We start from the raw sequence: 55808 nt of genomic DNA on the forward strand, positions 1-55808 counted from the left end.
AAGGCTGCAAGACCACCTTCATTGTAGAGTTTTTGCCATCTCCCAAGGGTGGCAGGAGAGGCGATATTAAAGTGGGCGGCAGTCTGGTTAATGGAGAGCTGGTGCTCGGCCATATATTGCAAAACAGAATGTTTAAAGATGTCCGTGTAGGTTTTATGGCCTTGAATCAAGCTACTTTGCCCATGTATCTTGAAGGCATAAACCCATTTTTTTATAAAGGCAGGGTTGACCTCGTAGAGGGTTGCCGTTGATCTAAATCCGTCCCTAGTTGATAGGTAGTGGTTAATAACGGCTAATTTGAACTCTTTGCTGTATTTGGACATGAAAACTGCACCTTAGTGGGTTGGAGGGGTGTCCAACTTTTGTGGTGCAGTTCAAATTGAGGTCTTTTTTCATCATCTGATCTTATATTTCAGGTATTTGATCAGAACTTTGGGCCAATACCCATTAAGCCGAATTAAAGCGCATCAAATCTTCTGTTTATTGCGGCAGTTTTTCTTCTGGCAGTGGCCGTACATCGCTAAAGAGTGCTCCTGGAGCTTGAAACCGAGGTTTTTGGCGATATCACGCTGCCTTTTTTCGATTGCCTCATCTACAAACTCTTCCACATGTCCGCAATCTAGGCACACGAGATGGTCATGATGATGGCCTTCATTGAGCTCGTAAATGGCCCGGCTATCGCCCTTACTGGATTCAAAGTGGCTGCGAAGTAGCAGTCCCGCCTGTTCAAACTGGGTTAGAACACGATAAACCGTTGCTAATCCGATCTCTTTATCATCTTTGGCTAAGGCCATAAAGATGTCTTCGGCGCTAAAGTGGGTGCCACCATTTTGATGAAAAAAGTCCAATATTTTCATGCGAGGACCCGTAGCTTTTAGACCAATATCGCGTAAATCAGCAGGAGTGGGGTTTTGGTTCATATTCATGGGTTTGGGAGCTAAAATCAATGTCTTAATGATACGGCCTGCCATGCAAAATTGCCTTCAACTTTTTATGAGTTTCTTCCATTCCATTTCTGGGGTATTTCGCCACGTGCGCTCTGGCTTGTTGATTACTGTCATCGGTGGAGTATTTGCCATAGCCGGCTGTACGAGTGCTGTAGATGACACACAACGAGCCTGGATGAATAAAGTCTTCAGACCTTACGTACCTGACGTCGTGCAAGGGAACTTTATTTCTAGCGAACAATATGCCAAGTTACAAGTGGGGCAGAGTCGTGAGCAAGTGCGCCAAATTTTAGGCACACCTTTACTAGCCAGCTATCTCCACGCCAATCGCTGGGATTACGTTTTTGAATTTAAACGTGCAAATCAGAAGATGGGAAAAGAGCGCCGCGTTACCGTATTTTTCGAGGGTGATAAGTTGGTCAAGTTTCAGGGTGATGCTTTACCAACCGACATTGAGCTAGTTGCGGAGATTGATGGCTATGCAAAAGCCAAGAGATCTTTTTGGGATGTCATGACAGGATCCAATAAGCCACCAGTAACACCGCCTTTGCAGCAACCAGAGTTGCTCGTGCCAAGCCCAACAAATAATTTACCTGCTGGGGCGGCTGTACCTGCAGCTACTACGAGCAGTTCTTTCTGGGATTTTTTTAGTTTTTCTAAAAAATCACCAGAAGTTCAGCCTCAACAGTTAGGCCCTGGTGCCCTTAACGTTCCGCAGGCTAGTGAAGCTAAATAAAGATTACTTTTGTGTTCATGCCGAGTGATTTCTTTCGGCAACCTTTAATAAGAAACGAAGATACAAATGATGAAGATTGCAATTGCTGGTGCAACCGGGCGCATGGGAAAAATGTTAATCGAGGCTGTTCTCAATAGTCCTGATGCGCAGTTGGTAGGCGCGCTTGAGCATGACTCCTGCACTTTGATTGGTGAAGATGCCGGTGCCTTCTTGGGGAAAAAAACTGGCGTAGCGATTACTGCTGATATTACAAAGGCTTTAAGTGATGCTGAATTTTTGATTGACTTCACCCGTCCAGAAGGCACGATGGCGCATTTAGCAGTAGCGCAAAAGACTGGTAGCAAAATGATTATTGGTACGACGGGCTTGAGCCCTGAGCAAATTGATGGTCTGAAAAAAGCCTCCACTAATTTAGCCATCGTTTTTGCTCCGAATATGAGCGTGGGTGTGAATGTGACTTTTAAGTTGCTAGAAATTGCCGCAAAAATGCTGAACGAAGGCTACGACATTGAAATCATTGAGGCCCATCATCGTCACAAAGTAGACGCACCGTCGGGCACTGCGCTCAGAATGGGTGAAGTCATTGCTGATGCGCTTGGCGAGAAGTTGGATGATGTAGCTGTGTACGCCAGAGAGGGCCATACGGGCGAGCGTAAGGAGGGTTCTATTGGTTTTGCAACGATTCGTGGTGGAGACATTGTTGGTGATCACACCGTTTTGTTTGCAGGTGAAGGCGAGCGCATTGAGATTAGTCATAAGTCTTCCAGTCGCCAGTCATATGCGCAAGGGTCTTTGCGCGCTGCGCGTTATTTGCAAAACCAAAGTTCCGGTCTACACGACATGCAGGATGTACTTGGCTTACGCAAGTAATTAACCCATAAAAATAGAAGAAAAGAGTTGTATTGAATGAGTAAGGATTACGACCACCGCAGTATTGAAGCGGCAGCGCGTGCTGATTGGGAGAGTGCGCAAGCGTACAAGGTTGCCGAAAACGCAGTAGATGCAGCCGGTAAGCCAAGGCCAAAGTATTACGCCTGTTCAATGTTGCCGTACCCATCTGGTAAGTTGCATATGGGCCACGTTCGTAACTACACTATCAATGATGTGATGGCTAGACAGTTACGTATGCAGGGTTATAACGTGTTGATGCCAATGGGTTGGGATGCGTTTGGTATGCCTGCAGAGAATGCGGCCATTCAGAATAAAGTACCACCGGCTAAATGGACCTACGACAACATTGCTTATATGAAAAAGCAAATGTCTGCGATGGGTCTAGCAATTGATTGGTCGCGTGAAGTGGCAACTTGTAGTCCCGACTACTATCGCTGGAATCAATGGCTCTTTTTGAGGATGCTTGAAAAAGGCATTGCTTATCGTAAGACCCAAGTGGTGAACTGGGATCCGATTGATCAAACCGTATTGGCAAATGAGCAGGTCATTGATGGGCGCGGCTGGCGCTCTGGTGCTTTAGTCGAAAAGCGTGAGATACCTGGTTATTACTTCAACATTACCGCCTATGCAGAGCAGTTACTTTCTGGTTTGGATGGTTTAGGTTGGCCTGAGCGCGTTAAGACTATGCAGCAAAATTGGATTGGCAAAAGTCGCGGCGTGCGTTTTGCTTTCAAGCATGAAATCCAAGATGCCCACGGTAACTTTATTCAAGATGGTCAGCTGTATGTTTTTACAACACGTGCCGATACCATTATGGGCGTTACCTTTTGCGCCGTTGCTGCCGAACATCCATTAGCAACGCTGGCGGCTAACAATAATCCAGAACTTGCTGAGTTTATTGAGAAATATAAAACCGGCAGTGTGATTGAAGCAGATCTGGCTACCCAAGAAAAAGAAGGCATGCTCACGGGTTTATATGTGAAACATCCCCTTACCAATGAGCCTGTACCAGTATGGGTAGGTAATTACGTGTTGATGTCCTACGGCGATGGCGCTGTTATGGGAGTGCCTGCACACGACGAGCGCGATTTTGCTTTTGCTCTCAAATACAATTTACCAATCAAGCAAGTGATTGCCTTGCGCTCTCCATCATCCATGTTTAATACCAGCCATTGGCAGGATTGGTATGCGCAGAAAGATGATGTCGTATGCCTTAATAGCGGTAAGTACGATGGGATGTCTCATGAGGAGGCGGTGAGTACCGTTGCAGCAGATTTAGAGAAGATGGGTATTGGAGAAATTAAAACCACATACCGTTTGCGTGATTGGGGCATCTCTCGTCAGCGTTATTGGGGCACCCCAATTCCGATTATTCATTGCGGTGATGAGCAAAACCCAGGTTGTGGCGCGGTTCCGGTTCCTGAGGCAGATTTGCCAGTGGTATTGCCAGAAGATTGTGTACCCGATGGTAGCGGCAATCCATTAAACAAGCGTCCAGATTTCTTGAATGTGAAGTGTCCAAAGTGTGGCAAGCCCGCGCGTCGTGAAACTGACACCATGGATACCTTTGTGGACTCATCTTGGTACTTCATGCGTTACACCGGTCCCGATGCGAAGACGATGGTTGACGACCGCAATGAATACTGGATGCCAATGGATCAGTACATTGGTGGTATTGAGCATGCGATTTTACATCTGCTCTATGCGCGCTTCTGGACCAAGGTAATGCGCGACCTCGATTTAATAAAGTTTGATGAGCCTTTCCAAAACTTATTAACGCAAGGCATGGTTCTCAATGAGACCTATTACTCTGAAGAAGCTTCCGGTAAAAAGACCTGGTTAAATCCGTTGGATATTGAGCTAGATCTCGATGAAAAAGGTCGCCCTCAAAGTGCTAAGTTGAGGGGTGATACTTCCGGCACACCCGTCATCATTGGCGGCATTGAGAAGATGTCCAAGAGTAAAAACAATGGTGTTGATCCTCAAGCATTGATTGATCAATATGGAGCTGATACTGCGCGTCTTTTTGTCATGTTTGCCGCCCCTCCAGAGCAACAGCTTGAGTGGTCTAGTGCTGGTGTAGAGGGTGCATCTCGTTTCTTGCGTCGTGTTTGGATGTATTCCAGTAGTCAAGCAGATGCTATTCGATCTGCAGGGGAGGTATTGCCAGGCGACTTGAACGATGCTGAAAAAGCATTGCGTCGGGAAGTGCATAGCATTCTCAAGCAGGCCAATTTTGATTACCAGCGTCGCCAGTACAACACGGTTGTTTCTGCGGCAATGAAGATGCTCAATGTTTTGGAGCCTATCAAGTTAAATGCTGGCCTTGTGCGCCCGGCAGTATTGCGTGAGTGTTTAAGTATTTTGATTCGGGTTCTGTATCCAGTGGTTCCTCACTTGACTCATGCCCTCTGGAATGAAATAGGTTTCGATAAATCCTTAGGTACATTATTAGATGCACCTTGGCCAATCGTGGATGAGACAGCGCTCATACAAACAGAGTTAACCATCATGCTGCAAATTAATGGAAAATTACGCGGGGATATTCGTGTGCCTGCTGATGCTACCAAAGAGCAGATTGAAGCTTTGGCTTTGCAGAGTGAGCCTGCAGTAAAGGCGCTCAATGGCGCTGCGCCAAAAAAAGTGATTGTTGTGCCAGGTCGCTTAATTAATATTGTTGCTTAATAAATTAAACATAAGACTAAAGACATGAGCGTAAATACCCTTCGACGTGCAGTGCTTGGTTTGTTTGCTTTAGCGCCAATCAGCGGTTTATTGGCTTGCGGCTATCGTTTACGCGGGATGGTGGATTTGCCATTCAAGGTGATTGCGATTACTGGTAGCCCATCACCTCCTTTGCGTGCGGATTTGCAAGCGGCGATCTTGACGGGCACTGATGCCAAAGTGGCGATCAATCCCAAGGATGCGGATCTCATTCTGGACATCACTAGTGATCTGAATGGCCGTGAGATCTTGGCTTACAACTCCAATGGTCAAGTCTCCGCTTATCGCTTAAATATTCGCGTTGGATTTAGGGCGTATGACGTTAGTGGCGCCGATGTTGTGCCTGAGGCTGAAATTTACATGACGCGAGATATGGACTTCTCGGTATCTACAGTCTTGGCAACCGATGCTCAAATGCAGCAATTTCTCTCTTTGATGCGTAGAGATCTTGCGGTACAGATTCTGCGCCGTGTTTCTGCATCTGCACGAGCACCTCAGGCTCGAAGCTTTTAAAGAATGATGGCCCAATTGCATGGTTAAGAGCGATGCACTGCAAGTTCATTTGAGGTCGCTGAATTCCGCGGCTTCATTAAATCCCCTTTATATATTTAGTGGCGATGAGCCTCTACTCATGATGGAGGCAATGGATCAGTTACGCGCCACTGCTAAAAAAATGGGTTACACCGATCGCGAAGTCTTGTTGCAAGAGCGTGGGTTTGATTGGAGCGCATTGTTAAGTGCTGGACAAACCATGTCCTTATTTGGAGATAAGCGCTGGGTAGAGTTGCGCATACCGACAGGTAAGCCAGGACGTGATGGTGCTGAAGCGCTGAAGCAATTTTCAGCTCAAATGCAGTCTCAAGCAGTTGGGGCTGATGGCCCTGATACGATTTTCTGCATCATCCTCCCTAAGTTAGATGGCAAGACTAAGACCTCTGCGTGGTTTAGTGCTTTGGATGAGGCGGGCATGGCCATTCAGTTGGACTCCCTTGATCGCGCTCAATTGCCACAATGGATTGCAGGGCGCTTGAAGAAGCAGGGTCAAGAGGTTGAGTCAGGCCCTGAGGGACAGCGTGCACTGAGTTTTATTGCTGAGCAGGTAGAGGGCAACCTCATCGCGGCTCATCAAGAAATTCAGAAGCTAGGTTTATTGCATCCGACCGGTGTACTCACTGAAGAGCAAATTCGGTCTGCCATTTTGAAAGTGGCTCGCTACAACGTTTTTGAGCTTACCGAGGCAATGCTGGCTGGTGATCTAGCGCGCCTAAATCGCATGCTGGATGGCCTCAAAGGTGAGGGTGAACCTTTGGTGTTGATTCTGTGGAGCGTGACTGAAGAGCTTCGGATACTATCGAAACTGAAGGCTGCTAGTGATGCTGGAGAGTCGGTGCAGAACTTAATGCGCGCCAACCGTATCTGGGGCAATAAGGAGCGTTTATATCCCATGGCCCTAAAACGGGTGCAGCCTTTGAGGTTACGCAGGGCTATGCAGGTTGCGGCTGGATTAGATCGTCAAGTTAAAGGATTGCATGCGGCAGAGTTGCCAGCGGATCCTTGGGATGGCTTGCGTTTGGTGGGAAATTTGTTGCGTTAGATAAATCTTGCGTGAAAATTCAATTTAGATAAAACAATATTAATTCAGACATAGTTAAAAAAATGAGTGATTCTATTAAACAGATGATGCAAGATATTGGCCAACGTGCTCGTCAGGCATCACGCGCAATGGCGCGCGCATCAAGCGAGCAAAAAAATCAAGCATTGGCGCATATTGCGAAATTAATACGCCAAGAGGCCGATGAAATCCAAAAGGTTAATCAGATCGATGTCGCTCGTGCAAAAGCCAATGGGCAAGATGCTGCGTTCATTGATCGCCTCACTATGACGCCAAAGACGATTGAATCTATGGCTTTAGGTTTGGAGCAGATTGTTTCCTTAGATGATCCGATTGGCAAAATCACCTCATTACAAAAGCAGGCTTCTGGTATTGAGCTTGGTCAGATGCGAGTACCCCTTGGTGTCATCGGCATCATTTATGAGTCGCGTCCTAATGTCACCATTGATGCGGCAGCGCTTTGCTTGAAGTCAGGTAATGCAGTGATTTTGCGTGGTGGTTCAGAAGCTATTGATTCGAATACCCTGTTGGCGCAGTTGATTAAAGAAGGTTTAGACGCCGCTAATTTGCCAATGGATGCCGTTCAGGTTGTGACCACAATAGACCGCAGTGCTGTGGGTGAGATGATCACTATGACGGAATACATCGATGTGATCGTGCCTCGTGGCGGCAAGAGTTTGATTGCCCGCTTAATGGCAGAAGCGCGCGTACCGATGATTAAGCACCTCGATGGTATTTGCCATACCTATATTGATGCAGATGCGGATGTGGCGATGGCCATTCGGGTTTGTGATAACGCCAAGACCCAACGCTATGCACCTTGCAATGCGATGGAGACCCTACTAGTCAATCAGGAGATCGCCGCACAGGTATTGCCTACTTTGTGCAAAATCTATCAAGACAAGGGTGTTGAGTTACGCGTAGATGCGCTCACGCGGAGTACCCTAGAGGCTGCAGGATTTCAGAATTTGGTTGAGGCGACGGAAGAAGATTGGCAAACAGAATATTTAGCACCGATCTTGTCGATTAAAACCGTAGCGGATATGGATGAAGCGATGAGTCATATTGAGCAATACGGTAGCAAGCATACCGATGCCATCATCACTAATAATCAAGCGCAAGCCAATCGTTTTTTGCGTGAGGTCGATAGTGCAAGTGTGATGGTCAACGCCAGCACTCGCTTTGCGGATGGTTTTGAATATGGTCTTGGTGCGGAGATTGGTATCTCCAATGACAAATTGCATGCGCGTGGCCCCGTTGGTTTGGATGGCCTGACTTCTCTAAAATATATCGTCATGGGTCATGGCGAGATTCGTACTTAATTTATTAAGTCCAATTAAATCACTGTAGAACGGAAAATATTTATCATGGGCGATGCGTATTTGTGGACGAAGACTTTTCATATTGTCTTGATTGCCTCTTGGTTTGCGGGTTTGTTCTATCTCCCGCGAATTTTTGTGAACTTGGCAGATGAAAAAAATCCCGAAGTTTATGCGCGTCTTCTGGGTATGGCCAATCGCTTATTTCGTTTTATGACTATTTTGGCGGTGCCAGCACTACTACTTGGCTTTACTCTTTGGTTGCACTTCAAGATTGGCGCTGGTGAAATCTGGATGCATGCCAAATTGTTCTTTGTCATCTTGGTCATTGGCTACCACCATGCTTGCTGGAGCTTGCTCAAAAAGTTCCGCAATGGCGTTAATACCCGTTCAGGTGTTTGGTATCGGTGGTTTAACGAAGTGCCTGTAATCCTTTTATTGATCGTGACCGCTTTGGTTGTGATCAAGCCCTAATGTTTTTTGTAATCCCTTATTCATACTTTTTTAGATTGCTAGCCTCATGAGATTTTTTGTTGTTTGTCCAGGTGGACTAGAAGTGCCTCTAGCCCAAGAGCTGGCGAGTATTGCGCAGCGTCCCGACTGTAAAGCCTTGGGTGCCTGGGTGATTGATCCCACACCTACAAGCCCAACAGGCGGAGTGGGTTTGGCAGCGCCACTATCTGCTGCAATGGCTTTGAACTTACATTCTCGTATTGCTAGTCGAGTCTTATTGCAAATGGTAGATGCCCAATACCGCCAGGAGGAGGATTTATATAAGCTAGCTAGCGGCTTAGCTTGGGAAGAGTGGTTTTCTTCAAAGCAAACCTTGCGCGTTGACGTTACTGCACATCGCTCACCGTTAAAGAGTTTGAATTTTGCGACTCTGAAGATTAAGGATGCCATCGTTGATCGTTTGCGCGATGTCACAGGTGATCGCCCGAGTATTGATACTGCGTTTCCGGATGTGCGTGTTCAAGCGCATCTCACGGCAACCCATGTCACCATTTATCTGGATACTTCAGGTGAGGCCTTGTTTAAACGCGGTTGGCGCGATGAAAAAGGTGATGCACCCTTAAAAGAAAACCTGGCAGCAGGAATCTTGGCCATCACGGGATGGAAGCCTTCGCAAACCTTGTTTGATCCGATGTGCGGCAGTGGCACCTTTTTAGTCGAAGCTGCGCAAATAGCTTTAGCTATTCCGCCGGGCGCCATACGCTCTGGCATGTATGGCGATGATGCCAAGCCCAGTCGCCTAGCCTATCGCCCATTAGTGACTTCGGCGCATGGTTTTGGATTTCAGAGGCTTAAGCCCTTTAACGAAGCATCTGAGCAAAAGCGTTGGGTTGCTTTGAAAGAGGCTGCGCAGGCTGAGATGATTGAAAAGCGTAAGCAATTTCCAGATTCAGGGTCTTTAGGCATTAGTGGCAGTGATATTAACGAGCGTTTGGTCGCCATGTTTAAGGGTAACTGGCAGCGTGCGCAGTTACCTGGCTTGCCGGTCACTCGCCAGGTTGATGCTTTGGCTAGTAAGCCACCTGCAGATGCAAAAGACGGTGTGATGTTGCTGAACCCCCCTTATGGTGAGCGTTTGGTAATTAAAGGTGGGCGAGGCCAGGATCGAACTGCTGGCGATGCAGAGCGGGACTCCTATGAAGATGTTGAGGAGCCGGAAGATCGCTTTGCGTATAACCTGGAAACGGGCCGCCAAAGCGCCAAGCGTTCTAGCCGCGAATCCCTCAAGAAGTTGCAATCTGAAGAAGAGCAAGATCCAAAATTTGTCGAGTTCTTAAGGCAATTTGGCCAACATCTAAAGGATACTTTTGGCGGTTGGAATGTATTTGTGCTGACAGCGGATATGGCATTACCAGGGCAGCTGCGTATTAAGGAATCTAAGCGCACACCTTTATTTAATGGTCCACTCGAATGTAGGCTCTTTAAATTTGAGATGCATCAAAAACGCGATGCCACAGCAGATTTAAAATGAAAAGAATATACAAGGAAGATGGCAATGGAATTTAAAACATATATGTGCTTGATTTGTGGCTGGGTCTACGATGAAGCGGCAGGCTTGCCTGAAGAGGGTATTGAGCCTGGAACACTCTGGAAAGACGTTCCAATGAATTGGACTTGCCCAGAGTGCGGAGCACGTAAGGAAGATTTTGAAATGATGGCGATCTAATTGCGTAAAGCAATATCCATCCATTAAATACACTAGAGCGAAAACAGGAAAGTATCTTGGGACAAAACGAAATTCTATTTGAGCGTGCGCAAAAAACGATTCCGGGAGGCGTGAATTCTCCAGTACGTGCTTTTCGTCAGGTAGGTGGTACGCCACGTTTTGTTACCAAAGCCAAAGGTCCTTATTTTTGGGATGTTGAAGGCAAACGCTACATCGATTTGATTATGTCCTGGGGTCCAATGATTGCGGGACATGCGCATCCTGAAGTAGTTGAGGCGGTGAAAAAGGCTGCTGAAACTAGCTTTAGTTATGGCGCTCCCACTGAAGGTGAAATTGAATTAGCGGAACGCATTTGCCAGTTGGTGCCAAGTATTGAACAGGTGCGCATGGTATCTAGCGGTACCGAGGCCACGATGAGTGCTTTGCGTCTTGCACGTGGCTATACGGGTCGTGATCTCATTATTAAGTTTGAGGGTTGCTATCACGGTCATGCTGATAGTTTGTTGGTGAAGGCTGGCTCGGGCCTACTGACTTTTGCAGACTCCACTCAAAATGCCCCATCTTCTGGTGGCGTGCCTCATGATTTAGTGAAACACACACTCGTTTTGCCTTACAACGATGTTGCAGCACTTGAAGAGGTATTTCAGAAGCAGGGTGATCAGATCGCTGCTGTGATCTTGGAGCCTATCGCCGGCAATATGAATTTGATTAAACCTTCAAAGGGGTTTTTAACTGCTATGCGGAGTTTGACTAGTCATCACGGCGGCGTACTGATTTACGATGAAGTGATGACTGGGTTTAGAGTGGCCTTGGGCGGTGCCCAATCTTTGCAGGGGATCACTCCTGACCTGACTTGCTTAGGCAAGGTAATGGGTGGCGGTATGCCGATGGCGGCCTTTGGTGGCAAGAGAGAAATCATGTCCAAACTGGCGCCGCTTGGCAATGTGTACCAGGCTGGCACATTATCTGGAAATCCTGTGGCAGTAGCGGCAGGATTAAAAACGCTGGAGATTGTTTCTCGAGAAGGTTTCTATGAGTGCTTAACTGGCCAAACAGAAAAACTCATGGCAGGTTTAAAGCAGGCAGCAGATGCGGCTAGCGTTCCCTTTTCGGTCGATAGCGTTGGAGGCATGTTTGGCTTCTACTTTGCCGACAAAGTACCCGCTTCTTTTGAAGAGGTGACCAAAACGAATATTGAATCGTTTAAGAAATTCTTCCACTTGATGCTGGATCAAGGAGTTTATTTGGCGCCATCAGCATATGAAGCTGGATTTACATCGATTGCGCATGATAATGCTGTTCTAGATGAGATCATTGCCGCCGCCCAGATCGCTTTCAAGAAACTGTAGCCAGCAATAAAGCGGTTTACATTCTGAGTGGGTGATCGTAGCCAGGCACTTGGATGATTTCAAGGGCCTTACTTGTCTTGCCGGATTCGGGAATTTCCATGGCGGTGAGTTTTCCACCCCACACACATCCAGTATCGAGGCCGATGACATTTCCTTGTCGAAGAAGGCCCAGAGTAGACCAGTGGCCAAAATAGATCAAGGCACCTTTAGTTTTTCTCTTGGGAACTTTGAACCATGGAATATAGCCCTTGGGCCCATCCCCAAAGCCTTCTTTGCTTTCAAATTCCATCATGCCGGCGGGGGTGCAAAAGCGAATGCGGGTGAGTGCATTGGTAATGATGCGAAGGCGATCGTAGCCTTTTAATGAGTTGCTCCACTTGTTGGGAGTATTGCCATACATATTGGCCAAAAAGTCTTTGTAGGATTTTTTGCGCAGCGCTTTCTCGACCTCTTGCGCGCATTCAATCGTTTGCTGGAGATCCCATTGGGGTAAGACTCCGGCATGTACAGTGAGCACTTTGCCATTGCTCAGTGCCATGGGTCTGTGACGTAACCAATGAATTAAGTCCGCTTTATCTGGAGCATCCAAAATTGGTCGCAAGGTATCCAATCCCTTGGTCATGCGTATGCCTGCATCTACAGCAAGTAGGTGCAAATCATGATTACCTAAAATACATTCAATTCGCTGCTCTTCTTGTAATCGCTTAAGGTATCGTAAAGTGTCTAGCGAATCTGGGCCGCGATTGACTAGATCGCCCAAGAAAATCACCTTGGATTTTGCCGGGAGTTTTTTGACGAGCGCCTTCAGGGACGGCGCACACCCCTGAATATCTCCAACTGCGTAGATCTTGCTCATGCTCTATCTTAAATCGGAAATTATTTCGAGGCTCATTACTCTAGCTGGCTGGAGATTCGGGGCTGATCTTTTTAACTACGCTATAGCGAATTAATGTCTTCTTACGAGCCTCATCATGGTTGACGACCGGTAACGGATAGTCTCTCCCCAGGAGAATGCCCGCAGCTTCTAGTTCGATATGACCGGATTCCCAAGGTGCATGAATCGACTTCTTGGAGAGCTTATCTAGTTGAGGTAAGTAGCGGCGAATGAATTTACCTTCGGGATCAAATTTTTGGGATTGAGTAATGGGATTGAAGATTCTGAAATACGGCTGAGCATCGCATCCCGAAGAGGAGGCCCATTGCCATCCACCATTGTTGGAGGACAGCTCAAAGTCATTGAGATGTTTTGCGAAATACATTTCACCCCAACGCCAATCAATTCCTAAATCTTTAGTGAGGAAGCTAGCAACCACCATACGTAGTCGGTTGTGCATGTATCCACTTTGATTTAGTTGATGCATGGCTGCATCAACCAGTGGGTAACCAGTTTTGCCGTCACACCAGGCTTTAAATAATTTCTGGGCATGAGCGCCACTTTCCCATTGGATATTGTCATAGTCTGGCTTGAAGGCTGCGCCCTCGGCTAGGCGTGGATGATTGGCAAGAATCATGAAATAGAAATCTCGCCAAATGAGTTCGCTTAGCCAGATAGTCGCACCCATACTGCCCGCAAGCATGCGGCGATGGGCTTCGCGGACCAAGCCTCGAATAGAGAGCATGCCAAAGCGTAGATGGGTTGAGAGATAGCTCACACCCTTGATGGCGGGAAAGTCCCTACCAATTTGATATTGATCGATTCGATGCAGGAAGTCTTCCAAGAATGCTTGACCACCTTCGGAGCTTGGCGGTAGGTAAGTCTCAATACCGGTGGGGGTAAAGCCCATGGATTCCAGGGAAGGGAAGGGTGCTTGCAAAGCTTTGGGAATTGCTGCTAGCTGACATTTGTTGGGAGTGCATTCATATGCGGCAATATCTTTTTCTTGTAAGGTCTTCAGCCAGTTATTTTTGTAAGGAGTAAAGATCGAGAAAACCGTGCTTGAATTGGTGAGAATTTCTTTCTTCTCGAAAATGACCTGATCCTTAAAGGTCTCAAATTCAATACCTTGATTGTCAAGAGAGGATTGAACTTGAGCATCGCGCGCAATGGCTGATGGTTCGTAGTCATGATTGGCGTAGACGGTGCTAACACCTAGTATTTGAGCAATTTGTGGAATGCATTCCGTCGGTTTGCCTACTTGAACAATCAGTCCGCCACCTTGTTTGCGCAATTGCTCATCAATTTGCTTAAGGCCTTGCCAAATAAAGTCCACGCGGCGATCGTGCTTGAGCCCGTTTTCATCTAAATCTTCGGTGCATAGCGGCTCCAAAATGTCAGTATCGAAAATGAAGGTCACCCAGACCTGGGTATTATTGGCGAGGGCATGGTGAAGCGCTGCATTGTCATAAAGACGCAGATCGCGGCGGAGCCAAACAAGAGCTTTTTGCATAGCCACTATATTAGGGCTTATTAGCCGATTACGTTTGGCCTAAAGGTAATATTGATCTTATATGGATACTTTATTTTTTATCTTTTCGAAGATAGTGCAGTTTTGCATTGAGCCCTTAAATTGGATTATTGCCTTTGTAGTGCTCAGCCTTTTATTTCTTAGGCTTAGAAAACCCCACTTGTGCAAACGATTCCTGCTATTGGCTTTAGCGGATTTGTTACTGGTTGGTTGGCTGCCAACTTCCGAGGTCTTTTTAAGGGTGCTCGAGGATGCAGTCCCTAAAGTCAATCTCATGCAAATGTCAGAAAAAGATTTTGGTGGAATCATTATTTTGGGTGGTGCGATTGAGGGTGGTGAAATTGCGGTGGATCGTGGCGAGATTTCCATTTACTCATCAGCAGAAAGGGTTACCAAGGGCTTTGAACTCATTCGCCAATATCCTGAACTACCCTTTATCTTTAGTGGTTTCTCCGGCCGCCTCTCCCCTAAAGGGATGTCTGAGGCAGATGCCTTTAAGCAGCTAATTGCAGAGCAGGGTTTGCCAGATAAATACGCCCATTATGAAAATCAGTCGCGCAACACCTATGAGAATGTTGTCTACATGAAGCCCATGATTTTGGAGTTCGGGGAGCGGGGCACGAGTGACGCTCAAAAGCCTTGGTTGCTGATTACCTCGGCATCCCATATGTACCGATCACTCAAGATATTTCAAGGGCAGGGAATTGAGGTAATTCCGGTTCCTGTGGATTACCAAACGGGCAATCGATTGGGCTGGGGTAGGTTTGATTTGGCGGATGGTGTCCAAAATTGGAATAAGTTGATGCATGAGGCTATTGGTCTTTTGGCCTACTGGATTACTGGAAAGATCTAGCAACAGTAGGGGAATTCTGTAAAATAAACCTACATGAACACGGCTAAGAAGGCCCCTGTGGGTTTACCTATTTCACCCACCCAGACTGAGCAAACAAATGCTTCTGGTCCCTCAATTTCATTTTCTGCAGACCATCTCGCCAATCAATTCCTTATCGCCATGCCCGGCATGGTGGATCCCAATTTTGCAGGCTCAGTCATTTACTTGTTTGAGCATACCGAGCGAGGTGCCATGGGTTTGGTCGTTAATCGGCCTACCGAGGTGGATTTGGCAACCTTGTTTGAAAAGATTGAGCTTAAGCTAGAAATTGCCCCTTTATTGACCCAGCCGGTCTATTTTGGGGGTCCTGTACAAATTGAGCGTGGTTTTGTTTTGCATGAACCAACTGCGGAAGTGCTGTATAGCTCTTCCTTGGCAGTTCCAGACGGCTTGACTATGACCACCTCCAAGGATGTGCTCGAGGCGGTTGCAGGAGGCGGTGGACCTGGGAAATTTCTAATGACTCTTGGTTATGCGGGCTGGGGTGCTGGGCAGCTAGAAGAAGAAATCACCTTAAATGGCTGGATCAATGTACCTTTATCTCGCGAGCAGATGATAGATATTATTTTTGATACCCCCTCAAGTCAACGCTATGAGCGAACCATGAGTCATTTGGGTTTTGATCCCGCCCATTTGTCTGGTGAGGCCGGGCATGCCTGAGAGCTCTAGGGCAGGTACAGAACTGACCGTCATGGCCTTTGACTTCGGGACGCGTCGTATTGGCGTTGCTGTTGGCAATACACTCACTTGCCTAGGGCAGCCAATCAAGACCATTGCAGGGGCATCTAGCGATGCTACTTTCAAGGCAATTGAGGGGCTTTTGAAGGAATGGCAGCCAGACCGTCTGGTAGTCGGTTTACCTTGTCACCCTGATGGTGTTGAGCATGAAATGAGCGCTAAGGCCCGACGCTTTGGAAATCAACTTCAAGGACGCTTTCGTTTGCCGGTGGAGTGGGTGGATGAACGCTATACCTCGGCTGTTTTAGAGGGAAATCCAGACATGCGAGACAATTTGGATGCCGAGTCTGCGGCCTTAATTTTGGAGCAGTATTTTCTAGAGAAGAATTGGATCAGTTGAGATGAATGCAGAGCAGTCCTATCTGAAATTACTAGAGACTTTGAGTCAGCGAAAAAAGGCTGGCGATTCATTTGAGTTGGCTGGCCTTGCAATGGGTGGCGCTTGGATTGCGGAGCGTTTAGCTACAGATTTAAATCAACCTCACTTTGGCGTAATCAATGTGGCGTTTCACCGAGATGACTATGCCGAGAAGGGGATGACAGCGCTACGTACCGCGAGCACAATGCCCACCCAACTTCCTTTTGAGGTGAATGGCGCAAACGTGATTTTAATTGATGACGTTTTGCTCACTGGTCGTACGGTTCGTGCCGCACTCAATGAGTTATTTGATTTTGGCAGGCCGGCACAAGTAGAGTTAATGGTCTTGGCTGATCGTGAGAATCGTGAATTACCGATCTCCGCTGACTTTGTGGGGGAACAATTGAGTATTCCAGATAATCAAATTTTAGTTTTGGAAAAAAATGGCGCTGGCAAGTTCAGCTTCCAATTAGAAGAGCGTGCGGAATGAGCGAAGTGAATAATTCGGTAAATACCCCAGTTAATCAATTTAATGCCGCTGGAGAGTTAACCCATTTGCTGACTTTGGAGGGTTTACCAAAAGAGCAAATCCTTCACATTTTGGATACCGCTCAACAGTTTGTTAGCGTGACGGATCCTGCGAGAGAGGTGAAGAAGGTTCCGCTCCTGCGTGGCAAGAGCGTCTTCAATCTGTTTTTTGAAAACTCCACACGCACACGCACTACTTTTGAAATCGCTGCAAAGCGTTTATCAGCCGATGTGATCAATTTGGATATTTCCACATCCTCGACAGCTAAAGGCGAAAGTCTATTAGATACGATAGATAACTTAGTGGCGATGCAGGCCGATATTTTTGTGGTGCGCCATAGTACATCTAGGGCCCCGATTGAAATTGCTCAACATGTGCCTGCGCATGTGCATGTGGTTAATGCGGGTGATGGTAGTAATCAGCATCCTACTCAAGGCTTGTTGGACATGTATACCATGCGTCATTTTAAGAAAGACTTTAGTAGTCTGAAGGTGGCAATTGTGGGGGATATTATGCATAGCCGTGTGGCTAAATCGAATATCTGCGCCTTGAGAACTTTGGGCTGTACGGATATTCGTGCGATTGGCCCAGAGAGTCTTTTGCCAAGAGATTTAGATATGCTGGGGGTAAAGGTTTTCCATAGCATGGAAGAGGGCTTAAAGGGTGTCGATGTGGTCATGACCTTGCGTATTCAGAAAGAGCGCATGGAGGTAGGGCAAGTTCCAGAAGGTGATGCATTCTTTAAACAGTACGGCCTTACGCCTACACGTTTGGCGCTGGCTAAACCCGATGCGATCGTGATGCATCCAGGGCCCATGAACCGGGGTGTAGAAATTGATTCTGCGGTTGCGGATGGCCCTCAATCTGTGATTCTGAACCAGGTGACTTTTGGTATTGCGGTGCGGATGGCTGTGATGTCAATCGTTGCTGGTAACTAGCCGCCATTACGAGTAATTGCGCTAATGAAAAAAAAGAACTGGCTAATCCTATCGCATGGCTTCAATATGGATGGGAGGGCATCTAGTCTCACTATTACAGATAAGATTCCTTATTTATTAGAAGCTAGCATTGAGCCTGTTGTATTTAGTGCGATTACTGGAATCAAAGATGACCGTTTCTCGCATAAACAGTTTTTAGCTTGGGGTCCAGCAGCATTTCGTTTTGACTTTCGCCATTGGATTGCAAACCAGTATGGCCGTGGGATTTTTTATAAAGTGTCCACTGGTTTAGTCTCTATATTGCTTACCCCATTCATCGCTTTGGAGAAATTCTTTCTCGGCTACTCCAGCCAGTGGTCTTGGGCAATGCCGGCCTATGTACATGGCTTACAGTTAATCAGGGATGGCAAGGTCGATGTTATTTATTCGACTGGTGGTGCTTGGTCCGCGCACTTAGCCGGCTTGTGGCTGAAGAAAAAAACTGGCTTACCTTGGATCGTAGAAATTCATGATCCTTTGGTGATTCGTAGTGGCCCTAGTGATCCAGGGTTTAAGAAGCCTAAAAATCGCGATGCCCAATTTCGTCAGTATCTAGAAAAGCAAATTTGTAAATACGCTGATTTGGCTTGGTGGTTTACTGATGGTGCCTTGCATTATGCGAAGGTACGTAATCCCAATCTCAACACACCAAATAATGCCCATGGCTTTATGGTTCTCCCAGGTGCGGAGCCACCGGGCGGTTTGAGTGCGTCTAAGACGCATCAATATTCTGAGTGTCTGAATTTATGCCACTTTGGATCATTGGCGAACGATCGCTCGCTCTCAACCATACTGAAGGCACTTGTCCCATTATTTAAGAAATTCCCGGAGGCAAGAAGGCATATTCGGGTGCACGCTTATGGCGCCCCTTTAGATTCATTAACTACAGAGGTAGTAAAAAACCTGAAGTTTGAAGATGTGTTGTTGGCTCAGGGGCGTCTGGAGAAAGATGCGATAACTGGAAAATCTGGCAGGGAACGTGTAGTAGAAAAGATGCAATCGGCTGATGTATTGATTCTCTTGCATGGTAACGATGAGTGGTGCGCTGAATACATCCCATCTAAGTTTTACGATTACCTATGGACGGGTCGCCCGATCTGGGGCATAACCCATCGAAATCCACAGTTAGATCAGATGTTGCTTGATCGCGGTGCTTATCTCAGTCTACAACTCGATACAGGAGCGATTGAGTTGGCTTTAGAGAGAATTTGGCTAGACTGGAAAGGCAAACAATTAATACAGCCTACTTGGAAGCCGATTGGGGTTGATCAGGCAGTCAATACTATTTTGACTCAAGTTCAAAGTAGAGCTAATTAAAGAATGGGAATTGATTTGAAAGACTTCGTTCTATATTGCAAGTCCTATTCGAAAGACTTTTTACGTTTGAAGTTGCTGCTCCAGTCAATCGAGCAATACAACGTCGAGCAAATCCCATTTTATATTTCGACCCCAAGCTCTGAGAGAGGCTTGCTAGAGGAGGTTTTGGGTAAGCAAGGTTATATCTGGATAGCCGATGAAGATATTGTCTCCGCTAATCCGGGTTCGAGCTTGGAGCAATATCGTGCAATGCCTGGAGGACTGTCTCAGCAAATCATTAAGGCTGAGTTTTGGCGTTTGAGTTTATCGGAAAATTATCTCTGCATTGATTCTGATAGTAAATTTATTCACAGCTTCCAGTATTCAGATTTTATAAATGATGACAATGTGCCTTATACGGTCCTGCATCAGAATAAAGAGTTATTTCAGATGGCCGATAACCGTAGTCACCCGAAGGTTGAGCGAGATTTAAGGGTAGAGGCGGAGCGAGTAAAGGCCTTATTTGGTCGGTCTGGACCCAATTTTTATGGCGCACCATCCCCTTTTAATTGGTCAATGAAAGTCTGGAAGTCGTTGGACCAGGAGTATTTGCAGCTACAAGGTATGACTATCTGGGATTTAATTACTCCAGAATTTCCAGAGTCAGTAATTTATTGTGAGGCTCTATTGAAATATCGTGCAATTCCTTTGATTGCAATTGAGCCTTTATTCAGGGCATATCACTATGACTGGCAATATTTTTTAATGAAACGTCTTGGCGAGACGACAGAGAAAATAGCGCGGAATTATTTGGGCGTTATCTATCAATCTGCCTGGGACATCGATAATCAGATTGGCCATTCAAATAAGTCATTGCCATCACGTCTTCTGCGTCGCCTTAAGCGATTTGGGCGCTATCTGCAGAGCTACATCTAACGATGGTTAAGTCTGCCACTCCATTGGTTAGCGTGCTAATGCCTGCATTTAATGCCGAGCAACATATTGCACAAGCGATTGAAAGTATTTTGCAGCAAACCTACCCCCATTTTGAATTACTCATTTTCAATGATGGCTCCACTGATAAGACTCAACAGATCATGGATGAATTTAATGATGAGCGGATTGTAAAGATGCATATAGGTCAGAATAAAGGCCTAGTAAACGCTCGCAATCAATTGGTCGCCTCAGCTAAGGGTGACTATATTGCCTTTTTAGACGCTGACGATATTGCCTTTCCAAATCGACTGCAGTTACAGATTTCTTTTTTGGAGTCACATAAAGTGGACATTTGTGGCGGGGCTCATTATTCGCTTTACGAGAGCAGTGGAAAGATTAAGCCATCAAAACAGCGGTACTCAGATCCGGATATCCGCGCCTTAATTAGTGTTTGCAGCCCCTTATGTAATCCTGCCGTCATGGGTAAAGCGGGTGCGTTCAAGAAGCATCCTTATCGACTTGGAAAAGACTATGCCGAAGATTATTCGCTTTGGGCAGAGCTGGCTTTAGCCGGATATCGTTTTGCTAATCTGCATGAAAAGTTAATCACCTATCGAATACACACAAAGCAGACTAGTCAGGTTCAGAATTTTCAGACAAATAGAATTTTCAATGACAGCAGAAGCGCTTATCTAGACGGTCTTGGAATGGCTGGCAATTTCCCTCCAAAATCAATCTCATTTTTCAAAAGATTACAGTTGGCAATACCGTTTATGTGGAATTTAAATCAGAGAATTCGGGGCATTTCTGTGATGGCTAACTATGAAATTTATGCGCGTTTCCAATTTCGCGGCAATGGGTTATTTACGCCATTCACTCGAATGGAGCGCCTTTTAGTATCGATGCTTGCATCTCTTAGAGGCAGTGTTATATCTTAGATGCGTTGCCAATTCGCTGGCAATAAATCATCCCAGTTCATGGTAAGGTCATTAGTCCAGTGGCTTGGGCAAATCACTGTGTTATTTGAACCCTTTGCTAGCCAGGCTGCCCACCAGCTCAAAGAGCTATTTGCGATCAAATGATTTTGGCAGTGTGTCATTAACTCTAACTCTTGAATAACTGCATCACTCTTTTCAAGAGATTGGATAAAAGTGATTTTGTCTTGGTGGGGTAGATTTGCTTTCACCCAATCTAAGTCATCTGAAAATACAAAAAAATGGGTCTTCGGATTATTGTCTAGAAGTATTGCCATTCCCTGCTGATAGTAATCAAGCCCAATAAACCCATGCACCTTTGCTGCACTCGCTAGATGGACGTAGTCACCACGTCTTACATGGACCATGGCAGAGTTGCTTGCTTGAATTTGGTTTAGGTAGTTTTGGTAATGTGAATCTAATGCGGCTTTGGGATTCACTTCTGACTGCAGTATTTTTTTTATCGACTCAAAATACCGATAAGACTGCCAATACCCCATGAGATACAGGTTTTGAGTTTTGAAGGTGGGTGCTTTTAATAGGCTGGGGTCAAAACTGTAGGGGTTTTGTTCTAAATAAATGCAGGGGTTAATGGGCCACAGCTTCTGAAGGATTCGGCGAATATATTTGGACCTCTTTGGCGGAAAATCAAGTGTGATTAAAGCGCCCTTAGTATTTAATGCGGAGATTAGCAATTCTCTAGGGGTAACGTCGTCATAAGCCTTGGTAAACCAGCTTTGATCAAGTAGTAGGGAGGTTTGGTGCTGATGTGCTAGGGCTCTGGCAGTGGCATACTGAAACAGTTGGTTTCCTAGGCCGCCCTGGAGCTGTGCGATTATGTTCATAATTCTATAATTAGACCATCAGATGAGCTCAAGTGGGAGTCTTGTCGCCTAAAACTACATTCTTTGTATTTCAAGCTGAATATGACTCTTAACCAATTGTTGCTGCTTGCTAAGAAACGCAAAGTCAAACTGCAGCGCTCATTCGAAAAACATCAATTTAATTGGCTCTTCAATTCAGAAAGTCTTTGCCAGCATGATCTCATTCTTGCTGAAGCGGAAAGCGCACTTCAAAATAAGTCACCTCACGAGGATATAGAAACTTGCCTTAACTCACCCGACCCCCTAGTTCAGCAAGGAACTCGTTTGAGAATAGAGTTAGAAGCGCTCTTTAAAGATTGCATGGTTGGGACAAGTGACGAGCGCATCTTGATTCAAATTCCAGATGCACGTTTTTCGCCGGCAGGATATTCACTCTTCTCAAATTTGATGGAGAGCTTAAATTACATTGGCATCCCCGCAAGAGCACTGGGTTGGGAAGAGGAAACACAAACGGCTCTAGATCAATTTAAGCCTACTATTTTGCTCTCTAGCGATAACCATGAATATCTTCGTCGTATTGATTGGAAAGTTATTGCTCGGTATAAAGCAAGTGAACGCTTACGTGTGGGATTAAGCGCTGCACTAGAGGAGTATGAGAGCACGCCGTTATTGCCGCGTCTCGCCTGGGCTCAACAGCATCAAATAGATTTTTACTATAGCTACAGAGATGAAGATTACGTCACGAATCGGAAAGAATACCAACCATTTTTCGATGCGGGTTACCAAATTCTCTACATCCCATTTGGAGCGAATGTATTGCACTATTTTCCTGTTGCGGGATTTGAGCGCGACCTGAACTACGTCCTGATGGCCTCCCGAAAGCGCGAGCACATTGCTTATTTAAAAAATATTACATCCCAGTATTCTGGATTTCTTGATGGGCCTGGCTGGAAACAGGTGAAGCATTTTCAATTTAATCGAGAGCGAGATCGTTACATCTATGCACGCGCTAAGGTGGGATTGAATGTTCATCTTCCAGAGCAAATTGATTGGTCATGTGAATTAAATGAGCGCACATATCAACTAGCAGCATGCGGGGTTCCTCAGTTAATTGATCACCCAATGCTACTTAACAAGGTTTTTGGATCGCAGTCTTTCTTTATTGCCGAGTCACCCGCTGAGTATCATGAATTATTTAAAGAGATCATGCGCGCTCCTGAGCTGGGGATTGAAAAAGCCCTATATGCTCAACGGGAAGTATTTGCTGGCCACACCACCTTTCATCGAGCTAAGTCCCTGATAGATCAGTTAAAATTATCAAAATAATCTTGTGTGTTCCTGGCTAATGGTGCGCATTTAAGTATTTGATGAATAAGGCAAAAAATGATTTTAGTTACTGGTGGCGCTGGTTTTATTGGTGGAAATTTTGTCCTCGATTGGCTAAAAGTACCAGGCAATGAGGGCGTTATTAATCTCGATAAGCTGACCTATGCTGGCAACTTGACTACTCTTGCATCTTTGAAGGATGATTCGCGCCATATTTTTGTTCATGGCGATATTGGCGATAAAGCGCTTGTTAGTAAGTTATTGCATGAGCATCAACCTCGCGCTATCGTTAATTTTGCTGCTGAGAGCCATGTGGATCGTTCAATTCATGGACCCGCCGAATTTGTGGCTACCAACATTGTAGGCACCTTTAATCTCCTTGAATGTGCTCGTGATTATTGGAATGGATTAGATGACTCTGCGAAGAAGGCATTTCGCTTTCATCATGTATCCACTGACGAAGTCTACGGATCACTTTCTGCTACTGATCCTGCATTTACAGAAACGAATTCATATGAGCCTAATAGTCCATATTCCGCATCTAAGGCCGCCTCGGATCATTTAGTGCGTGCCTGGTTTCATACCTACGGTTTCCCGGTAGTTACCACCAATTGCTCCAATAACTACGGCCCATATCACTTCCCAGAGAAGTTGGTTCCTTTGGTCATTCTTAATGCGCTCAATGGCAAACCATTGCCTATTTATGGCGATGGTCAACAAATTCGTGATTGGCTCTATGTTGGCGATCATTGCGCGGCGATTCGTGAGGTGTTATCTAAAGGAGAATTGGGCGAGACCTACAATATTGGCGGCTGGAATGAAAAGGCCAATATTGATGTCGTGAAAACCATCTGCACGATTTTGGATGAGTTAAAGCCTCGTGCCGATGGCAAGGCATATGTAGATCAAATTACTTACGTTAAGGATCGCCCTGGTCATGATCGTCGCTATGCCATTGACGCAAGCAAGGTTGAGCGTGAGCTCGGTTGGCGGCCTGTAGAGACCTTTGATACGGGCATTCGCAAGACTGTGCAATGGTATTTGGACAACCCCGTTTGGATTGAAGGTGTAGTAAGCGGCTCTTACCGTGACTGGCTTTCTAAGCAGTACAACTAAAAAAGCCATGAAAATTCTTGTATTTGGCAAAGATGGCCAATTAGGACATGCCTTCCAAGAAGAGTTGGATGCGCGTACCTCAGCTTTGCTTACAAAGCCTGTCGTTCAGTATGTTGGACGTTCTGAATGTGATCTTGCCGATGAAGAAGTGCTTAGTCGATTGCTCAATCAATTTCAGCCCCATTTCATTATTAATGCTTCTGCTTATACGGCAGTGGATAAAGCGGAGACAGAATCCGATTTAGCTTTTGCAATTAATGCAAGAGCGCCAGAAATCATGGCACAATATGCTGCAGAGCATGGAGTTACCTTATTGCATTACTCGACAGACTATGTTTTTGATGGAGAGAAGTATGGCTTTTACTTAGAAAATGACATTCGCAACCCCTTGGGTGTTTATGGCAAAAGTAAAGCTGCTGGAGAAGAGGCGATTGCTAGAGTATTTACCGACAAGACCACTGGTCAATACGCTATTTTGAGAACAAGCTGGGTATATGGTGAGGGTGGTAATTTCATTCGCACGATTTTGCGTTTAGCTAAAGAACGTGAAGAGTTGAAAATCATTAGCGATCAATTTGGCGTTCCCACGAGTGCCCAGTGGTTGGCGCAAGTGAGTCTGAATTTAGCTCTAGATGAACATGCCCGATTAAGAAAATTCACATCGGGTATCTATCATGCTGTTCCTACCGGAGAGACTACTTGGCATGGTTTGGCATGCCTGGCCGTGCAGGCGGCCTTGGCTGCTGGTGCCACTCTTAGGGCTAATCCAGGCACTGTTAAACCTATTCTTGCAGTAGAGTACTCATTACCAGCCCCAAGACCCATGAATTCAATGATGTCCACAGATAAGCTTAATCAAGTCTTTGCAGGTCGGGGTGATGTGTCAGAATTGCAGCAACTGAATCAGCCGTGGGACGTTGCCGTCAAAGGCTATGTTGCTCAGTTAGCTCAAGATGGACTTATTTAGAAAGCACAAGATGGCGGTAAATAAAATGAATCGTAAGGGCATTATTTTAGCTGGAGGGTCGGGCACTCGTTTGTACCCTGTTACCCAAGCGGTTTCCAAACAACTCATGCCCGTCTATGACAAGCCAATGGTCTATTATCCCTTGAGCACTCTAATGCTTGCAGGCATTCGGGATATTTTATTGATCTCTACGCCGCATGACGCCCCGCGATTCTCTGAGTTACTGGGAGATGGCTCGCAATGGGGTCTGAATATTGAGTATTGTGTCCAGCCCTCTCCAGACGGTTTGGCCCAAGCATTTACTTTGGGTAAGCATTTTGTAGGCAATCATCCAAGCGCTTTAGTATTGGGTGACAATATTTTCTATGGTCACGAGCTGGTTAATCAACTTGATAGTGCTCATGCGCGCAGTAGCGGGGCAACCGTGTTTGCCTATCATGTCACCGATCCAGAGCGTTATGGCGTTGTTGAATTTGATAAAGATTACAAGGCGCTTTCGATCGAAGAGAAGCCCCTTAAGCCCAGAAGTAATTATGCGGTAACGGGGCTGTATTTTTACGATAATCAAGTGTGTGATATTGCAGCCTCTATTAAGCCTAGTGCACGTGGTGAGCTAGAAATAACCGACGTGAACCGCGTTTACCTCGAAAAGAATGAGCTCAGCGTAGAAATCATGGGTCGTGGTTTTGCGTGGTTAGATACCGGAACGCATGATTCACTATTAGATGCGGCAGGCTTTATCGCCACCTTACAAAAGCGCCAAGGTTTAATGGTGGCTTGTCCTGAAGAAATTGCTTATCGTCAAGGCTGGATCAGCGCAGAAGACGTCCTCAAAGTTGCCACCCATCTTAGCAAGAATAGTTACGGCCAATACCTGAGTAAGATTGTGCATGAGCTTAATACCTCCGCTCAACCCGTTTCCTTATCCAATAAGAAGATGATTGGATGAGCGCAACTTCCAAGCTACTAGTTACGTCGACAGCCATTCATGATGTGTTGGTTATCGAGCCCAGGGTATTTGGTGATGAACGTGGCTGGTTTACGGAATCTTTTAATGCTCAAGACTTTGCGGTGGCTACTGGTTTGAATGTGGAATTTGTGCAGGACAATCATTCCTTTTCTCGTCAATGGACTTTGCGGGGCTTGCATTACCAGTTAGAGCAAACGCAAGGGAAGTTGGTGAGAGTGGTTGCGGGTAGTGTATTTGACGTTGCCGTGGATATTCGTAAGGATTCTCCAACATATGGCAGGTGGGCTGGTGTTGAATTGAGCGCTCAAAATCATAAGCAAATGTGGGTCCCGCCAGGTTTGGCGCATGGCTTTTTAGTTCTATCTGAGCCAGCAGAGTTTTTATATAAAACAACTGATTACTATCACCCTCAAAGTGAGGCGTGTTTAGCCTGGAACGATCCAACTGTGGGTATCGAGTGGTCATTGCCGCAAGGCATTCTCCCCAATATGAATGCCAAAGATTCTGCTGGCTTATCGTGGGATGCGGCCCCTAAGTTTTAATTGAATTTAGATGTATTTTCAAAAGATAAGGTAATGCTCGCATGAGCGCTTCTCCCAAAATTTTATTGGTAAAACTATCCTCTCTCGGGGATGTATTACATAACTTGCCGATTGTGTGGGATTTGCGTGCGCGTCTACCAGATGCTCAAATTGATTGGGTAGTGGAGGAGGGGTATGTTTATCTGTTAAAGCCCTTGTTATCACGGGATGGTTTCCGAGGAATTGATCGCATCATTCCTTTTGGTTTGCGTCGCTGGAAGAAAAATCTTTTTAGTTTGGGCACATGGAAAGAGTTTTTTGTATTTAGAAAAATACTCCAATCCACTACCTATGATGTATTGATTGAGACACAAGGTTTATTGAAGTCTGCAATTGTCTGTTCTTTGGCTAACAAGAGTTCAGATGCGGTGATTGCAGGGCTTGCTAATGCTACCGAGTTTTCAGGATATGAACCGCTTGCAAGAAGTTTATACAACCAGTCTGTTCAAGTCCCAGTCAAATGCCATGCTGTTGATCGATCACGTTGGGTGATGTGTTCAGCATTTGATTGGCCTTTACTTGAGCGCTCAAATGTTCCGCAGTTTTATCCCAAAAAGTTTATTGAAAATATCCCAAAGAGCGCTGTCCTAGGCCTGAGTCCTCCTTATGTCTTGTGCTTTCATTCAACGGCTCGGGAGGCGAAGCGCTGGGCAAATGAACATTGGATCGCTTTAGGTAAAGATTTGGCTGCTCGTGGCTATCAAGTTATTTTCCCCTGGGGAAGTGCTGCAGAAAGGGCGGTCAGTGTTTTGCTTGCAGAGCAAGTATCAGGTAGTGTTGTGCCGCCTAGATTTTCTATCGAAGAAGCTTTCGCGGTCATTTCTGGCGCGGACTTAACAGTGGGTGTAGACACTGGCCTGACGCATTTAGCGGCAGTGCTAGATAAACCGACTGTGGAGATTTATTGTGATTCACCGCGCTGGAAGACTGAGGGTTACTGGTCGAATCGAATTTGTAACGTGGGCGATATAGAAACTCCGCCAACAGTGAAAGAGGTATTGGGTTCCTCACTGAAACTTCTGCAACAAACCTAATCTTTTGGGATTTAGCGTAGTAAGGTGTTGATGGAAATCAGGTCTTCATCCGACAATGCTGCCGCATGAGCTTTCAACTTAATTGCATTCAAAATCGTGTTGTAGCGCGCCTGCTGTAATTGTGAGCGGGTAGTAATGACGATATCTAATGCGATCAAGACGTCAATATTAATTAAGGTACCCACCTGAAATCCTAGCTTGCTAGACTCTAGTGCTGATGTGGATGAGCGCTCTGCAGCTTCGTAGGCCTTGACACTCGCTAAGCCACCGTAAAAGCCAGTAAAGGCCGTGCGCGTACTTTGGGCAGCGGTACGGCGAGCATTGTCGTAATTGGCTTTAGCTGCATCAAGTAGTGCTGCATTCTGACGAATCACGGAGCTATTAAATCCACCGGATACCAATGGGATTGTCATTTGCAATGCAATGGTGTTGTTGTAAATGTTCGTTTGCGATGGTGTCAGGCTATTAGCTGTACCGTTTGAGGTGTTGTAACCCGCAGTGCCTACAAAATTAACTGAAGGGTAGTTCAATGCCTGGGAAGCTTTGTAAGTGCTCTCCGCTAAATTGACGGAGAGTTGGCCTGCCAAAACATTGAAGTTCGCTGTTTCTGCTTGAAGAATCCAATCGTCTAATGTTTGACCTTTTGGCAACTGGGGATTAACGCTATCGGCAATCGGGATACCGTTGCTATCTTTATTTTTGGAGCGAGGGTCTTTGAGGACGCCATCAATCTTGGCTTCTTTGGTGAGCAGCTTCAATGCGCCTACTGGGCGACCAACTAACTGCTCCAAAATTCCGCGTTTGACGATGAGGTCTGCTTGAGCAGTAATTTCTTGGGAGTTGGCAAGATCCAAAGCTGCTTGTGCAGTATTGACATCGACAATTGTGGCTAATCCAGCATCAAACTTCGCTTGGGCAATATCTAATTGTTGCTTAATTAAACCTTTTTTATTGCGATAAAGCTCAACGTTGTCTTGACTAGTGAGTGCATCAAAGTAAGCTTGCGAGACACGGATGATGAGATCTTGTTGCGCTAAGTAAAAGCGCATATCCGCAATTTTGGTATTTAAATCACCTTGTTTAAATGCTTCGAGGGCAGCAATATTAAAGACGGGCTGCGTCAGGGTGACGGTGTAGCTTTTCTGGTCATATACCCGAGTGCTTGGGTATGTGCTAGCATGAGCATTGCCTGCCGCATGTTGATAGTAGCGAGTTCCAACGGGTACAGCAGCCGCTTGAGGGAGTAGTAATGACAGGCCTTGCCAATACAACTCTTTACTCGCTTGGTAGTTAAAGCGGGCAGCATTTAAAACGGGATCACTAAACGCAGCCTCTTGGTACAGGCGAATGAGATCCGAAGCTTGTCCAGCATTAGCCGTGCCGTTTCCATTGAGGTTCGAGGGTGCGCTATTTGTGGGAATAGCCTGCTTCGGGGCGATCACCATTTGTGGCGGCATATCTAGCCCAACTAAGGACTGAGCGCTCATTGGTATGGGTAGTGATGGCTTAGCCCCATTGGCGGCTTGCGCAAAGGTATTGGTTGAGATTACACCCAGCCCGAGCACCTGCCCCAGGATTAAACCTAAGGTACTGAGCTGTGAAAGGCGAAAACTGGCTGGGGTCATCTGATTCGATTACTTTTTATATGCCATGAAGTTTAAGGCTTATTTAAGTAAAGCGTCTTAATTGACCCTCATTTTGTCAAATCTCAAGATCATCTTCATCTACCCTATAAAATTACTCATATGGATCTAATTTTGCTAGGCAAAGCTTTAATACTGGGGATAGTCGAGGGCTTAACTGAGTTTTTGCCAATCTCTAGTACAGGGCATCTTATTTTGGTTGGTGACTTGCTCGACTTTAATGATGAGAGGGGGAAGGCCTTCGAGGTCATCATTCAGTTTGGTGCCATCTTGGCCGTGTGTTGGGAGTTCCGAGAAAAGCTCTGGAAGGTGACATCCACCATCAAGACAAGCGCCATCTCACGTCGCTTTGTGATCAACCTATTGATTGCCTCCATTCCGGCAATGGGCTTAGCCTTTATCTTTGGAAAACACATCAAGGCGGTCTTATTTTCTCCTATCCCAGTTGCTACCGCCTTCATCGTTGGCGCACTAATTATTTTCTGGGCTGAACGTCGACAAACCAAATTAGCTCACTCAGCGGGTAAATCCCATATTCAGTCGGTAGATGATCTGACCCCTTTAGATGCTTTAAAGGTGGGGTTGGCACAGTGTGCTGCTTTAATTCCGGGAACCTCTCGCTCAGGAGCAACCATTATTGGTGGCATGTTGTTTGGCTTGCCGCGTGCAGTAGCTACTGAGTTTTCATTCTTCCTGGCTATTCCCGTTATTGGTGGTGCTACCGCTTATGAGTTGCTCAAGCTTTGGAAGAATCCCGTTTCCCTGTCTGGCGACTTTACTTGGGCAATTGTGGTCGGATTTATTTCAGCGTTCATTTCAGCGTTTATTTGCGTGCGCTGGCTGATTCATTATGTCGCTGGGCATAACTTCATTCCCTTTGCTTGGTATCGCATTGTCTTTGGCGTACTGGTGTTGATAAGTGCATATAGTGGTTTAGTTGCTTGGTCGCATTGATAGTGCTCTCACAAACTTAATAAAGAACAACAGGAATTTTTATGGACGTATCAATAGACGCTATTACGAACAATATTCAACTGGCGCTTGCCCCAGTATTTTTGTTGACGGCGGTAGCCACCTTGATTAATGCTATTTCTGCTCGGCTGGCTAGGTCGGTTGATCGCATGCGCGCTATTCAACATCGGATTCAGGAGGGCAGCATTCAGGATCAAGCAGTTCTGATCCATATGATAAAAGAGGCGAATGAGGCAAAAGTTCGAGGTCGTCTTTGCACTGCTGCGATTTTCTTTGATGTATTGAGCGGCGTATTTATTTCATTAACCGTCCTTGAGTTATTTTTCTTTCAGGCCGGAGCAGTGCGCTCTTTGCAGGCTACTTATGTCATATGGACTTTTGTGCTCGGCTTGATCTCCTTTATGACTTCGCTATCTATCGTGCTGAGTGAGGTGGTTTATGCCTATCGCTCGGCTGGCTGGAATACGCCTTTTCCAAAATAACCGTAGATAAAAATAAGCACTTCGTGAATATCACTAGAACCGATCGTATTCGCTCTTTTGTTTTAAGGGCAGGCAGAACAACCGCCGGACAACAGCGCGCAATGGATGAGCTGGGCCCCCAGTTCTTAATTCCGTTTCAGGATAAAGAGCTTAGCCTCCAAGAGGTATTTAAGGACTCTTCAAAAGCTAAGATTTTGGAGATTGGCTTTGGCATGGGGGAGACCACCGCTAAAATTGCCGCCTTGCGATCTGAAGATGATTTTTTGGCAATTGAGGTTCATCCTCCTGGAGTTGGTGCTTTACTCAAGCTGATTGGTGAAAACAATCTCACCAATTTGCGCTTGATTCGCCATGATGCAGTTGAGGTACTTGAAAAAATGATTGCGCCTAATTCTCTAGATGGCATTCATATTTACTTTGCAGATCCTTGGCATAAAAAACGTCACCATAAGCGTCGACTCATTCAAGCGGAGTTTGTGAAATTATTAGTTTCTCGTTTAAAGCCTGGAGCCTATTTGCATCTGGCTACCGATTGGCATAACTATGCTGAGCAAATGCTCTTGGTCTTAAATGTGGAGCCGGCACTCATCAATACCTCTGTAGAGCAAATGCAGATAGAAACTTTTTCTGCGGCTGATGTGGCAAGTGAGATTGAGCTTGCGAAAGAATCCTTTAAAGAATTCAAGCCCACTCTTGAGCAACTCAATGCTAAGCATCCCGGGTATGTGAATAGACCTTCATACAGACCAATTACCAAGTTTGAAAACCGAGGACTAAAGTTGGGTCACGGAGTTTGGGATTTGGTTTACAAGAAAAAGTAATTTTGCGTTTGCCAATAAAAACTCTTGGGCTCTAATCGAGCGCAAGAGTTTTGGGCAACTGCAGATGCTATTTAGAAATTACCCTGCATTTAGCCAGCCTGGATTTCAGTGCTGCGCAATTGTTGGGCTAACAGGTCCAATACGCCGTTAACGTATTTATGGCCATCGGTACCGCCAAAAGTTTTAGCAAGCTCCACCGCTTCGTTGATGGCTACCTTGTAAGGAACAGCCAGATCGATTGCGAGTTCGTAAGTACCAATTAATAAAGCAGCATGCTCTACAGGCGAGAGCTCATTAATAGGGCGATCGAGTGCTGGGGTAATGAGACCCTCCAATTCATCGGTGTGCTCTAAAACGCCAGTAAAAATACCTTGGAATAGCTCTAGCTGGCAGCGGCGAAAACCAGGGTCTTCAGCAAGCTGTTTCGCAATGGCGGCGGCATTTGGCAGGCTACCTGCGCGACGCATCACCAGACTTTGATATACGCCTTGCAGGGCATATTCACGAGCGCGGCGGCGTGGTGTCAGGGAACGCTTAGGCGCGCTCGCTACGGGAGTTTGTGTTGTTGCGGAAGTCTTAGTCATATCAATCATTACTCTTGGCTAGGATTGATTTCAAAATCAATATCGGGTGTCAGGGATAGCGCCAGATTGGCCATTTCTACAACGGCTTTAGCGCAATCAGCACCTTTGACTTGAACACGAACCTGCGCCTGCTCATCGGTATCGCAGGTGAGAACGCCATTGGCAATTGGTAGGCCGGAATCAATGGAGATCCGAGTGATGCCAGAGGCAGACTCATTGGAAACAAGTTCAAAGTGGTATGTCTCGCCACGAATGACAGCACCCAAAGCAACTAAGCCATCAAACTCGCCAGTCTCCGCCATTTTTTGGAGTGCGAAGGGGATTTCTAAGGCGCCAGGTACAGTAACTAATTTGATGTCTGCTTGAGATACACCCAGGTTGATGAGCTCTTCAATGCAGGCGGTTGTTAAAGCAATGCAGTGTTCTTCATTGAAGCGCGCTTGTACGATTCCCACGCGCAGGTCCTGACCGTTTAAGTCGGCCTCTAGAACGCCTACCGCTTGTTCATTATTAGTTGTGGTCATATTTGGATGGCTTATTTATGAGGTTCAAAAGGGGTATAGCCAGTCACTTCGAGCTTGTATCCTGAAAGGCTTGGTACGGGACTGGGGTTAGCAAGTAAGCGCATTTTTCCAACACCAATATCTTTGAGAATTTGAGCGCCAATGCCGTAACTGCGGAAATCAGTTTTGCGAGCCAAAGGCTTTTGTGTCTCTTCTGCATGGGTGCCATTGAGTTTATGAAATTGCGCCAACCAATCAACATCATTTGGGGATGCAATACCCGAAGCATTTAACAATACCGCTACGCCTGATGGAGCAGCTACAAGCTTTTGCAGAGCTTGGGCTAGGGGCCAGGAGTGGGTACTGACATGAGCATCTAAGAAATCCAATGCAGTCACAGGCTCATGTACGCGCACTAGTGTTTCTTCAGCCTCAGATGGCTTGCCATGAACAAGTGCTAAGTGAATACAAGAGCTAGGTGTATCGCGATAAATAATTCCTTGAAATTTTCCCCAAGGCGTATCAAACTCACGCTCGCCTTCGCGAACCACAATACTTTCATGTTGGCTGCGGTACTGAATCAGGTCGGCAATGCTGCCAATCTTTAATTGATGCTCTTTAGCAAATTCCAAAAGATCTGGCAAACGCGCCATGTTGCCATCATCTTTCATGATTTCACAAATAACAGCGGTAGGGGAACATCCGGCCATGGCCGCTAGATCGCAGCCTGCTTCTGTGTGTCCTGAGCGAATCAATACACCACCAGGTTGTGCCATCAGCGGAAAGATGTGTCCAGGCTGAACAAGATCATTGGGTTTCGCATGGGGTGCTACCGCTGCTTGAATGGTGTGAGCACGGTCTGCAGCAGAGATTCCGGTGGTGACGCCGCTGGCAGCTTCAATGGAGACGGTGAAGTTCGTCCCCATGGAGGTGCCGTTATCTCTCACCATCAAAGGAAGATTAATTTGTTGGCAACGCTCTCGTGTCAAGGTAAGGCAAATCAGCCCGCGACCATGCTTGGCCATGAAATTTACAGCTTCGGCAGTGACGTGGTCTGCTGCGAGTACTAGGTCGCCTTCGTTCTCACGGTCTTCTTCATCAACCAGAATGACCATCTTGCCAGCCTTGAGCTCGGCAACGATTTCTTCTGTAGTGGCGAGATTATTTTGCATAGCCTTCTATTTTAAGCTGAGGAGGGATTTTTAGGGCTACAGCGCTGGCCTAGCGCTCAATATTCAACATTTCTGACAATGGAAGTCCTTTAGACGCAATTTTTTTCTATTTTTAATCTTGAGAAAATATCCCTATGCCCAGCTTCTCCCGCAAGCCGCAAGTACCCCTAGTCAAGTTGAGAGGGCTAATGGCTCTATCTTGCCCGAGGTTTTGATGGCGATAAGTTTGGTTACAAGCAGCTGGATAGCTTTTAGGGTGGCAAGCAATTTATCGATCCTCATGCCCCCAAAAGAGGGATGTTTTTTAATGCGGCGGGTGCTGCAAAGACGGCTCAAGGGGGTTTTGTGGCCAACTAACTGATATTGGGTCACGATCGGAGCCCTAGCTTGGAGTGGCAACTGATTCTGAGTAGTGGGGGTCGATGGCGGATTTGCGATCTAGCTAAAGATGCCAAAGTCTGTAGGTAGTGTGGCGGGTAAATTTACTGCTCCTGACCACAATCGGTTTTAATAGACCCATGTACAGCGCAGTTGACCATCAATTTATGAGCGAGGCTTTGGCCGAGGCTCAAAATGCCCGCTATCTCTCCAACCCAAACCCCCGGGTTGGTTGCGTCATTATTAATGATGGACAAGTCATTGGTCGTGGACACACCCAAAGGGTAGGCGGCCCTCATGCGGAGGTACAGGCCTTAGCGGATGCAAAAGCGCAGGGTTTCGATCCCCTCGGATCAACGGTATATGTGACTTTAGAGCCCTGCAATCACACTGGCAGAACACCGCCCTGTGTCGATGCTTTAATAGCCGCTAAGCCCGCTATGGTGATTGTGGCGATGGCCGATCCAAATCCCCTGGTTAGTGGTAAGGGTCTTGAGCGTTTAAAAGCGGCCGGTATCGATGTGCGCTGTGGATTGTTAGAATCTGAAGCTCAGGCATTAAATCCAGGCTTTATCTCACGCATGACCCGGGGATTGCCTTGGGTGCGGATGAAGATCGCGGCCAGCTTAGATGGAAAGACAGCTTTACCAAATGGTCAAAGTCAGTGGATTACAGGATCCTTAGCTAGGGCGGATGGTCACCATTGGCGAGCTCAAGCCTGTGCCATATTGACTGGGGTGGGTACGGTGAAAGAGGATGATCCGACTCTTAATGTTCGCGATGTCAAAACCAACCGTCAGCCTTGGAAAATCATTGTTGACTCCAATTTAGAGACACCGCTCAACGCCAAGGTATTGAGTAACCCCCAGACATCAGGCGTCATCTTGGTTTGTGCTTCATTGGAATCTCAAGAGATTCAGCAAAAGGCAAAAGCATTTGAAGCTCTCGGCATTGAAGTAATTCCGATGTCGAATGCCAATGGTAAAGTGGATTTACCCAAACTATTTGCTTACTTAGCGCAAGAGCGCAACATGAATGAAATCCATGTTGAAGCAGGATTTAAATTAAACGGCTCCTTGCTAAGAGAAGGTTGTGTCGACGAGTTATTGCTGTATTACGCCCCCTTCTTTATGGGTGATGGTATTGGCATGGCAAACATATCTCCTTTGACGGACCTAGAGCAACGTCAGGATTGGAGAATTATTGATCAAGGTTTATTTGGCCCTGATCTACGTGTACGCCTAGGCAAGAAATAGCGATTTAAGAAAATTAAAAAAACCAATTTAAGATCTCATTATGTTCACTGGAATTATTACTGCTGTTGGTCAAATTAAAAGCGCTCAAGCTAAGGGCGATGGTCTGCAATTGCTAGTTGAAGTGCCTACGGGCTATCTCGATGATGTTGCTTTAGGTGACAGTATCGCGATACAAGGTGCGTGTATGACTGCAACGGAATTGACTAGCAATACCTTTGCTTTGGATATTTCGCGTGAGTCTCTTAATAAGACCGTGGGCTTGGATAAGGTCGGCCCGGTCAATCTTGAAAAAGCACTACGTTTAAATGATCGTTTGGGCGGCCATTTAGTGAGTGGCCACGTTGATGGTGTTGGTAAGGTCGCGCACTTTGCTACTGTTGCACAAGACCCCTATGGTTCATGGCTGCTACGTATTGATGCCCCAAAAGAGCTGGCACCATTTTTAGCCTACAAAGGATCTATTGTGGTGAATGGCGTTTCTTTGACGGTGAATAAAACCGAGGACATAGCTAATGCTTGCATAGTGAATATCAACATCATTCCTCATACGCTGGAGAACACAACATTAGGCCAGCTGAAGCAAGGCGATGCTGTCAACCTAGAGGTGGATTTGATTGCGCGTTATGTTGCGCGCATGATGGAAACGCGGGCTAACTAAATTAAGCCTGCTGCCTTATTTCTTTTGGTAGCGCGTTGGATCACTGAGGTTGGCTTGCTTAAAGCCGACTTTTCTCAAACGACAGGATTCACATTCACCGCAGGCTTCGCCTAAATCATTAGCTTGATAGCAGGAGACGGTTTGTGAGTAATCAATGCCTAAGGTAGTCCCTAGCTGGATGATGTCTGCTTTGCTCATACTGATGATGGGCGCATGAACCCGAAAGCGATTCTCATTATTTTGTGCTTCTACGCCGGCTTTAGTGGCCAAGTTTGCCATCGTCTCAAACGAGGCAACATATTCGGGGCGACAGTCAGGATAGCCAGAGTAGTCCACTGCATTGGCGCCATAAAAAATATCGAGTCCGCCTAGTGATTCCGCCCAACCCAATGCAAGCGAAAGTAAAATTGTGTTGCGCGCTGGCACATAGGTTACGGGGATCTCTTGATCGTTTCCTGGGGTAACTGGGATGTCGATAGAGGAGTCCGTTAATGCAGAGCCACCAAAACGAGTGAGGTCTAAATTGACCACCTCATGACGGATGACACCTATTTTTTTAGCGATATGTTTTGCTGCCGCTAGCTCAGAGGAGTGGCGTTGCCCGTAGCCTACGGAAAGCACATAGGGCGCGTAACCAAGATCTTTTGCAAGGGCCAAAATCGTGCTGGAATCTAAGCCACCTGAAAATAAGATTACCGCAGGAGCATTCGGCTTGCGTGGAGCGATATTTTGAAACGCAGCGGATAACAGAGACATAAGAATTAAGATTATTTCTTACTTAATTGCAGCGTTCAGTTGCTGCGCGTCTTTTGCTGCTTCAGTGTCGGGATATTTACTAATGATCTCAGCGAAAGTTTTTTTGGCAGCCACTTTGTTGCCGCTTTCTAATTGCGCATTACCTAATGTCAACATTGCTGACGGAATGCGCGGATGAGTTGGGTAACGTTTAATGAGACTTTGTAGCTGCGCAATAGCGCCTGCATAATCTTTATTGGCATATTTGCTATTACCGCTCCAGAAAAGAGCCAGCGGTAAGTAGGGGCTCTTAGGATAGCGCGTAGCAAAGGCCGAGAAGCCTTCATCTGCTTTCTTCAAACTACCTGTTTGAAAAGCCTTTAAGGCATCGTCGTAGGCTTTTTTCTCGCCAGGTTGAACGGTGCCACTAACGCCCTCAATGGTAGCTGTACGAGGCTCAAAATTGCCCAAGCGTGTATCGAGATCCTGGTAATAAGTCTTCTGACTAGTGTTGATATCTTCGCCTTGCTTCTCCAGATTCTCAACCTTTCCACGTAACTCTGCATTTTCTGATTTGAGTTTCTCAATTTGATTTTGTAAATCCATTTGCGTTGTTGCTAGAGATTTACGTAAATCTAAAATTGCCTTACGCGCATCATCATCTGCAAACAGTGCCCATGCATTACTGGAGGCGCTTAAGCAAAAAGCCGTGGCACTTAAACAAAACGCTCGTGAGAGCGTTTGTTTAAAAGAGTGTGGAAGCTTAGGCATTAGTTGGTAATGTAAACAATGTCAGCACGGCGGTTTTCTGCCCATGCTGCTTCGTTGTCGCCCTCAGCTTTAGGCTTTTCTTTACCAAAGCTCACTGCTTCCATTTGGTCATCAGATACGCCCATTTGGTTGAGTGATTTGCGAACTGCATCTGAACGACGCTGACCCAATGCTAAGTTGTATTCTGCAGTACCGCGTTCATCGGTATTGCCCTGAATGATGATCTTTTGCTTAGGATTGGCTTTTAAGAAGCTTGCATGCGCGGACAACTGTTTCTGATATTTGGTCTGAACAGTGTATTCATTCAAATCAAAATAGACGCTACGCTGGAAAAGGGGACTGCTTGGATCATTCCAAGGCTGTGAACCGAAGTTGCCACTGCCACCATTGGCGCCATCAACATCATCTAATTTGACGCTTGAACAAGCTGCCAAAAATAATGCGGTTACACCTACGAGGGTGAGTGTTGCGGCACGGCGTGCGATAGAAATCTTCATGATCTTTCCTTTGTCCTACAAATAAAGCTATTAAATGAGCTAATAGCCAATATTATGCCCCTAAGAGCCCAATATTGGCTATATAAGCGGAAAGATCTGAGTTGAAATCTGATTAAGGCCTCAGTCCATAAACGGACCCCAAGATGGCTGACGGACATCAGATCCTGGAATGCTTAATACCTGTTTAGAGTTCCCATCTACCGATACAGCGGCCAAGACCCGCTTGCCACCGACTTTAGTGGAATACAAAACATAACGACCATTTGCTGCAAAGGAGGGGGATTCATCACTGCTACTGTCAGTCAAGGCTTGTGAGTCACCTGTGGCCAGATTGAGGATGTAAAGGCGGAAAGCCCCGCCAATATTGGCGATATAGGCCAAATATTTGCCATCTGGAGAAATGCGCGGTGATGTTACAAAACCTTGCTTGTAAGTAATTCGCTTAGCCCCCTCTACTTGCTCTCCCTCTGCACTCATACGGTAAATTTGGGGGTTGCCACCACGATCACTCGTGAAATAGATATAACGACCGTCAGCAGAATATTGGGGCTCGGTATCAATCGTATAGCCGCGTGTTAGGCGATGTAAACCTGTGCCATCAGCATTAATGCCATAGATCTGGGTATTGCCATCTTTTGAAAGTGATATTGCCAGTTTTTTACCATCGGGCGACCAAGCTGGTGCACTGTTATTCCCCTTTTGATTCGAAAGGGGAATGCGACGACCTGTTGCGAGTTCATGCACATAAATCACTGGCTTGCGATCTTCAAAAGATACGTAGGCCACTTTCTTGCCATCTGGCGACCAAGAAGGGGAGATGATGGGTTCTCCACTACTCATAGCATTGCGAATGTTCTGACCATCTGCATCAGAGATCACGAGGCGATAGCGCTTGCCTTCTTTGATGACGTAGGAGAGCCGAGTAGAGAAGATGCCACGCTCACCCAATAGTTTGAGAATGATGTCATCAGCAATCTTATGGCCCACAGCGCGCAAGTTATCGGCGCTGGAATTGAGGTTGAGGCCGCCTAAACTTTGCGACTTGCGCACATCAAATAGTTTGTAATGAATTTCAAACTGGGATGCGCCAGTTTGTACAACAGAGCCTACTACCAAAGCATCGGCGCCACGAGCAGACCAAGATTTATAGTTTGGTGTGCCTTCATCACTTTCACTAGCATTCCCATTCTCAGTGTTTTTAAAGTAACCACTGCGCGCTAAGTCTTGGCGAATGATTTCTGTGATGCTAATTGGTAATTTATTTTCTTCTTTGAAGCGCATGACAGCGATGGGATAAAGAGACTGTCCTACACCCGTAATTTCAATATTCATTTGCGCGAGAGCGGGAGAGCTCAAGCCAATCACGGACATCATGGCCATGAACACTGCTATTGAGAATGCAAAACTCTGTTTAAGGGCAATACGCTTAATACGATTAGCTACTTGCAACATGCTTTAGTCCTTAGGTTTAAAGGTCAGCTTAACTTCTCTTTGGGGAATTTTTCCATTGTCGTCTTTCGGCAGACTTTCTGCGCGAGTAAGTGCGAGTAAAACTGCGCGATCCCAGCCAGCATTACCGCTAGAGGTTACGAGATCTGTACTTAGGATTGCGCCATCGGGTGCAAGATTGACTTTAACAACTGCCGCAGGATTACCGCTGACTGATTCAGGGTTAAAAACAATCAAAGGTTTCACCTTTTTAATAACTTTATCTGTCCAGCCGGGAGGGGCATTGCCACCAGCACCAACACCGCTACCACTAGTGCCACCGCTACCACCTTCGGCTCCAGCGGCAGCGCGTAGGCGAGCTAACTGATCTGCGCGAACTTTCTCAGCAGCAGCATTTGCTTTGGTTTCAGCAGGGGCGGTAGCTTTTGGAGCCTCAGCCTTTTTAGGCTTCTCTTTTTCCTTGTCCTTCTCCTTGGGTGGAGTTGGCTTTATTGGCTTAGGCGTTTCTTTCACCACTTCTTTTTTAGGGGGCTCTTTTTCAACTTGTTTTTTCTTTGACGGCGATGTCAGCCGCCTCTTCCTTCATTTCGGTTTTGACTTCGGGGATAACCAGCGCCTCAACTTGTTGGCTGGCATCCCAAAGCTCCACTTCAACCCCAGATGGAGTGGAGCTATTCCAACTAATTCCAATCATCAGAAAAGCTAGCAAACCTAAATGCGCGGCAAGCGAAAAACTAAAAGCACGTTTAGTGCTTTCGTTTTTAGTGGGGCGGCCTCGTGAGAAGCTTGAATGAAATGTTTGCGCGCTATTCATGGATGCAATGCAAAGAGGCTTACTGACTCTTCACGGCAAGGCCGACACGTTTAACGCCATTTTCTTTGAGCTTCGACATGACTTCCATCACTACTTCATATTTGATGGATTTGTCCGCTGCGAGCACTACTGGTTGCTCGGCCGATTTTTCTGCTTGTGATCTTGCAAATGCACCGAGCTCAAATTTATTGAGTGTTTGCACAGGATCACCGCCTTTGCGAACGATGACATTTTCATTGGCATCAATCGTTAAAAAGACGGGGGGTAAGGATTGCACCTTTGCACCACCGACAGTTGGTAAATTGACAACGCCAGGATTGACCATCGGCGCGGTCACCATGAAGATGACCAATAACACCAACATCACATCGATGTAAGGCACCACATTAATGTCAGACATTGCCCGACGCTTGGAAGACTTTCTCAGTGAGCCGCCCATGCTTATTTGCCTGAAGCTTGACGTTGCAAGATGTTGGTGAATTCTTCTATGAAGGTTTCAAAGCGAATGGAGAGGCGATCTACGTCAGTAGCTGTGCGGTTATAGGCGACTACCGCTGGAATGGCGGCAAACAGACCAATCGCAGTAGCAACCAATGCCTCGGCAATACCGGGGGCTACGGCAGCTAAGGTGGCGTTTTGTACGTTTGCCAAGCCACGGAAGGCATGCATGATGCCCCAAACGGTCCCAAAGAGGCCAATGTAGGGGGAAACTGAGCCGACGGATGCCAGAAATGGCAGATTGGCTTCTAGCATGTCCATTTCACGTTGGTAGGTGGCCTTCATGGCACGACGGGCGGCATCGATTTCACGAACTTTCATGAACTCCTGCATGCCAGCCTCAAAGATATGCTCTAAAACGGCGTCGCTGCGGGTATTGCGCTGAGCGGCTTCCAAAAGGGTATTCAGGTCGCCACCGGACCAAAAGTCCCTCTCAAAACGCTCGGTATCACGTCTGACGCCCCGCAGAATGGCTGTTTTCTTAAAAATAATGGTCCAGGAGGCTACGGACATGCCCATTAATAACAACATTACTAGCTGGACTAATAGGCTGGCATTAAGGACTAGGGAGAGGAATGAGAGGTCTTGAGTAGGTGTCATGGTGGATTTTGTATGATGTAGGTTGATTTTACTAAGTTAATTCACTCAGCAATCCAACTTCTTCAGGATTATTACTATGTTTGACCGCCAAAACACTTTAGCCAAAACTGACCCAGAGTTGTGGGCATCGATTCAGAATGAGAATAAGCGTCAGGAAGACCATATTGAACTCATCGCTTCAGAGAACTACGCCTCCCCAGCAGTAATGCAGGCACAAGGCTCTCAGCTAACCAATAAGTATGCTGAAGGCTATCCAGGCAAGCGTTATTACGGTGGTTGTGAATTTGTAGATGTAGCCGAGCAATTGGCAATTGATCGAGTGAAAGCTCTTTACGGCGCTGAGGCAGCGAACGTGCAGCCCCATTGTGGCGCATCTGCAAATCAAGCTGTGTTCTTGGCGTTCTTAAAACCCGGCGATACCTTCATGGGTATGAGCTTGGCTGAAGGTGGTCACTTGACCCACGGTATGGCATTAAATATGAGCGGTAAGTGGTTTAACCCGATTTCCTATGGCCTCGATAAAAACGAAGTGATCGATTACGAGCAGATGGAGCGTTTGGCTCGTGAGCACAAACCTAAATTGATTATTGCTGGTGCATCTGCCTACTCTCTCAAGATCGATTGGGAGCGTATTGGTAAGCTAGCAAAAGAAGTTGGCGCAATTTTTATGGTGGATATGGCGCATTACTCTGGCCTCATTGCCGCCGGTGTTTATCCTAATCCAGTGCCGCACGCAGATATCGTGACTTCCACAACGCATAAGAGTTTGCGCGGCCCCCGTGGCGGCATTATCTTGATGAAGGCTGAGCACGAGAAGGCGATTAACTCGGCAGTATTCCCAGGTCTACAAGGCGGTCCTTTAATGCATGTGATTGCGGCTAAGGCGACAGCATTTAAAGAGGCGCAAGAACCTGGTTTTATTGATTATCAAAAGCAGGTCATTGCTAATGCTAAAGCCTTAGCTGAGACCTTGATCTCTCGTGGTCTGCGCATTGTTTCTGGCGGTACAGATTCTCACGTGATGTTGGTGGACTTACGCGCTAAGAAAATGACCGGTAAAGAGGCTGAGCGTGTATTGGGCGAAGCCCACATTACTTGTAACAAGAACGGTATTCCAAACGATCCAGAAAAACCTATGGTCACTAGTGGCATTCGTTTGGGTTCACCTGCAATGACGACTCGTGGTTTTAAGGAGGCTGAAGCAAGACAAGTGGGCAATTTCATTGCGGATGTTTTGGATAACCCAAGTGATGCTGACAATATCGCCAAGGTGCGTGCGCAAGTAGCTGAGCTGACCAAGCGTTTCCCGGTTTACGGTTAAGCACCAGAGCCTCAAGAAAGTATTCATTGCGCTGCCCTTTTTGCCATAACGACGATACCCAGGTACTCGATACCCGGGTATCTGACGAAGGCGATAGTATTCGTCGCCGTCGCCGTTGTACAAAGTGCGATAAACGGTTTACGACCTATGAGCGTGTAGAGCTGGTGTTACCAGCGATCGTAAAGAAAAATGGTAGTCGTGTGGATTACAGTCATGAGAAGTTAGCAAGCTCAATCAAGCTCGCTTTACGCAAACGGCCAGTATCTTCTGACTCCGTAGATGAAGCCATCGGTCGCATTGAAGAAAAGCTTTTGAGCCTTGGCGAAAAAGAAATTCCGAGCGAACGCGTTGGTGAGCTCGTGATGCGCGAACTCAAACGATTGGATAAGGTGGCTTACATTCGCTTTGCTTCAGTCTATCGAAGCTTTGCAGATATTGAATCATTTGAGAGCGCCCTTAAAGAGCTCAAATAATCCCTGATTGAAAGATTTGGGGCAATAAAAAAAGGACTGCAATTGAACTGCAGTCCTTTCTGCTTTTACAGAAAATGAATTATTTTAATTCTGCAAAGATCGAAGCAGTAATACCATCAACGCTACCGCTACCGCTGACCTTGCGATAGGCGGGAGCCTTCACTTTGTCAGATGCATTACTTTGGCTTGCCCAAGTAGAGTAATACTCAACCAAAGGACGGGTCTGATCGTTGTATACCTGCAAGCGCTTACGAACGGTTTCTTCTTTATCGTCATCACGCTGAATCAAGTCTTCACCAGTGACATCATCTTTGCCTTCAACTTTTGGTGGGTTGAAAGTGACGTGATAAGTTCGACCTGAGGCAGGGTGCACACGGCGACCACTCATGCGATCAATGATGGCATCAAATGGCACATCGATTTCTAAAACATAGTCGATTGGCACGCCAGCATCTTTCATGGCTTGCGCTTGAGGAATAGTTCTTGGGAAACCGTCAAACAAGTAACCCTTGCTGCAATCAGGCTGGGTTAAGCGATCTTTGACTAAGCCGATGATGATGTCGTCGGAAACTAGCCCGCCTGCATCCATAATCTTTTTAGCGGCAATGCCGAGTTCTGTTCCAGCTTTAACAGCAGAGCGCAACATGTCGCCTGTTGAGATTTGTGGAATAGCAAATTTTTCGCAAATGAACTGAGCTTGTGTTCCTTTGCCAGCACCTGGTGCACCGAGCAGAATCAACCGCATTGTTTTCCCCTTAGAAGACCCTCATTGTCCCGTATTTTTTCGGGATCCTTTGTAACCAATTCCTAGGATTATCCCCGAGAAGCCTTCAGGGTCGGGATTCTGACTTATCTGGCTAGGATCTGGCGGACTCGTTCGAGGTCTTCGGCCGTATCAACCCCAGCTGGCGGGGCTTCGCTGGCGGTATGGACGGCAATACGGTAACCATTCCAGAGAGCTCTTAGTTGCTCAAGTGCCTCCGCCTGCTCTGGTGGAGCTGGATTAAGTCGGGTATAGGCCTCTAAAAAGTCTGCCCGGTAGGCATAAATGCCAAGGTGACGTAAGTGCGTGACATCCTGAGCTAACTCTGGGTCGCGCACAAAGGGAATGCTCGCTCTTGAGAAATACAAGGCTTCACCAGCTTTGTTGAGAACCACTTTAACTACATTTGGGTTGGTAATTTCTGAGGCATCTGTAATTGGCACTGCAACAGTAGAGATGGCGCAAGCAGTGTTATCTGCCAATGTTTGGGCTACCTGATTAATTAATTCTGGTGGAATAAGGGGCTCATCACCTTGCACGTTTACAACCAGAGTATCTGCTGGAAGTTTTAAAAGTTGCGCTACTTCTGCAATTCGGTCTGTACCGGTAGGATGATCTGGGCTGGTCAGTAGGCACTCAATGCGGTACTCATCACAGGCTGCTTGGATCTCTGGAGAGTCGGTCGCTACCACTACGCTTTGTGCATTTGATTGCCGTGCACGCTCAGCTACTCGAATCACCATCGGCTTGCCGCCAATATCAGCAAGTGGTTTGCGAGGCAAGCGAGTTGATCCTAGCCTTGCCGGAATCACTACTAAAAATTCTGGGGGCTTGTTATTCATCTTAGGTTCAATCAGTTGTGATTGAATTAATTGCATTCATCGGCCGAGAGGCTACGTGCCTCATCGACCAACATCACGGGGATGTCATTACGAATCGGGTAGGCCAGGCGATCTGCCTTGCAAATCAACTCATGTTTCTCGCTATCTAAATGCAAAGTGCTTTTGCATAAAGGGCAAACCAAAATCTCAAGTAGGCGCTTATCCATATCTGCTCTTTGTTATCTTTTATAAGGTGTATTGGTTGGGATCAGGTCTTTGCAAAATCGACTGCAACCAATCTGCTAATGCATTGGGAATCTCTAAACTCATAGGAACTACCCAAATACGTTCGTCGTTCATTAAGGCACATTTTACGGCATCCTTTTCCGTAATCAGAATGCATTGCGCATTGATTTTGGCGAAAAATTCTGGAGTAAAGGTGCTGTGATCTGCTAGCCCGATTGATTTGCCAGCGATTCCCTGCTTGAGCAAGTCATCAAAAAAGCGCTGTGGATTACCAATCGCTGCCACGGCCGTAATTTTGTTTGGTAGATAGGCATCAGCAATAGCAGAGAGCGATTGCGTATTGCTTGGATTGATTAGCTGATAAGGGGTACCCAATTGACCAGCTAAAGTGAAAGCACGGCGACCTAAAAAATACTCATCGCTATGGCTGGCAGACGTATTCATACCGGTCATTAGGGTTGCATCACGCTCGCGAGTGGCAGGCTCCCGCAAAGGACCTGCTGGCAATAAAAAACCATTTCCCTCTCCGCGTTGATCGCGAACTACCAACTCGATATCACGACCACCCTCTCTTGCGGGCCAACGCACTAAATCCCGATGCTGTAGACCATCGTCACTAATGATGACATTCACGGAAGGATCGCGCTTAAGGAGTGATCGAATACTTTGTGTTCGCTTAGGGTGTACCCAAATCGGAAATTGATCCTGTGTGCGTTTAGCAATCAATACTGGTTCATCGCCCACATGTGCTGGGTCTGAAGCGCTATCTACTGGAATCGGCGACCTGGCCGCGGTTGCACCATAGCCTCTGCTAATAATGCCAGGCTTCCATCCCATGCGCGCAAGACGCTCTGCTAATGCAATGACGATAGGTGTTTTGCCAGTTCCACCTACACGGATGTTACCCACAATAATGATGGGAACTGCTTGAGTGTTTCGCTTTCTGAGATCTAAATCATTGATCAGATCAAGGCCGCGATTAATTAATCCGTAGAGCCAAGATAAGGGCCACAGGATTAGACTGGTCGGCCCGCGTCTCTCCCAAAACTTGGGAGCCTTATTGAAGAAAGAAGATTTTTTAAAGGATGACATTCAGGAAGATTTGATTAACTCAATTTTGCTTTCGTACTGGATCTCGCATTGGATCTACTTCTTGGTAGTTTGACTGCTAAATACAATATTGGATAGATTAGCATCGCGTGCTGCCTCTAGAGCGCTCATGACTGCTTGATGTGGCGCTCTGGCATCGGCATCTATGTTCACTTGAATTGCATTATCTTTATTGAGGGCGCTGAGGCTATTGCTTAGCTGGCTTCGATCAGTCACTTTGCCATTAATAGCAAAACGCCCATCTCGACTGACGGCAATATGAATTTGCTTCACCTCTGATTGGCTGCTCACACCATTGGCGGTAGGCAGCGTGATAGCCAATTCTTGATAGCGGGTAAAGGTGGTGGAGATCATCAAGAAAATCAATACCACTAGCAACACATCAATAAAGGGAATGAGATTAATTTCAGGCTCTACTGAAGTGGACTTCACCCCCAGAGAGAATCTCCCTTGGTGATGAAGGCTGTTATCTAGCCAACTCATTTTTTATCCGCAGGATCGGCATGGATGGAATACAGCTTTTTAAATAATTGACGGGTAAATTCTTCGCACTCATGTTGGCGTTGATTAGCCATGGCGCGTAAACCACGCCAAGCAGCTAAAGCGGGAATGGCGATCAATAATCCAAAGGCAGTGTTGTATAGCGCTACAGAAATACCATGAGCCAATTGTTGAGGGCTTCCAGCGCCACCATTAATGGTGCCTTGACTACCAAAGATTTCAATCATGCCAACAACAGTACCAAAGAGGCCTAGTAGGGGAGCTACTGTCGCGATAGTTGCTAGAGCACCCAAATAACGATCTAGCTTAAGCCAAGTGGTCTGAGCGCTTGCTTGCAACTCTTCTAAGGCGGCGTCCGCCAAACTGCCAGCCACTTTTTCACGTAGGATGCAGGCAAAAAGTGGCCCCGCTGGCGACAACTGACCGATAGCGCTAATTTCAGACTCGGCGACAGCTTTTTGCTGTGAAACCGCATTAGCAAGCCCGAACACAGCCTCAAGACTATCTTTGGGAAAAATATGTATTTGGCGCAAATACCAGGCTCGCTCAATGACAATAGCAAGCCCAATAATGGAGATGATGAGAAGGGGCCAGATAGGCCAACCGGCAGACAGTAAGATTGAGTACATAAGTTCAGTACTGTAGCTGAATTAAAAACTCGTTTTCATAAAGCCATCCTGTGGATAACTCTGTGCAAAACTTTTTAGAATGCGAGCTATAGGTCCTTGATTAATATTGAATAAGGGGTATTTTGGGTGAAACGATTTAAAATACCCTGTAAAAATAGTCTATATAAATCATATGCTTAAAAATTTAATAGTTGATTTATTAGACGTTTTGGGTCAGTAATTACTTACTTTTGAGTATTAAACCCACATCAAATCAGCTTCTGTGGATATTTATTGACCCCTAAGCCTGATGGTTGTGTAGAAAAAGAGAAAAAAATGTCGGAAATACCAAGAGAAATCCTCAGTGTTGGCGATCTAAACCGTGCCATTGCTAGCTCTTTAGAGGAGCGCTTCGATACCGTTTGGGTTAGCGGGGAGATTTCTAATTTCAAGGCTTATGACAGTGGGCACTGGTACTTTTCCCTAAAAGATGAAGAGGGTCAGATTCGTTGCGTGATGTTCCGGGGACGTAATGGACAAGTCGGGTTTATGCCCCAATCGGGGGATTTGGTAGAGGTCGCCGCCAATCTTGGGTTTTATGTCCCGCGGGGCGATATTCAGCTCACGGTGCAAAGCATGCGTCGCGCTGGCATGGGTGGCCTGTATGAAGCCTTCTTAAAACTCAAAGCCAAACTGGCAAAAGAGGGTTTATTCGATGCTGAGCGCAAACGCGAGATTCCGACCCACCCCAGAGCGATTGGCATTATTACTTCGCCACAGGCTGCAGCCTTAAAGGATGTACTGAGCACATTGGGCAGAAGAGCGCCGCATATCCCGATTGTGATTTACCCCACGCTGGTACAGGGCCCAGATGCACCTGCCGGAATTATTTCCGCTTTGAAGGCCGCCGAAAAAGAAAATGCTGTGGATGTCATTTTGTTGGTGAGGGGGGGTGGCAGCACTGAAGACCTTTGGGCCTTTAATGATGAGAAGCTGGCTTACGCAATCGCACAGTCTCCTATCCCAATCGTGAGTGGGGTTGGCCATGAAACTGATGTCACGATTGCTGACTTTGTAGCAGACTTACGTGCTCCAACGCCGACGGGCGCGGCAGAATTGGCTGCACCACGACGCGATCAGATGTTGCAAGAGTTGGATGCCATCATGCAGGCACTATTGCAAAGAGTAAGGCAGCGTGTTGAGCGTGAAGCACAAACTTTAGATCAATTAGCCCTGAGATTAAGTCATGCCTTACCCAATCCCGATCGGATGCGCGAGCAAATTAATAGTTGGCAGAGGCAACTCAACCAAGCATGGCTAGTCAGAGTTGAGAATTGGAAGCGGGATCAAGGCCACTTTCAGTCTCAGTTGGAAATGCTTAATCCGCAAAGAACCCTAGAGCGTGGCTATGCCGTCATTCTGAGCGGCAAAGGGAAATCCGATGAAGATCAAGCAATGCATGCAGTGCGCAATCCGAGTGAACTTAATACGGAAAGCGTATTTGAGGTGCGCTTAGCTGAAGGCCGGGCAGATGTTCAGTTTGAGAGGATTGATTCGCAACAGTCAAGCTAAAGAATATTTGGCTCGATCTCAAGCTGTACTCCAAACTGCTTGAGAACTTCATCTTGAATCTGCTTCGCTAGATTCAAGATATCGGTTGATGTCCCACCGCCATGATTCACAAGCACTAGCGCCTGATTTTCATAAACGCCAACGGGGCCAACCCGCCTGCCCTTAAAGCCGCATTGATCGATTAACCAACCGGCTGCTAGCTTGCGTTTCTCCGGCCCATCGGGGTAAGACACTAAGCCTGGGAATTGCTTAATCAGCAGATCATGTTGATCGTTACCCACAATCGGATTCTGAAAAAAACTTCCAGCATTGCCAATCACCTTGGGGTCTGGCAACTTCTTCGATCGAATGGCGCATACCGCATCAAAAATTTGCTTAGCACTTGGGCTGGAGTTTGACTCAGTAAATTGCTTTGCCAGATCGGCGTATTGCAATCGCGCTTGCCAGACTTTGGGGATTTTAAAAACGACCTTTGTCACGATAAATCGATTGGGATTTTGCTTAAAGTAGCTATCGCGGTAGGCAAATTGGCATGCCTCTTGAGGGAAGGCGACAAAGGTATTGGCCATAGAATCAAATGCTTCGATACTATCGATATATTCCCCGACCTCAACGCCGTAGGCGCCAATGTTTTGAATGGGGGCCGCACCCACAGTTCCAGGAATTAATGCAAGGTTTTCAAGTCCCGGGAGATGGTGCTCTAGAGTCCAAGCAACCAACTCATGCCAATTCACCCCCGCACCAACTGCTAGCCATGTGTTTTGTTCATCCAACTTGATCACTTCTTGACCCAGAATATTAATCAGTAGGGTTGCTCCAGGCAAAGCAGCTGGAAGGATTACGTTGCTGCCACCGCCTAATGCGCGCCAGGCCAGCTTCTTATCGCTAAGCCCTTCCATCAGCACTGGCAATTGATCTGCGGAGGTAATCTCGTAAGCAAAATCCGCAATAGATTCCAGGCCAAAGCTATTCCGGTGCTTGAGCCCCATATTGGAAGTCAATTTTGCTGGTTTAGGCGCAATTTTCGCGGAGTTCATGCCACAATCTTATTCGTGTTCGAGTTTCTATTCGTAATTTATGGAAAAACTTGAAAAGTAACAATGCAATGATTCAATTTGCAGAATTCATTACCCAGATTATTTAAGGAGTTTGAGATGCCCTCATTTGACGTAGTTTGTGAGCCAGACATGATTGAGTTGAAGAACGCAATCGAGCAATCCAATAAAGAGATTACCAACCGTTTTGACTTTAAAGGCTCTGATAGCCGGGTTGAGCAAAAGGATGAGACGCTTATCTTGTTTGGTGATGACGACTTCAAGTTAGGCCAAGTTCGCGATGTGCTTTACAGCAAGATGGCTAAACGTAATGTGGATGTGCGCTACCTGAAGGACGATAAAAAAGAGACTATCGGTAGCGATAAGCGCAAGCAGACGATGAAGATTCAAAAAGGGATTACTTCAGAGTTGGCTAAAAAAGTAGTGCGCATCATTAAAGACAGCAAGATTAAGGTTCAGGCAAGTATTCAGGGTGATGCAGTGCGCGTAACAGGTACCAAGCGCGACGACTTGCAAGAAACCATGACAATGCTAAAGAAGGAAGTATCCGAGGCGCCATTAGGCTTTAATAACTTCCGTGACTAATGTAGTTGTGTCAGCCATCCATCCGGCAAGCCAAGAAGCCATCGAACGCTTTTGCGACGCTTGTTGGTTGGAGGATGGATTGGCCCAAAACAGTTTGTCCGCCTATCGCCGAGACCTCCTGCTCTTGGCTCAATGGCTTCAAAAAGACTCAGGTGCTGATCTTTATGCGGTAGCTGAAAAAGATCTCACCGCCTATATTGCGCATCGACGTGCAGATAAGGCAACCACGGCCAATCGGAGGCTGACTGTATTCAAACGCTTTTATCGCCATGCCCTGCGCATGAACTTGGTTAAAAGCGATCCCTGTATTGGTTTGCGTGCTGCAAAGCAAGCATTACGTTTCCCCAAGACCTTAAGTGAAGATCAGGTCACTGCCTTGCTCAATGCCCCCGATGTTGAGACTGCTCTAGGATTGCGTGATCGCACTATGTTAGAGCTGATGTATGCCAGCGGCTTGCGAGTCTCCGAAATCGTTTCTTTGAAGACGGTGGCTCTTGGGTTAAATGAAGGCGTCGTTCGGGTAGTAAATGGTAAGGGTGGTAAAGAGCGTCTAGTGCCATTTGGCGGGGAAGCTGGTCAGTGGTTGCGTCGCTATCTAGCGGATGCCAGAACACCATTGCTTGAAGGTAAGACTTCTGACGCGGTCTTCATTGGGCGTCATACGGGCACGGGCCTCACCCGTCAAGCTTTTTGGGCGCTGATTAAGCGCTACGCTGTAATGGCTAATATCCCTGTTGCCTTATCTCCGCATACTTTACGTCATGCCTTTGCCACCCATTTACTCAACCACGGTGCGGATTTAAGAGTCGTACAGTTGCTTTTGGGTCATGCGGATATCTCTACTACCCAGATATACACCCATGTGGCCAGAGAGCGCCTTAAGTCTATTCATCAGCAGCATCACCCTCGGGGATCTTAGTGTTCTTGGGCGACAAAATATCCGTTATTCGATAAGTGTTTAAGATAGCGGCATGGACTTCACACTAAATTTATTATTAATTCTAGTCGCTTACTTAATAGGTTCGATCTCCTTTGCGGTGGTTGTCAGCAAATGCATGAACTTGCCGAGTCCTCACTCTTATGGCTCAGGCAACCCTGGCGCGACTAATGTACTTCGCACTGGAAACAAGAAGGCGGCAGTGTTGACGCTAATTGGCGATGCGCTGAAGGGATTCCTGGCGGTCATAGTGGCCAGAGCAATCTTGGGTGACCAGTCCCTCACTGCAACTCTGGGCTCATGGGTTTTATGTGGAGTGGTGGTAGCAGTTTTTCTGGGGCATGTGTTTCCACTTTTTCATGGCTTTAAGGGTGGTAAGGGCGTGGCTACGGCTTGCGGCATCTTGTTTGGCATTAATTGGATCCTGGGCGCGGCAACTCTGGGTACCTGGATTATTGTGGCGATGTTTATGCGCTATTCATCTCTAGCTGCTTTAGCCGCCGCTGTTTTTGGTCCAATCTATTTTGTTTTCTTGTTTGGTTTCCAGCCCATGAGCATTGCTTTGCTAGTGGTGTGCTTGCTGCTGATTTGGCGTCATCGCAGTAATATCAAAAATCTCATGAATGGCGCTGAGTCACGCATTGGTTCAAAGAAAAAATCGAAATCTGGATCCGATAAACCAGAAAATACGCAAGGTCAGTCATGACCATTGCGTACTGGTGCGTGTTGTTTATGGGCTTGTTTCCATATGTGGCAGCGGGTATCGCCAAAAAAGGTTTTGAGGGTTATGACAACGGCATGCCACGACAGTGGCTTGCAAGGCAGACAGGTTTTCGGGCACGTGCTAATGCGGCTCAAGCCAATCTTTTTGAATCGCTCCCATTCTTTTTTACTGCTGTGATCATTGCGTCATTAGTAAATGCGCCTCAAGACAGAATTGACTTGCTAGCAATTGGTTTTGTGTTTGCACGGATTGCTTATGTGGTTTGCTATGTTGCTGATTGGCCCACCGCAAGATCCATTGTTTGGCTCGCTGGCATAGTTTGCGTGGTTACAATTTTTTTTCAGATTTAACGAAGCCTACAAATCACCAATCATAGTATTAACAAAAGCACTTTAAAAATAATAAACGAGACAAAAAAACTATTTATGACCACCAAGAAAATTCCAACGAAGACACCTGCTAAGGCAAGTAATGCAACTAAAAAGCCAAGTAAAGCGCTTACACCAGCTAAGTCTGTGAAAACTGCGCCTAGTAAAAAAGCGGATGCAGGAACACCTTTATCGGTCATTATTCGTCGTCGTATTGAAGCGCAAAAAGCACGCTTTCATGCGAATGACAATATCTCTCAATTTATTCAGCCCGGTGAATTGGAGGGCTTGGTTGATGAGGTTGCAGAAAAGATGCAGGCTGTATTGGAGAGCTTGGTCATTGATACTAATAGTGACCACAATACAAAAAACACTAGTCAACGTGTTGCGAAAATGTTTGTTAAAGAGGTATTTAACGGTCGTTATGTTGAGCAGCCAACCCTCACTAAATTTCCTAATGTCAGTAAATTAAATGAGTTGATGATCATTGGCCCCATTACTGTTCGTAGCGCTTGCTCACATCATCTCTGCCCCATCATGGGTCGGATTTGGATTGGAGTGCTTCCAAGCAAGGAATCGGCTCTTATCGGCCTATCTAAATATTCGCGCTTAACTGAATGGGTAATGTGCCGCCCGCAAATTCAGGAGGAAGCAGTAGTAGAGTTGGCCGATATGCTGGAGAAGAAAATCAAGCCCATTGGCGTTGCTATCGTGATGGATGCGGATCACTTCTGTATGCAATGGCGCGGCGTTAAAGATCGGGACTCCAAGATGGTGAACAGCGTGATGCGCGGGGCCTTCTTAAAGGATCCTAATTTGCGTAGAGAGTTTTTATCGCTTCTCGAGAGAAGATAAGGTCGGCACATGAGGGTCGCCTCTCTAATAAGGGCCTCACTTAAGGTCTCAGCCAGTTTTTTGATGGCCCTTGCTTTGCTTGCCTGCTCCTCATATCCCGATATCAATAGCGATCCCGCCAAAAATAATAAGGCGACTTTTCAGCGGGATGCCATAGATTGCGCCCAGTCTTACCCAGATTCAGGATCTGGGGTGCACGTCAAGCAGCGGATTGGCTGCATGAATATTAAGGGTTGGCATTAATACACCATGAGTGTCTGATCCACATTCAAAGTAATTCAGTATTTTCTTCTTTGAGAACAATTCTCAATAAAATAGTCAATTAAATCAGATACTTATATTACCAATAGCCGATTAATTTGATCTGCTCTATGATCCACTCAGATGCAATCTTTGTTCTATCTCACCCTCTGGAGTTCATATGAAAAATAGTCGTCGCCAATTTATGATTTTGTCCGCTGCTGGTGCTTGCACCTTGGCTTTGAACGGTAAAGTTCAAGCTCAAGCCATGATTGCCGAAACTGATCCACAAGCTGCTGCTTTGGGTTACAAGGCTGATGCCTCTAAAGTCGATAAAGCAAAGTACGCGAAGTATGCTGCCGGTCAAGTGTGCACTAACTGTGCCTTGTTCCAAGGTAAGGCCGATGCGGCTGCTGGTGGTTGCTCATTGTTCGCTGGCAAGCAAGTTGCTGGCAAAGGCTGGTGCTCTGCTTACGCTAAGAAGGCTTAATACCTCTCTGGTTGTATAGCTTTATCAACAGGCTGCTTAGTTTTTAAGCAGCCTTTTTTATTTGGCGACGACGTTGCAGGTTTTGACTAATCACGATTCTAAAACGAAGTGAGAGTATAAAAAATGAAACCTCTCCTGATATGTTTTTTATGCAATAGAAACGTACGCCTGTCAATATTCTAATAAATCTGGGTTGGTTTCATAAACCTATAAAATTAATACCTATCTTTATAAGGGCGATAAGTATTTTTACTATATGACACAAGTCACCCCAGTCATTCTTTGCGGCGGATCCGGCACTCGTTTGTGGCCTTTATCGCGCTCGGGCTTTCCTAAGCAGTTTTTAGTACTTTCTGGGGATGATTCTAGCCAAAGCCTATTCCAGCAAGCAGTTGAACGAATTAATGCAATTTCCAGCTCTCATATTCAGGTCGGTAGCACTTTAATTGTGACCAATGAAGACCATCGCTTCTTGGCTTTGGATCAATTGCGAGACCTCAAGGGCATTCAGGCCACCCTATTATTAGAACCCTCTGGACGTAATACCGCCCCAGCGCTGACCTTGGCAGCCTTTCAGGCAAAAGATGGGGTAGGGGATCAGGATGGTGGATCGCATGATCCTATTTTGGTGATTACGCCAGCTGACCAGACGGTAAAAAATTCAAAAGCCTTTACTAAAGCATTGCAAGATTGCATCGCAGTAGTGGACGCTGACCATTCTAAGAAAACCATCGCTATTTTAGGCATTACTCCTGCCGCTCCAGAGACTGGTTATGGATACATCAAGCGGAGCGCCATTAAGGGTACTCATGGCGAATATCCCGTAGAGCAGTTTGTTGAAAAGCCTGATTCCAAAACTGCCCAAGCATATTTAGAGGATGGTAACTATCTTTGGAATAGCGGCATGTTTGTTTTGCGAGCGAGCACTTGGCTTGCCGCCCTAAAAGAATTCCGCCCTGATATCTTTGGCGCCACAGAAACGGCTTGGGTGGGTAAGACGATGGATCGATCAGGACAGACTCCTTTTGTGCGGCCTGACCCAGAAATCTTTAAAACTATTCCAAGCGAATCCATTGACTATGCCGTCATAGAAAAATGTCCAGGATCACAGTTCCGGGTGAATATGGTCGAGCTCAATGCGGGCTGGAATGATCTCGGTGCTTGGGATGCAGTTTGGCAAGTAGGTAAGCAAGATGAACAGGGTAATGTCACTAGTGGCGATATTTTGCTTGCCAACTCTAAGAACTCATTGGTTCATGCCAGTAGCCGTTTAGTTAGTGCAGTCGGGGTAGAGAACCTCATCATCATTGAAACTGCAGATGCAGTGATGGTGGCTGATCGTAAAAACAGTCAAGACGTTAAACACATCGTCAATCAGCTGGAGGCGCAAAAGCGTGAAGAGAAAAACCTGCACCGCAAAGTAGCGAGACCTTGGGGTTGGTATGACAGCGTGGATGAGGGCGAGCGTTTTAAAGTAAAGCGGATTCAGGTAAAGCCTGGAGCGAGCCTATCGCTCCAAATGCACCATCACCGCGCAGAGCATTGGATTGTGGTCAAGGGCACCGCAGAAATAACCAATGGCGATCAAGTCATCACGCTCACTGAAAACCAAAGTACCTATATTCC

The 55808-nt window shown here is 46.4% G+C and carries 63 protein-coding genes (1 of these 63 running past the window's edge); 39 read left to right on the forward strand and 24 right to left on the reverse strand.

What is annotated here, in order from left to right:
- Window positions 1-323: helix-turn-helix domain-containing protein (locus CBI30_RS09145; protein ID WP_143744379.1), on the reverse strand; the 323-nt coding region annotated here is incomplete at its 3' end.
- Window positions 324-467: 144 nt separating this feature from the next.
- Window positions 468-920 carry a ferric iron uptake transcriptional regulator gene (gene fur, locus CBI30_RS09150; protein WP_169711271.1) on the reverse strand — a complete coding sequence of 151 codons (453 nt, stop codon included), beginning with the start codon at window positions 918-920 and terminating at the stop codon, window positions 468-470.
- 49 nt (window positions 921-969) lie between these two features.
- Between fur and CBI30_RS09155 the strand changes: the two genes are divergently transcribed.
- From CBI30_RS09155 to hemL, 10 genes are all read left to right on the forward strand, one after another.
- The gene (locus CBI30_RS09155; protein WP_088527999.1) at window positions 970-1683 is read left to right on the forward strand and encodes an outer membrane protein assembly factor BamE; all 714 of its coding nucleotides are present in this window, start codon (window positions 970-972) and stop codon (window positions 1681-1683) included.
- 69 nt (window positions 1684-1752) lie between these two features.
- Window positions 1753-2553, forward strand: coding sequence for a 4-hydroxy-tetrahydrodipicolinate reductase (dapB, locus tag CBI30_RS09160; protein WP_088528069.1), 801 nt, complete (start codon window positions 1753-1755; stop codon window positions 2551-2553).
- Window positions 2554-2589: 36 nt separating this feature from the next.
- On the forward strand, window positions 2590-5259 hold the full coding sequence (gene leuS, locus CBI30_RS09165; RefSeq protein WP_088528000.1) for a leucine--tRNA ligase: 2670 nt from the start codon (window positions 2590-2592) through the stop codon (window positions 5257-5259).
- A 24-nt stretch (window positions 5260-5283) separates the two neighbouring features.
- The gene (locus CBI30_RS09170) at window positions 5284-5811 is read left to right on the forward strand and encodes an LPS-assembly lipoprotein LptE (RefSeq protein ID WP_088528001.1); all 528 of its coding nucleotides are present in this window, start codon (window positions 5284-5286) and stop codon (window positions 5809-5811) included.
- 19 nt (window positions 5812-5830) lie between these two features.
- A complete protein-coding gene (gene holA, locus CBI30_RS09175) occupies window positions 5831-6892 on the forward strand; it encodes a DNA polymerase III subunit delta (protein ID WP_088528002.1) in 1062 nt (353 codons plus the stop codon).
- A 50-nt stretch (window positions 6893-6942) separates the two neighbouring features.
- Window positions 6943-8232: a glutamate-5-semialdehyde dehydrogenase gene (locus CBI30_RS09180; protein ID WP_276207150.1), complete on the forward strand. Its 1290-nt coding sequence runs from the start codon at window positions 6943-6945 to the stop codon at window positions 8230-8232.
- 45 nt (window positions 8233-8277) lie between these two features.
- Window positions 8278-8703, forward strand: coding sequence for a CopD family protein (locus tag CBI30_RS09185; protein ID WP_088528004.1), 426 nt, complete (start codon window positions 8278-8280; stop codon window positions 8701-8703).
- 46 nt (window positions 8704-8749) lie between these two features.
- Complete coding sequence (locus CBI30_RS09190) at window positions 8750-10213, forward strand: THUMP domain-containing class I SAM-dependent RNA methyltransferase (RefSeq protein WP_088528005.1); 1464 nt, start codon at window positions 8750-8752, stop codon at window positions 10211-10213.
- A 24-nt stretch (window positions 10214-10237) separates the two neighbouring features.
- Window positions 10238-10408 (forward strand): rubredoxin, encoded by a 171-nt coding sequence (locus CBI30_RS09195; RefSeq protein ID WP_088528006.1) that lies wholly within the window; start codon window positions 10238-10240, stop codon window positions 10406-10408.
- 56 nt (window positions 10409-10464) lie between these two features.
- Entirely contained in the window at window positions 10465-11757 is a 1293-nt protein-coding gene (hemL, locus tag CBI30_RS09200) for a glutamate-1-semialdehyde 2,1-aminomutase (protein ID WP_088528007.1), read from the forward strand.
- Between the two features lie 16 nt (window positions 11758-11773).
- On the opposite strand, the gene CBI30_RS09205 is transcribed toward hemL, so the two are convergent.
- Together CBI30_RS09205 and CBI30_RS09210 are read right to left on the reverse strand one after the other, a co-directional pair.
- Window positions 11774-12613, reverse strand: a complete 840-nt coding sequence (locus tag CBI30_RS09205; protein ID WP_088528008.1) for a symmetrical bis(5'-nucleosyl)-tetraphosphatase — start codon at window positions 12611-12613, stop codon at window positions 11774-11776.
- A 40-nt stretch (window positions 12614-12653) separates the two neighbouring features.
- Complete coding sequence (locus CBI30_RS09210) at window positions 12654-14144, reverse strand: cryptochrome/photolyase family protein (RefSeq protein ID WP_088528009.1); 1491 nt, start codon at window positions 14142-14144, stop codon at window positions 12654-12656.
- 178 nt (window positions 14145-14322) lie between these two features.
- Between CBI30_RS09210 and CBI30_RS09215 the strand changes: the two genes are divergently transcribed.
- The 8 genes from CBI30_RS09215 (at window position 14323) to CBI30_RS09250 (ending at window position 20826) form a co-directional block, all read left to right on the forward strand.
- Window positions 14323-15015 (forward strand): YdcF family protein, encoded by a 693-nt coding sequence (locus CBI30_RS09215; protein WP_240553557.1) that lies wholly within the window; start codon window positions 14323-14325, stop codon window positions 15013-15015.
- A gap of 114 nt (window positions 15016-15129) precedes the next feature.
- Window positions 15130-15714 carry a YqgE/AlgH family protein gene (locus CBI30_RS09220; RefSeq protein ID WP_206075624.1) on the forward strand — a complete coding sequence of 195 codons (585 nt, stop codon included), beginning with the start codon at window positions 15130-15132 and terminating at the stop codon, window positions 15712-15714.
- A complete protein-coding gene (gene ruvX, locus CBI30_RS09225) occupies window positions 15707-16132 on the forward strand; it encodes a Holliday junction resolvase RuvX (protein WP_088528012.1) in 426 nt (141 codons plus the stop codon). The genes CBI30_RS09220 and ruvX overlap by 8 nt, the downstream gene beginning before the upstream one ends.
- 1 nt (window position 16133) lies before the next feature.
- Window positions 16134-16640 carry a bifunctional pyr operon transcriptional regulator/uracil phosphoribosyltransferase PyrR gene (gene pyrR, locus CBI30_RS09230; protein ID WP_088528013.1) on the forward strand — a complete coding sequence of 169 codons (507 nt, stop codon included), beginning with the start codon at window positions 16134-16136 and terminating at the stop codon, window positions 16638-16640.
- Window positions 16637-17617 (forward strand): aspartate carbamoyltransferase catalytic subunit, encoded by a 981-nt coding sequence (locus tag CBI30_RS09235; RefSeq protein WP_088528014.1) that lies wholly within the window; start codon window positions 16637-16639, stop codon window positions 17615-17617. The genes pyrR and CBI30_RS09235 overlap by 4 nt, the downstream gene beginning before the upstream one ends.
- A 24-nt stretch (window positions 17618-17641) precedes the next feature.
- Window positions 17642-18973, forward strand: coding sequence for a glycosyltransferase (locus tag CBI30_RS09240; protein WP_088528015.1), 1332 nt, complete (start codon window positions 17642-17644; stop codon window positions 18971-18973).
- A gap of 15 nt (window positions 18974-18988) precedes the next feature.
- On the forward strand, window positions 18989-19888 hold the full coding sequence (locus CBI30_RS09245; protein ID WP_240553558.1) for a DUF6492 family protein: 900 nt from the start codon (window positions 18989-18991) through the stop codon (window positions 19886-19888).
- A gap of 2 nt (window positions 19889-19890) precedes the next feature.
- On the forward strand, window positions 19891-20826 hold the full coding sequence (locus CBI30_RS09250) for a glycosyltransferase family 2 protein (RefSeq protein ID WP_088528017.1): 936 nt from the start codon (window positions 19891-19893) through the stop codon (window positions 20824-20826).
- Here the strand turns inward: CBI30_RS09250 and CBI30_RS09255 are convergent.
- Window positions 20823-21707 (reverse strand): alpha-1,2-fucosyltransferase, encoded by an 885-nt coding sequence (locus CBI30_RS09255; RefSeq protein WP_088528018.1) that lies wholly within the window; start codon window positions 21705-21707, stop codon window positions 20823-20825. The two genes, CBI30_RS09250 and CBI30_RS09255, sit on opposite strands and share 4 nt — an antisense overlap.
- Before the next feature lie 81 nt (window positions 21708-21788).
- On the opposite strand from CBI30_RS09255, the gene CBI30_RS09260 reads away from it, so the two are divergent.
- From CBI30_RS09260 to waaC, 6 genes are read left to right on the forward strand one after another with little or no spacing between them, the layout of a single operon-like run.
- Entirely contained in the window at window positions 21789-23012 is a 1224-nt protein-coding gene (locus tag CBI30_RS09260) for a glycosyltransferase family protein (RefSeq protein ID WP_088528019.1), read from the forward strand.
- 57 nt (window positions 23013-23069) lie between these two features.
- Window positions 23070-24128 carry a dTDP-glucose 4,6-dehydratase gene (gene rfbB, locus CBI30_RS09265; protein WP_088528020.1) on the forward strand — a complete coding sequence of 353 codons (1059 nt, stop codon included), beginning with the start codon at window positions 23070-23072 and terminating at the stop codon, window positions 24126-24128.
- 7 nt (window positions 24129-24135) lie between these two features.
- Window positions 24136-25095 (forward strand): dTDP-4-dehydrorhamnose reductase, encoded by a 960-nt coding sequence (gene rfbD / locus CBI30_RS09270; RefSeq protein WP_088528070.1) that lies wholly within the window; start codon window positions 24136-24138, stop codon window positions 25093-25095.
- Window positions 25096-25120: 25 nt separating this feature from the next.
- Window positions 25121-26044: a glucose-1-phosphate thymidylyltransferase RfbA gene (gene rfbA / locus CBI30_RS09275; RefSeq protein WP_088528071.1), complete on the forward strand. Its 924-nt coding sequence runs from the start codon at window positions 25121-25123 to the stop codon at window positions 26042-26044.
- On the forward strand, window positions 26041-26607 hold the full coding sequence (gene rfbC / locus CBI30_RS09280) for a dTDP-4-dehydrorhamnose 3,5-epimerase (RefSeq protein ID WP_088528021.1): 567 nt from the start codon (window positions 26041-26043) through the stop codon (window positions 26605-26607). Before rfbA ends, rfbC begins: the two co-directional genes overlap by 4 nt.
- Before the next feature lie 41 nt (window positions 26608-26648).
- Entirely contained in the window at window positions 26649-27680 is a 1032-nt protein-coding gene (waaC, locus tag CBI30_RS09285; protein WP_088528022.1) for a lipopolysaccharide heptosyltransferase I, read from the forward strand.
- A gap of 11 nt (window positions 27681-27691) precedes the next feature.
- Here the strand turns inward: waaC and CBI30_RS09290 are convergent, their stop codons facing one another.
- On the reverse strand, window positions 27692-29305 hold the full coding sequence (locus tag CBI30_RS09290) for a TolC family protein (protein WP_088528023.1): 1614 nt from the start codon (window positions 29303-29305) through the stop codon (window positions 27692-27694).
- 120 nt (window positions 29306-29425) lie between these two features.
- Here CBI30_RS09290 and CBI30_RS09295 point away from each other — a divergent pair, with 120 nt between their 5' ends.
- Genes CBI30_RS09295 through trmB form a run of 3 tightly spaced genes read left to right on the forward strand, consistent with a single transcriptional unit; the run spans window position 29426 to window position 31598 of the window.
- A complete protein-coding gene (locus tag CBI30_RS09295) occupies window positions 29426-30277 on the forward strand; it encodes an undecaprenyl-diphosphate phosphatase (protein WP_088528024.1) in 852 nt (283 codons plus the stop codon).
- A gap of 41 nt (window positions 30278-30318) precedes the next feature.
- On the forward strand, window positions 30319-30777 hold the full coding sequence (locus CBI30_RS09300) for a DUF2721 domain-containing protein (RefSeq protein WP_088528025.1): 459 nt from the start codon (window positions 30319-30321) through the stop codon (window positions 30775-30777).
- A gap of 23 nt (window positions 30778-30800) precedes the next feature.
- Window positions 30801-31598 carry a tRNA (guanosine(46)-N7)-methyltransferase TrmB gene (trmB, locus tag CBI30_RS09305; RefSeq protein WP_240553559.1) on the forward strand — a complete coding sequence of 266 codons (798 nt, stop codon included), beginning with the start codon at window positions 30801-30803 and terminating at the stop codon, window positions 31596-31598.
- A gap of 89 nt (window positions 31599-31687) precedes the next feature.
- On the opposite strand, the gene nusB is transcribed toward trmB, so the two are convergent.
- Genes nusB through ribBA form a run of 3 tightly spaced genes read right to left on the reverse strand, consistent with a single transcriptional unit; the run spans window position 31688 to window position 33857 of the window.
- The gene (nusB, locus tag CBI30_RS09310; RefSeq protein ID WP_088528072.1) at window positions 31688-32182 is read right to left on the reverse strand and encodes a transcription antitermination factor NusB; all 495 of its coding nucleotides are present in this window, start codon (window positions 32180-32182) and stop codon (window positions 31688-31690) included.
- Window positions 32183-32190: 8 nt separating this feature from the next.
- Window positions 32191-32706 (reverse strand): 6,7-dimethyl-8-ribityllumazine synthase, encoded by a 516-nt coding sequence (gene ribH / locus CBI30_RS09315; protein ID WP_088528027.1) that lies wholly within the window; start codon window positions 32704-32706, stop codon window positions 32191-32193.
- An 11-nt stretch (window positions 32707-32717) separates the two neighbouring features.
- On the reverse strand, window positions 32718-33857 hold the full coding sequence (gene ribBA / locus CBI30_RS09320; protein ID WP_088528028.1) for a bifunctional 3,4-dihydroxy-2-butanone-4-phosphate synthase/GTP cyclohydrolase II: 1140 nt from the start codon (window positions 33855-33857) through the stop codon (window positions 32718-32720).
- A gap of 518 nt (window positions 33858-34375) precedes the next feature.
- On the opposite strand from ribBA, the gene ribD reads away from it, so the two are divergent.
- Window positions 34376-35491 carry a bifunctional diaminohydroxyphosphoribosylaminopyrimidine deaminase/5-amino-6-(5-phosphoribosylamino)uracil reductase RibD gene (gene ribD / locus CBI30_RS09330; protein ID WP_088528029.1) on the forward strand — a complete coding sequence of 372 codons (1116 nt, stop codon included), beginning with the start codon at window positions 34376-34378 and terminating at the stop codon, window positions 35489-35491.
- Window positions 35492-35531: 40 nt separating this feature from the next.
- The gene (locus CBI30_RS09335; protein WP_088528030.1) at window positions 35532-36149 is read left to right on the forward strand and encodes a riboflavin synthase; all 618 of its coding nucleotides are present in this window, start codon (window positions 35532-35534) and stop codon (window positions 36147-36149) included.
- A gap of 15 nt (window positions 36150-36164) precedes the next feature.
- On the opposite strand, the gene queC is transcribed toward CBI30_RS09335, so the two are convergent.
- From queC to tolQ, 8 genes are all read right to left on the reverse strand, one after another.
- Window positions 36165-36905, reverse strand: coding sequence for a 7-cyano-7-deazaguanine synthase QueC (gene queC, locus CBI30_RS09340; RefSeq protein ID WP_088528031.1), 741 nt, complete (start codon window positions 36903-36905; stop codon window positions 36165-36167).
- A gap of 18 nt (window positions 36906-36923) precedes the next feature.
- Complete coding sequence (gene ybgF / locus CBI30_RS09345; RefSeq protein WP_088528032.1) at window positions 36924-37655, reverse strand: tol-pal system protein YbgF; 732 nt, start codon at window positions 37653-37655, stop codon at window positions 36924-36926.
- Window positions 37655-38152, reverse strand: a complete 498-nt coding sequence (pal, locus tag CBI30_RS09350) for a peptidoglycan-associated lipoprotein Pal (protein ID WP_088528033.1) — start codon at window positions 38150-38152, stop codon at window positions 37655-37657. The genes ybgF and pal overlap by 1 nt, the downstream gene beginning before the upstream one ends.
- 120 nt (window positions 38153-38272) lie before the next feature.
- Window positions 38273-39532: a Tol-Pal system beta propeller repeat protein TolB gene (tolB, locus tag CBI30_RS09355; RefSeq protein ID WP_088528073.1), complete on the reverse strand. Its 1260-nt coding sequence runs from the start codon at window positions 39530-39532 to the stop codon at window positions 38273-38275.
- 75 nt (window positions 39533-39607) lie between these two features.
- Window positions 39608-40114, reverse strand: a complete 507-nt coding sequence (gene tolA / locus CBI30_RS11395) for a cell envelope integrity protein TolA (protein WP_338046840.1) — start codon at window positions 40112-40114, stop codon at window positions 39608-39610.
- 25 nt (window positions 40115-40139) lie between these two features.
- The gene (locus CBI30_RS11400; protein WP_338046841.1) at window positions 40140-40415 is read right to left on the reverse strand and encodes a hypothetical protein; all 276 of its coding nucleotides are present in this window, start codon (window positions 40413-40415) and stop codon (window positions 40140-40142) included.
- A gap of 19 nt (window positions 40416-40434) precedes the next feature.
- Window positions 40435-40854 (reverse strand): protein TolR, encoded by a 420-nt coding sequence (gene tolR / locus CBI30_RS09365; protein WP_088528034.1) that lies wholly within the window; start codon window positions 40852-40854, stop codon window positions 40435-40437.
- A 2-nt stretch (window positions 40855-40856) separates the two neighbouring features.
- Complete coding sequence (tolQ, locus tag CBI30_RS09370) at window positions 40857-41513, reverse strand: protein TolQ (protein WP_088528035.1); 657 nt, start codon at window positions 41511-41513, stop codon at window positions 40857-40859.
- Between the two features lie 76 nt (window positions 41514-41589).
- On the opposite strand from tolQ, the gene glyA reads away from it, so the two are divergent.
- The gene (gene glyA, locus CBI30_RS09375; protein WP_088528036.1) at window positions 41590-42834 is read left to right on the forward strand and encodes a serine hydroxymethyltransferase; all 1245 of its coding nucleotides are present in this window, start codon (window positions 41590-41592) and stop codon (window positions 42832-42834) included.
- 26 nt (window positions 42835-42860) lie between these two features.
- Window positions 42861-43307 carry a transcriptional regulator NrdR gene (nrdR, locus tag CBI30_RS09380; protein ID WP_088528037.1) on the forward strand — a complete coding sequence of 149 codons (447 nt, stop codon included), beginning with the start codon at window positions 42861-42863 and terminating at the stop codon, window positions 43305-43307.
- A 79-nt stretch (window positions 43308-43386) separates the two neighbouring features.
- Here the strand turns inward: nrdR and adk are convergent, their stop codons facing one another.
- The 6 genes from adk to CBI30_RS09410 form a co-directional block, all read right to left on the reverse strand.
- Complete coding sequence (adk, locus tag CBI30_RS09385) at window positions 43387-44052, reverse strand: adenylate kinase (RefSeq protein WP_088528038.1); 666 nt, start codon at window positions 44050-44052, stop codon at window positions 43387-43389.
- Window positions 44053-44156: 104 nt separating this feature from the next.
- On the reverse strand, window positions 44157-44912 hold the full coding sequence (kdsB, locus tag CBI30_RS09390; RefSeq protein ID WP_088528074.1) for a 3-deoxy-manno-octulosonate cytidylyltransferase: 756 nt from the start codon (window positions 44910-44912) through the stop codon (window positions 44157-44159).
- Between the two features lie 26 nt (window positions 44913-44938).
- The gene (locus tag CBI30_RS09395; RefSeq protein WP_088528039.1) at window positions 44939-45118 is read right to left on the reverse strand and encodes a Trm112 family protein; all 180 of its coding nucleotides are present in this window, start codon (window positions 45116-45118) and stop codon (window positions 44939-44941) included.
- 19 nt (window positions 45119-45137) lie between these two features.
- Window positions 45138-46229, reverse strand: a complete 1092-nt coding sequence (gene lpxK, locus CBI30_RS09400; RefSeq protein ID WP_088528040.1) for a tetraacyldisaccharide 4'-kinase — start codon at window positions 46227-46229, stop codon at window positions 45138-45140.
- 54 nt (window positions 46230-46283) lie between these two features.
- Window positions 46284-46730 carry an ExbD/TolR family protein gene (locus CBI30_RS09405; protein ID WP_088528041.1) on the reverse strand — a complete coding sequence of 149 codons (447 nt, stop codon included), beginning with the start codon at window positions 46728-46730 and terminating at the stop codon, window positions 46284-46286.
- Window positions 46727-47377 (reverse strand): MotA/TolQ/ExbB proton channel family protein, encoded by a 651-nt coding sequence (locus CBI30_RS09410; RefSeq protein WP_088528042.1) that lies wholly within the window; start codon window positions 47375-47377, stop codon window positions 46727-46729. The genes CBI30_RS09405 and CBI30_RS09410 overlap by 4 nt, the downstream gene beginning before the upstream one ends.
- A gap of 315 nt (window positions 47378-47692) precedes the next feature.
- On the opposite strand from CBI30_RS09410, the gene xseA reads away from it, so the two are divergent.
- On the forward strand, window positions 47693-48928 hold the full coding sequence (gene xseA / locus CBI30_RS09415) for an exodeoxyribonuclease VII large subunit (RefSeq protein WP_088528043.1): 1236 nt from the start codon (window positions 47693-47695) through the stop codon (window positions 48926-48928).
- Here xseA and murB read toward each other — a convergent pair.
- The gene (gene murB, locus CBI30_RS09420) at window positions 48925-49965 is read right to left on the reverse strand and encodes a UDP-N-acetylmuramate dehydrogenase (protein ID WP_088528044.1); all 1041 of its coding nucleotides are present in this window, start codon (window positions 49963-49965) and stop codon (window positions 48925-48927) included. The genes xseA and murB overlap by 4 nt on opposite strands.
- A gap of 117 nt (window positions 49966-50082) precedes the next feature.
- Between murB and CBI30_RS09425 the strand changes: the two genes are divergently transcribed.
- The 7 genes from CBI30_RS09425 to CBI30_RS09460 form a co-directional block, all read left to right on the forward strand.
- The gene (locus tag CBI30_RS09425) at window positions 50083-50568 is read left to right on the forward strand and encodes a YajQ family cyclic di-GMP-binding protein (protein WP_088528045.1); all 486 of its coding nucleotides are present in this window, start codon (window positions 50083-50085) and stop codon (window positions 50566-50568) included.
- The gene (gene xerD, locus CBI30_RS09430) at window positions 50561-51487 is read left to right on the forward strand and encodes a site-specific tyrosine recombinase XerD (protein WP_088528046.1); all 927 of its coding nucleotides are present in this window, start codon (window positions 50561-50563) and stop codon (window positions 51485-51487) included. Before CBI30_RS09425 ends, xerD begins: the two co-directional genes overlap by 8 nt.
- A 52-nt stretch (window positions 51488-51539) precedes the next feature.
- Complete coding sequence (gene plsY, locus CBI30_RS09435; RefSeq protein WP_088528047.1) at window positions 51540-52211, forward strand: glycerol-3-phosphate 1-O-acyltransferase PlsY; 672 nt, start codon at window positions 51540-51542, stop codon at window positions 52209-52211.
- Window positions 52208-52579, forward strand: a complete 372-nt coding sequence (locus CBI30_RS09440) for an MAPEG family protein (protein WP_088528048.1) — start codon at window positions 52208-52210, stop codon at window positions 52577-52579. The genes plsY and CBI30_RS09440 overlap by 4 nt, the downstream gene beginning before the upstream one ends.
- Window positions 52580-52654: 75 nt before the next feature.
- A complete protein-coding gene (gene folE, locus CBI30_RS09445) occupies window positions 52655-53452 on the forward strand; it encodes a GTP cyclohydrolase I (protein WP_088528049.1) in 798 nt (265 codons plus the stop codon).
- 421 nt (window positions 53453-53873) lie between these two features.
- Window positions 53874-54182, forward strand: coding sequence for a high-potential iron-sulfur protein (locus tag CBI30_RS09455; protein ID WP_088528051.1), 309 nt, complete (start codon window positions 53874-53876; stop codon window positions 54180-54182).
- 256 nt (window positions 54183-54438) lie between these two features.
- A protein-coding gene (locus CBI30_RS09460) for a mannose-1-phosphate guanylyltransferase/mannose-6-phosphate isomerase (protein ID WP_088528052.1) crosses the window boundary here: on the forward strand, window positions 54439-55808 show its 5' portion. 127 nt of this gene lie beyond the right edge of the window; only the first 1370 of its 1497 coding nucleotides appear in the window; it begins with the start codon at window positions 54439-54441; its stop codon lies beyond the right edge, outside the window.

Source organism: Polynucleobacter aenigmaticus (assembly GCF_002206635.1).
GTDB lineage: Bacteria > Pseudomonadota > Gammaproteobacteria > Burkholderiales > Burkholderiaceae > Polynucleobacter > Polynucleobacter aenigmaticus.

What these genes read in the sequence shown, in the direction of transcription:
- fur (WP_169711271.1), bottom strand. Translation starts at nt 920, where the DNA reads ATGAACCAAAACCCCACTCCTGCTGATTTACGCGATATTGGTCTAAAA.
- CBI30_RS09155 (WP_088527999.1), top strand. Translation starts at nt 970, where the DNA reads ATGCAAAATTGCCTTCAACTTTTTATGAGTTTCTTCCATTCCATTTCT.
- dapB (WP_088528069.1), top strand. Translation starts at nt 1,753, where the DNA reads ATGAAGATTGCAATTGCTGGTGCAACCGGGCGCATGGGAAAAATGTTA.
- leuS (WP_088528000.1), top strand. Translation starts at nt 2,590, where the DNA reads ATGAGTAAGGATTACGACCACCGCAGTATTGAAGCGGCAGCGCGTGCT.
- CBI30_RS09170 (WP_088528001.1), top strand. Translation starts at nt 5,284, where the DNA reads ATGAGCGTAAATACCCTTCGACGTGCAGTGCTTGGTTTGTTTGCTTTA.
- holA (WP_088528002.1), top strand. Translation starts at nt 5,831, where the DNA reads ATGGTTAAGAGCGATGCACTGCAAGTTCATTTGAGGTCGCTGAATTCC.
- CBI30_RS09185 (WP_088528004.1), top strand. Translation starts at nt 8,278, where the DNA reads ATGGGCGATGCGTATTTGTGGACGAAGACTTTTCATATTGTCTTGATT.
- CBI30_RS09190 (WP_088528005.1), top strand. Translation starts at nt 8,750, where the DNA reads ATGAGATTTTTTGTTGTTTGTCCAGGTGGACTAGAAGTGCCTCTAGCC.
- CBI30_RS09195 (WP_088528006.1), top strand. Translation starts at nt 10,238, where the DNA reads ATGGAATTTAAAACATATATGTGCTTGATTTGTGGCTGGGTCTACGAT.
- CBI30_RS09205 (WP_088528008.1), bottom strand. Translation starts at nt 12,613, where the DNA reads ATGAGCAAGATCTACGCAGTTGGAGATATTCAGGGGTGTGCGCCGTCC.
- CBI30_RS09210 (WP_088528009.1), bottom strand. Translation starts at nt 14,144, where the DNA reads ATGCAAAAAGCTCTTGTTTGGCTCCGCCGCGATCTGCGTCTTTATGAC.
- ruvX (WP_088528012.1), top strand. Translation starts at nt 15,707, where the DNA reads ATGCCTGAGAGCTCTAGGGCAGGTACAGAACTGACCGTCATGGCCTTT.
- pyrR (WP_088528013.1), top strand. Translation starts at nt 16,134, where the DNA reads ATGAATGCAGAGCAGTCCTATCTGAAATTACTAGAGACTTTGAGTCAG.
- CBI30_RS09235 (WP_088528014.1), top strand. Translation starts at nt 16,637, where the DNA reads ATGAGCGAAGTGAATAATTCGGTAAATACCCCAGTTAATCAATTTAAT.
- CBI30_RS09240 (WP_088528015.1), top strand. Translation starts at nt 17,642, where the DNA reads ATGAAAAAAAAGAACTGGCTAATCCTATCGCATGGCTTCAATATGGAT.
- CBI30_RS09250 (WP_088528017.1), top strand. Translation starts at nt 19,891, where the DNA reads ATGGTTAAGTCTGCCACTCCATTGGTTAGCGTGCTAATGCCTGCATTT.
- CBI30_RS09255 (WP_088528018.1), bottom strand. Translation starts at nt 21,707, where the DNA reads ATGAACATAATCGCACAGCTCCAGGGCGGCCTAGGAAACCAACTGTTT.
- CBI30_RS09260 (WP_088528019.1), top strand. Translation starts at nt 21,789, where the DNA reads ATGACTCTTAACCAATTGTTGCTGCTTGCTAAGAAACGCAAAGTCAAA.
- rfbB (WP_088528020.1), top strand. Translation starts at nt 23,070, where the DNA reads ATGATTTTAGTTACTGGTGGCGCTGGTTTTATTGGTGGAAATTTTGTC.
- rfbD (WP_088528070.1), top strand. Translation starts at nt 24,136, where the DNA reads ATGAAAATTCTTGTATTTGGCAAAGATGGCCAATTAGGACATGCCTTC.
- rfbA (WP_088528071.1), top strand. Translation starts at nt 25,121, where the DNA reads ATGAATCGTAAGGGCATTATTTTAGCTGGAGGGTCGGGCACTCGTTTG.
- rfbC (WP_088528021.1), top strand. Translation starts at nt 26,041, where the DNA reads ATGAGCGCAACTTCCAAGCTACTAGTTACGTCGACAGCCATTCATGAT.
- waaC (WP_088528022.1), top strand. Translation starts at nt 26,649, where the DNA reads ATGAGCGCTTCTCCCAAAATTTTATTGGTAAAACTATCCTCTCTCGGG.
- CBI30_RS09290 (WP_088528023.1), bottom strand. Translation starts at nt 29,305, where the DNA reads ATGACCCCAGCCAGTTTTCGCCTTTCACAGCTCAGTACCTTAGGTTTA.
- CBI30_RS09295 (WP_088528024.1), top strand. Translation starts at nt 29,426, where the DNA reads ATGGATCTAATTTTGCTAGGCAAAGCTTTAATACTGGGGATAGTCGAG.
- CBI30_RS09300 (WP_088528025.1), top strand. Translation starts at nt 30,319, where the DNA reads ATGGACGTATCAATAGACGCTATTACGAACAATATTCAACTGGCGCTT.
- nusB (WP_088528072.1), bottom strand. Translation starts at nt 32,182, where the DNA reads ATGACTAAGACTTCCGCAACAACACAAACTCCCGTAGCGAGCGCGCCT.
- ribH (WP_088528027.1), bottom strand. Translation starts at nt 32,706, where the DNA reads ATGACCACAACTAATAATGAACAAGCGGTAGGCGTTCTAGAGGCCGAC.
- ribBA (WP_088528028.1), bottom strand. Translation starts at nt 33,857, where the DNA reads ATGCAAAATAATCTCGCCACTACAGAAGAAATCGTTGCCGAGCTCAAG.
- ribD (WP_088528029.1), top strand. Translation starts at nt 34,376, where the DNA reads ATGTACAGCGCAGTTGACCATCAATTTATGAGCGAGGCTTTGGCCGAG.
- CBI30_RS09335 (WP_088528030.1), top strand. Translation starts at nt 35,532, where the DNA reads ATGTTCACTGGAATTATTACTGCTGTTGGTCAAATTAAAAGCGCTCAA.
- queC (WP_088528031.1), bottom strand. Translation starts at nt 36,905, where the DNA reads ATGTCTCTGTTATCCGCTGCGTTTCAAAATATCGCTCCACGCAAGCCG.
- ybgF (WP_088528032.1), bottom strand. Translation starts at nt 37,655, where the DNA reads ATGCCTAAGCTTCCACACTCTTTTAAACAAACGCTCTCACGAGCGTTT.
- pal (WP_088528033.1), bottom strand. Translation starts at nt 38,152, where the DNA reads ATGAAGATTTCTATCGCACGCCGTGCCGCAACACTCACCCTCGTAGGT.
- tolB (WP_088528073.1), bottom strand. Translation starts at nt 39,532, where the DNA reads ATGGCCATGATGTCCGTGATTGGCTTGAGCTCTCCCGCTCTCGCGCAA.
- CBI30_RS11400 (WP_338046841.1), bottom strand. Translation starts at nt 40,415, where the DNA reads ATGAATAGCGCGCAAACATTTCATTCAAGCTTCTCACGAGGCCGCCCC.
- tolR (WP_088528034.1), bottom strand. Translation starts at nt 40,854, where the DNA reads ATGGGCGGCTCACTGAGAAAGTCTTCCAAGCGTCGGGCAATGTCTGAC.
- tolQ (WP_088528035.1), bottom strand. Translation starts at nt 41,513, where the DNA reads ATGACACCTACTCAAGACCTCTCATTCCTCTCCCTAGTCCTTAATGCC.
- glyA (WP_088528036.1), top strand. Translation starts at nt 41,590, where the DNA reads ATGTTTGACCGCCAAAACACTTTAGCCAAAACTGACCCAGAGTTGTGG.
- adk (WP_088528038.1), bottom strand. Translation starts at nt 44,052, where the DNA reads ATGCGGTTGATTCTGCTCGGTGCACCAGGTGCTGGCAAAGGAACACAA.
- kdsB (WP_088528074.1), bottom strand. Translation starts at nt 44,912, where the DNA reads ATGAATAACAAGCCCCCAGAATTTTTAGTAGTGATTCCGGCAAGGCTA.
- CBI30_RS09395 (WP_088528039.1), bottom strand. Translation starts at nt 45,118, where the DNA reads ATGGATAAGCGCCTACTTGAGATTTTGGTTTGCCCTTTATGCAAAAGC.
- lpxK (WP_088528040.1), bottom strand. Translation starts at nt 46,229, where the DNA reads ATGTCATCCTTTAAAAAATCTTCTTTCTTCAATAAGGCTCCCAAGTTT.
- CBI30_RS09405 (WP_088528041.1), bottom strand. Translation starts at nt 46,730, where the DNA reads ATGAGTTGGCTAGATAACAGCCTTCATCACCAAGGGAGATTCTCTCTG.
- CBI30_RS09410 (WP_088528042.1), bottom strand. Translation starts at nt 47,377, where the DNA reads ATGTACTCAATCTTACTGTCTGCCGGTTGGCCTATCTGGCCCCTTCTC.
- xseA (WP_088528043.1), top strand. Translation starts at nt 47,693, where the DNA reads ATGTCGGAAATACCAAGAGAAATCCTCAGTGTTGGCGATCTAAACCGT.
- murB (WP_088528044.1), bottom strand. Translation starts at nt 49,965, where the DNA reads ATGAACTCCGCGAAAATTGCGCCTAAACCAGCAAAATTGACTTCCAAT.
- CBI30_RS09425 (WP_088528045.1), top strand. Translation starts at nt 50,083, where the DNA reads ATGCCCTCATTTGACGTAGTTTGTGAGCCAGACATGATTGAGTTGAAG.
- plsY (WP_088528047.1), top strand. Translation starts at nt 51,540, where the DNA reads ATGGACTTCACACTAAATTTATTATTAATTCTAGTCGCTTACTTAATA.
- CBI30_RS09440 (WP_088528048.1), top strand. Translation starts at nt 52,208, where the DNA reads ATGACCATTGCGTACTGGTGCGTGTTGTTTATGGGCTTGTTTCCATAT.
- folE (WP_088528049.1), top strand. Translation starts at nt 52,655, where the DNA reads ATGACCACCAAGAAAATTCCAACGAAGACACCTGCTAAGGCAAGTAAT.
- CBI30_RS09455 (WP_088528051.1), top strand. Translation starts at nt 53,874, where the DNA reads ATGAAAAATAGTCGTCGCCAATTTATGATTTTGTCCGCTGCTGGTGCT.